The sequence below is a fragment of the Mesorhizobium sp. WSM4807 genome (genome assembly GCF_055811615.1).
Map to the genome: position 1 here is coordinate 1 of NZ_JBVVQY010000037.1, position 47992 is coordinate 47992.

Here is a 47992-nt window from a genome sequence, read left to right on the forward strand (position 1 = left end):
ATAGGATGGCAAACTGTTCGCGATGTCCTCGCACACCTGTTCGCGATGTCCCCAGTCCAAACAAGGGGGAGAAGGCAAGGGATGCTGCCGTCAGGAGCGCGGTCTGGTCTTCTGCGGGTCGTAGTGGGCGAAGGCGACGACGCGCGCCGGCAGCCGCTTGCTGTGGCCGTCGAGCTTGCCGATCTCGACCTCGGTGCCGATCGCGGAATGGGTGACGTCAAGCCTGGCCAGCGCGATGGTCTTGTTCAGCACCGGCGAACGCGTGCTCGAAGTGACCTCGCCGATCTGGGCGCGACCGACATGGACGCAATCGCCATGGCCGACCGCGACATTGGCGTCGATGTCGAGGCCGACCAGTTTCTTCTGCGGGTTCTCCTTGCGCCGGATCAGCGCCTCACGGCCGATGAAATCGTCGGTCTTGCTCTTCAGCGGCACGGTGAAGCCGATGCCGGCCTCGAACGGATCGGTCTGGTCTGAAAATTCATAGCCGGCAAAGATCAGCCCGGCCTCGATGCGCACCATGTCGAGCGCCTGCAGCCCCATCGGCTTCAAGCCATGCGGCTGGCCGGCCTCCCAGATGGCGTCGAACACCTTTTCGGCGTCGCGCGGATGGCACCAGATCTCGTAGCCGAGCTCGCCGGTATAGCCGGTGCGCGAGACGACGACCGGAATGCCGTTGCCACCGCCGATGCGCGCGACGGCGAAACGGAACCATTCGAGTTCCTCGATCGACGGCTGCAACGGCGAGGTCCAGATGATCTCCTTGAGGATGTCGCGGCTCTTCGGTCCTTGCACGGCGACATTGTGCATCTGGTCGGTCGACGAGCGCACCAGCACGTTGAGGCCGAGTTTCGTCGCGGTGTCGCGCAGCCATTCGCCGGAAAGATCGTCGCCGCCGACCCAGCGGAAATTGTCCTTGCCGAGCCTGAGCAGCGTGCCGTCGTCGATCATGCCGCCATGCTCGTAACACATGGCGGAATAGACCACCTGGCCGACGCCGAGTTTTTTCACGTCGCGGGTCAGCGTGTATTGCAGCAGCGCTTCGGAATCCGGGCCGGTGACCTCGAATTTGCGCAGCGGCGACAGGTCCATGATGACGGCGGCCTGCCGGCAGGCCCAGTATTCGTCGATCGGGCCTTGCCTGGCGAAGGAATTGGCCAGCCAATAGCCCCTGTACTCGACGAAGTTGCGGGTGTGTTTGGCAAAGCTCGAATGAAAAGCGGTCTCGCGGGTCATTTTCGGTTCCGAATCGGGCGTCATGCGTCTGGCGATCGCTCGCGAGAATTTGTGCTGGCCGGAATAGGTCCGCACATGGATGTCGGTCAGGTTCCAGCCATTGGCCGGCGTCGTGTCGTCGGGGCAGGCCGACGAAACGCAAACGATGTCGGTCAAGGCGCGCAGCAGCACATAGTCGCCCGGCCGCGACCACGGCTCGTCGGACACGATGACGCCATGCGCGTCGATCGCCGTGTTGAAGAAGAAGTTGATCGCCATCCAGCCCGCGCGCGGAGTTACACCCTTGTCGGCGAGCGCGCGGTTGAAATTCTCCGAGCAGTTGGGGTGACCGGGATAGCCGATGTCGTCGTAATATTTGGCCGCACAAGCGAGCGCGAATGCATCATGCCGCCCGCATGTGTCCTGCACCACCTCGACCAGCGGCTCCATGTCCTGGTCGTAGTATTTCGAGTGCAGGCCTGGCATCGGATAGCTCGAGCCCATCAGCGTGCGGGTCGTCGTCACGTCGAGCGGAAGGTCGCGCCCCTTGTCGAGCTTGCGCGCCGAAAAGCACTGGAAGTCGGTGCATTGGCGCCCGTCGACATCGATGATCTGCAGATAGTCGCCTGCCTTGACGAAGTAGGCTTCCGCCGTCGCCGAATGGACGCGCAGGTCGAGCACCGGGTCGGCTAGGGGATCGTCCAATTGCGACTTCGCCACCGGACGGATCGTGGCGCGGCGGACGATGACGTTGAGCGGCGTCGCCGTGTCATGGCCATCGACCAGCATCGGCCCGCCCGGGGCGGCGATCAGCATCGACCCGTCGCGGGCGACAGCAAAACTCTGTTCGGTGCCGGCCGGGGTGGCGCCGCCGAAGACGCGAACCGCCTTTGCCCGATCAAGCTGCACCTGGCGTCGCTCGAGCCCTCGGCGCAAGGACGCGAGGCTGTCGTCGCCATCGGCCAGCAGCGCCTTGATGCCGGCGGCGTTGCTGTTCGATTTCTCGCCTAGAATGCTGGGGTCGGTAGCGCCGCTCTTGTCCCATGCCAGCAACTCACAGGCCTGCCCGCCCTCTACGTTGCGTACGCTGATGGTATCGCCGGCCTCGACATAGATGAGCACCGCGCCATTGCCGTGAACGAAATAGCGCTCCATGCCGGCCGGCAGCGTGATCTGGCCGGGCCGCAGGATGAGGCTCGGTCGAGGCGGTCCGGCGGCGACGGCGGGGTAGGGCGATTGGCTCATCTCAACCCTGTGTTTCGAGAAACAAGTTTGCCTGTACGTGAAATTATTTTAGCAGCAAGAATAGGAGGCAAGGCGGGATTTGGCAAGGCGGAGGTGGCGCGCCGGGCGCAATCGCTAAGGGTTGGATTTCCCGCTCGGGCTATCTTTCGTGCGTCGGCGCTGCCCCTCATGGGCATTTCTCCCCGTATAGTGACGGGGAGAAAGACGCTGCCACCAACGATTTCGCCATTATCGGCGTTGCAAGAAATGCGCCAGCGTCGCGGCCAGCCTCCTTCTCCCCGTCACTATACGGGGAGAAGATGCCGGCAGGCAGATGAGGGGCAGCGCCGACACAGACAGCTATCCCAACTCCTCAGAATAGCCGATATCGACGCCATACTCTGCGGCTGCGTCGAGCATCGTGTGCCACAGGCTTTCGGCGAAGGTGTTAAACACCAGAAGATTGAACACCGCCTGCCCATCCGGCCGGTCATTTCCACGCCAGAGATTGACACTGGTATGATCGATCGATGTCGCGGCAGCGGCGCCGATCGGGAATGACGCCGGGTGCAGGTCGAGCGACGACAGCTTGGCCAGCATGGCGCGCGCCTTCGTTCCCGAGACGCTGATCAGGGCGCGCGCATGCGACTGGTCCGAGAGCGAGGCGGATCGCGAGAACGCCTGGCTCAAAATGTCGATCGCGTGCTTGCCGCCCTTGGACAGGACGAGGAACTGATCCGGTCCCGACCAGATGAGCATCACGTCCGAAGCGCTGACGGTCTTCGGCACCTCCGGAGCCGCCATGCCGAAACGGGCCTTGGCGGCGTTTGCCAGTTCCGCCCCTTTGCCGCGCCGCGCCATGATCTGGATCAGGTCGAAATTGCGAATCTCGGTGAGCGAAATGCCCGACGCGACGTCGCGTGCGCCATAGGCGCCCACGACAAGGACATGCTCCAGCGGACTGCGAGAAATCCACGAAATTTCAGCCACGCTGGCGCCCTCCATCCGGATCGTAGAAGACGGGATTGCACAGCTCGACGTCATAGTCTTCGCCGCGCAGTGGGTCATGCGCATGGACGATCTCGCCGATGCGCTCGCGGCCGCGCTCGACAAGCGCGAGCCCGATCCACTGGTCAAGCGTCGGCGAGAAACAGACCGAGGTGACATAGCCCTGATCGTTGTCCGGACCCGGTTTCTCGGCCTTCGGAATGATATGCGCGCCGGAGCGCAGGCGGCGCGTCTTGTCGGGCGGTTTGATGCCGACCACGACCTGCCGATCCGGTGCGACCAGCGCCTCGCGCCCGGCCATGACGCGGCCAATAAAATCCTTCCTGGTCGACATCATCTTGCCAAGCCCGAGATCGGCGGCGGTCGTCGTGCCGTTCAGTTCCGGCCCGGCGACATGGCCCTTTTCGATGCGCATGACGCCGAGCGCCTCGGTGCCGTAGGGCGTCACGCCGAATTGTTTGCCGGCTAGCGTCAGATTGCGCACCAGCGCGTCGCCGTAGCGGGCCGGAACGGAAATCTCGAACGCCATCTCGCCGGAGAACGAAATGCGGAACAGCCGCGCCCCGATGCCGCCGCGAAGCGCTACTTCCCGCGCTCCCATGAATGGAAACCCCTCGTTCGAGAGGTCCTCGGATTCATCAACGACCTGTTTCAGCAACTCCCGCGTGCTCGGCCCGGCGATCGAGAATTGCGCCCACTGGTCGGAGACTGACGTGAGCTGCACGTCGAGTTCCGGAAACAGCACCTGCCGGCAGAATTCGAGATGCTGCATCACCGGCCCGGCCTTGGCAGTCGTGGTGGTCAGGAAATAATGATCCTCGGCCAGACGCGACGTGGTGCCGTCGTCATAGACCATGCCGTCCTCGCGCAGCATCAGCCCGTAGCGCGCTTTTCCCACAGCAAGATTGGAGAAGGTGTTGATGTAGACGCGATCGAGGAAGGCGCCGGCATCCGGGCCGTGCACGTCGATTTTGCCGAGCGTCGAGACGTCGCAGAAGCCGACGCCGCCGCGCACCGCCTTGACCTCGCGGGTGACCGATTCCAGCCAGTCCTTCTCGCCGGCGCGCGGATACCATTGCGCGCGCTTCCACAGGCCGGTGTCGACGAACACCGCGCCCTGTTCGGCCGCCCAGTGATGCGACGGCGTCAGCCGCGTCGCATGAAAATTCTCGTCGCGATGATGGCCGGCGAAGGCGCCGATGGCGACCGGCACATAGGGCGGGCGATAGATCGTCGTGCCGGTCTCGGGGATGGATTTGCCTGATACCGCCGCCATGATGGCGAGGCCTGCGGCGTTCGAGGTCTTGCCCTGGTCGGTGGCCATGCCGAGCGTCGTGTAGCGTTTCAGATGCTCGACGGATTCAAAACCTTCGCGCTGCGCCAGTTCGATGTCCGCGGCGGTGACGTCGTGCTGGTAGTCGACAAAGGCTTTCCCTTTGCCGGCAACATGCCAGAGCGGGGTCAGCGAAAAAGCCTCGTCGTCGGCGACTGGCGGAGCGCCGGCATTGCCGCTGTGTCCGGCACTCTGCGCTGCCGCCGCACCGGCGGCGAATCCCTGTCGCAGGCAGGCGCCGAGCCCAAAAGCGCCGTTGGCGGCACCGGCGGCCACCATGCCGGGAGGCGCGCCGTCCGGCACGAAGGCTGATATTTCGTCCTGCCATTTCGGCCGGCCGCGATGGCATGAGGTCAGCCCGACCGCCGGGTTCCAGCCGCCGGAAACGGCAAGCCCGTCGGCTTCGACTTCGGCGCGTGCGCCGCCGGTCAGCGATATCGAGATTTTCCTGACACCGTCCTTACCGCCTTCGACACCGACGACGGAGCCGTTCAAAACGGCAAAGCCGGCCTTGGCGGCGAGCGCGCGATGCGTGGCGGACACGTCCGGACGCGCATCGATGACCGTGGCGATCTGCAGTCCGGCGCCAAGCGCGGTTTTGACCGTGCGCCAGCCATCCTCATTGTTGGTGAACAGGGCGATCCGCTTCGCAGGGGTCGCCGCATAGCGCGCGACATAGGTCCGCATTGCCGAAGCCATTATCACGCCGGGCGTGTCGTTGCCGGCAAAGACGATCGGCCGTTCGATAGCGCCGGCGGCAACGACACAGCGTTTGGCGACGATCCGCCACAGCCGCTGGCGCACTTGGTGTTCGGGCGGGGAGGGCAGGTGATCGTTGATCCGTTCGATGGCGCCATAGGTGCCGCCGTCATAGACGCCGAACAGCGTCGTGCGGTTCATGATGCGGACGTCGGGCAGGGAGGCGAGCTCGGCCAGCGTGCGGGAGATCCATCCGGCCGTCGGCGTACCGTCGATCGTGCCGTCGTCGGAAAGCAGGCGGCCGCCAAGCGCAAAATCTTCCTCGCACAGGATGACGCGGGCGCCGCTGCGCCCCGAGGCGAGCGCTGCCGCCAGCCCGGCCGGGCCGGAGCCGGCGATCAGTACGTCGCAATGCGCCCAGGCCTTGTCGTAATGGTCGGGGTCGGCAACGCCCGCCGCGCGTCCGAGACCGGCGGCGCGGCGGATCGCCGGCTCGTAGATCGCCTCCCAGAATTTTGCCGGCCACATGAAGGTCTTGTAGTAGAAGCCAGCGACGAAGATTGGCGAAAACAGCTGGTTCACCGCCATCAGATCGTGGCGCAGCGACGGCCAGCGGTTCTGGCTGGCGGCTTCCAGCCCGTCATAAAGTTCTGCCGTGGTCGCCTTGGTGTTCGGCTCGCGCCGCGCACCAGTGCCCAGCTCGACCAGCGCGTTGGGTTCTTCCGAGCCTGATGTCAGGATGCCGCGCGGCCGATGGTATTTGAACGAGCGGCCGACCAGCCTGACGCCATTGGCAATCAGCGCCGAGGCGAGCGTGTCGCCCTGGAAGCCGGCAAAGGTTTTGCCGTCGAAGCGAAAATTCAGCGGCGCCGAGCGGTCGATGAGACCGCCGGATGGCAGACGATTGGGTTGGCTGGAAATCACGATGCCCGGCCCCCATGCAAGAGCGTCGCGCTGCCCCTCATCGCCCTGCCGGGCACTTCTCCCCGTATAGTGACGGGGAGAAGGACGCCTTCACTGAGGGTTTCGCCAATCTCCAGCGTAGCAGGAAGGGCGCCGAGGTTGCGGCCATCTCCCTTCTCCCCGTCACTATACGGGGAGAAGGTGCCGGCAGGCGGATGAGGGGGGGCGCTGAGTTGGCTAAGAATACTCATTTTGCCACCTGCCTTGCCCCGACTCCCACCGCCGGCTCGACCGAGGAAATCTCGTGTGTCAGCGTGTTGCGGGCGATCTTCAGCCAGGCCCGGCAGCCGCCGCCATGGTACCAATGTTCGCTGGTCTCGCCGGCAATGTTGTCGCGCAGATAGACGTAGTCGAACACCTCGTCTTCCGAGCCACCGGCTGCCGGCCGCAGCGGCTTGGCGTCGCCCAGATAGGTGAATTCACCGAGTTCGCGTTCGCCGCAGAAGGGACAGACAATACGCATGCTTTTTGGACCGTCCTCAGTGCAGGTTCGGTTGGGCGCCGACGCCCTTTTCATCGATCATCGCGCCCCGCCGGAATCGGTCGAGGCGGAATCTGGCGGCCTCCCTATGCGGTTCGTCGCGGGCCAGAAGATGGGCAAACACAAGGCCCAAGCCGGGCGTTGCCTTGAAGCCGCCATAACACCAGCCGGCATTGAGATAGAGCCCGTCCACCGGGGTCTTGTCGATGATCGGCGAGCCGTCCATCGACATGTCCATGATGCCGCCCCACTGGCGCAAGAGGCGCACGCGACCGATCATCGGCATAAGCGCCATGCCGCCCTCGCAGACGTCTTCCATCACAGGCATGTTGCCGCGCTGGGCATAGGAATTGTAGCCGTCTATGTCGCCGCCGAAGACCAGTCCGCCCTTGTCGGACTGGCTGACGTAGAAATGGCCGGCGCCGAAAGTCATGACGTTGGGGATCAGCGGCTTGATCGCCTCGGAAACGAAGGCCTGCAGCACGTGGCTCTCGATCGGCAGCCGCAGTCCCGCCATCGCCGCGACCCGCGAGGAACTGCCGGCAACGGCCATGCCGACCTTGCCAGCGCCGATTGTGCCGCGCGAAGTCTCGACGCCGGTCACCTTGCCGTTGGCGTCGCGCGAAAAACCTGTCACCTCGCAATTCTGGATGATGTCGACGCCGAGCCCGCTCGCCGCATGGGCATAGCCCCAGACCACCGCGTCGTGGCGCGCCGTGCCGCCGCGCCGCTGCAGCAGGCCGCCTTGCACGGGAAAGCGCGCATTGTCGAAGTTCAGGAACGGCATCATCTTCTTGACCGCGGCAAGGTCCAAGAGTTCGGCATCGATGCCGTTGATGCGCATGGTGTTGCCGCGCCGCGCATAGGCGTCGCGCTGCGCATCGGAATGGTAGAGATTGATGACGCCGCGCTGGCTGACCATAGTGTTGTAGTTGAGATCCTGCTCCATGCGCTCCCACAGCTTCATCGACAGCTCGTAGAAGCCGGTATTGCCGGGCAGCCCGTAATTGGAGCGGATGATGGTGGTGTTGCGGCCGGCATTGCCGGAGCCGATCCAGCCCTTTTCGAGCACGGCGACATTCCTGATGCCGTACTCACTGGCGAGGAACCATGCCGTCGCCAGGCCGTGACCGCCGCCGCCGATGATCACCACGTCGTAGTGATCCTTCGGGCTAGCGTCGCGCCAGGTGCGCTGCCAGGTCTTGTGGCCGGAAAATGCGGCGCGGGCGAGGGAGAAGATCGAGTATTTCATAAATCTATTCCGAGGTCGCTCGCGCCACGCAGGACCTTTCTTGACGCATCGGAATCATCCGAAAATCGCCTCACGCTTTTCGTTCCGATGCTCTAGATATCCAGCGTGTGGTCACGCTCCCACTGGGTGAAGTGGGAAGCATAGGAATTCCATTCCTGGTGCTTGAGCTTTAGATAAGCCGACGAGAATTCCTCACCCAGCGCCGCCTTGAGCGATTTGTCGTTGTCGAACTCGCGCAATGCATCGAGCAGGTTGAGCGGCAGCTTCGGCGCGCCCTCCACCGTATGCCCGAACTGGTACATGTCGATGTCGTAGCGCCTGCCGGGATCGGCCTTCGAGCGGATGCCGTCGAGGCCGGCGGCGATGATGACGGCCTGCAGCAGATAAGGGTTTGCCGCGCCGTCGGGCAGGCGCAGCTCGAAGCGTCCGGGGCCGGGCACGCGCACCATGTGGGTGCGGTTGTTGCCGGTCCATGTCACCGAGTTCGGCGCCCAGGTGGCGCCCGAAATAGTCCGCGGCGCATTGATACGCTTGTAGGAATTGACGGTCGGGTTGGTGATCGCGGCAAGTGCTGAGGCATGCTTCATGATGCCGCCTAGAAAATTCTTACCCTTCGCCGACAGGCCAAGCTCCATGGCGTTGTCGGCAAAGACATTGGTCTTGCCGTCCTTGTCCCACACCGAGATGTGGGCGTGGCAGCCATTGCCGGTCAGGCCGGGGAATGGTTTTGGCATGAAGGTGGCGCGCAGGCCGTGCTTTTCCGCAACGGATTTGACCATGAACTTGAAGAAGGAATGCTTGTCGGCGGTCGCCAGCGCATCGTCGAAGGCCCAGTTCATCTCGAACTGGCCGTTGGCGTCCTCATGATCGTTCTGGTAGGGGCCCCAGCCGAGCGCCAGCATGTGGTCGCAGATCTCGGCGATGACATCGTAGCGCCGCATCACCGCCTGCTGGTCGTAGCAGGGCTTTGACGCCGTGTCGTATTCGTCGGAAATCGTCTTGCCGTCCGGCGAGATCAGGAAGAACTCGGCCTCGACGCCGGTCTTGACATGCATACCGTCGCCCGCCGCCTCGTCAATCAGCCGCCTCAGCGTGTTGCGCGGCGCCTGCTCGACCGATTTTTCGTCCATCATGCAATTGGCAGCAATCCAGGCGACTTCCGGCTTCCACGGCAGCTGGATGACCGAATCCGGATCCGGCACCGCCAGCATGTCTGGATGCGCCGGCGTCAGGTCGAGCCAGGTGGCAAAGCCGGCAAAGCCGGCACCGTCCTTCTGCATCTCGGCGATGGCTTGCGCCGGTACCAGCTTGGCGCGCTGCCCACCGAACAGGTCGGTGTAGGAAATCATGAAATATTTGACGCCGTTCCCTTTGGCGAAGGCGGCGAGATCGTTCCCCATTATAGTTCCTCGCTTATTGGTATTTGGTAGTTTGATATCAGAAGCCGTTCTTCCCCGGTATCCAGTTGGTCCCGGCCAGCGGCACGCCGGCCATGGCGGCGGCTTCGATCGTGAGCGCGACGAGATCCTCGGGCTCGAGATTATGCAGGCTGTTCTTGCCGCAGGCGCGGGCAATCGTTTGAGCCTCCAGCGTCATCACCTTGAGATAATTCGCCAGCCGTCGGCCGGCCGCTATCGGATCGACCCGTTTCATTAGTTCGGGGTCCTGCGTGGTGATGCCGGCCGGATCGCGGCCCTCGTGCCAATCATCATAGGCGCCGGCGGTGGTGCCGAGCTCGTTGTATTCCGCCTCCCAGCGCGGATCGTTGTCGCCGAGCGCGACAAGTGCGGCGGTGCCGATCGACACCGCGTCGACGCCGAGCGCCAGCGCCTTGGCCACATCGGCGCCGTTGCGGATGCCGCCCGAGATGATCAGCTGCACTTTGCGATGCATGCCGAGATCCTGCAGCGCCTGCACCGCCGGCCGGATGCAGGCAAGCGTCGGCTGGCCGACATTCTCGATGAACACTTCCTGGGTTGCGGCGGTGCCGCCCTGCATCCCGTCGATCACGACGACATCTGCACCTGATTTCACCGCAAGTGCTGTATCGTAATAGGGCCGCGCGCCGCCGACCTTGACGTAGATCGGCTTTTCCCAGTCGGTGATTTCGCGCAGTTCCAGGATCTTGATCTCGAGATCGTCGGGCCCGGTCCAGTCGGGATGGCGCGAGGCCGAGCGCTGGTCGATACCCTTGGGCAGCGTGCGCATTTCGGCGACGCGGTCGGAGATCTTCTGGCCAAGCAGCATGCCGCCGCCACCGGGCTTGGCGCCCTGGCCGACGACGATCTCGATCGCATCTGCCCGGCGCAAGTCGCGCGGGTTCATGCCGTAGCGCGACGGCAGGTACTGATAGACCAGCGTCTTGGAATGGCCGCGCTCTTCCTCGGTCATGCCGCCGTCGCCGGTGGTCGTCGAGGTGCCGGACAGCGTCGCACCGCGGCCGAGCGCTTCCTTGGCTGGACCGGACAGCGAGCCAAAACTCATGCCGGCGATGGTGATCGGGATTTTCAGCTCGATCGGCTTTTTCGCATGGCGCGAACCCAGCACGACGCTGGTGTCGCAGCGCTCGCGATAGCCTTCCAGCGGATAGCGCGAGATCGAAGCGCCGAGCACCAGCAGGTCGTCGAAATGCGGCAGCTTGCGCTTGGCGCCGGCGCCGCGAATATCATAGATGCCGGTCGCCGCGGCGCGGCGGATCTCGGAGAGTGTGTAGTCGTCGAAGGTCGCGGATTTGCGCGGCGTCGTCGGCGGGTTGCGATAGGTCATTGAGCCTCAATACGCTTCGGCGTTGTCGATGTTGAAGTTGTAGAGCGTGCGCGCCGAGCCGTAACGCTTGAACTCCGCCGCTTTGACGCCGGTCACCCCGGCGCGGTCGAGCAGGCCTTGCAGCAACTCCAAATGCTCGGGCCGCATCTCCTTGGCAATGCAGTCGGCGCCGAGGCTGCCGACCTTGCCGCGCACGAACAGCCGCGCCTCGTAGATGGAATCGCCGAGCGCATCGCCGGCGTCGCCCAGCACCACCAAATTGCCGGACTGCGCCATGAAGGCCGACATGTGGCCGATATTGCCATTTACGACGATGTCGATGCCCTTCATCGAAATACCGCAGCGCGACGACGCGTTACCCTCAATGACCAGCAGCCCGCCCCTGCCGGTGGCGCCGGCATATTGGCTGGCATCGCCTTTGACCGTTATCGAACCTGACATCATGTTTTCGCCGACGCCGGGTCCGGCCGAGCCATGCACGGTGATGGCGCTGCCGTCGTTCATGCCGCCGCAATAATAGCCGACACTGCCGCGGACATCGATGGTGACCGGCTGGTCGACGCCGACGGCGACCGAATGGCTGCCTTTCGGATTGAGCACTTCCCAGGCGGTCTCGTTCGAACCGAGGGTCAAATTATGAAGCGCCTGGTTGAGCTCGCGCAGCGGCATCTCGGCCAGGTCGAAGACCCGTGACGCATGGCCCTGGTCGAGTGCCTTGGAGACGTTGATTGCCGGCATGAACTCAATGCTCCCAGAAATAGACGGTTGCGGGCTCGGGTTCCCAGACCCTCGCATTATCTATGCCGGGCAGTTTGGTGAGCGCGCGATATTCCGAGCCGAAGGCGACATACTGGTCGGTCTCGGCCATGACGGCAGGCTTGCAGGCGATCGGATCGCGCACCACGCCGAAGCCGTTCTTGGTGCCGACGACGAAGGTGAAGAAGCCGTCGAGGTCGCTCAGCGTGCCTTCCAGCGCCTCGCTGAGATTCTTGCCATGTGCCATCTGCGAGGAGAGATAGGCGGCCGCGACTTCCGTGTCATTCTCGGTTTCGAATTTCATGCCTTCGCGGATCAGCTCGCGACGGACATTGTTGTGATTGGACAGCGAGCCGTTGTGCACCAGGCACTGGTCGGCGCCGGTCGAGAACGGATGCGCGCCCATCGTCGTCACTGCCGATTCCGTCGCCATGCGGGTATGGCCGATGCCGTGCGTCCCGGTCATGCTGCGCACGTCGAACCGGTCGACGACCGCTTCCGGCAAGCCGACTTCCTTGTAGATTTCGACGACGTCGCCGGCGCCCATGATGCGGATATCGGGGCGCAGCGCCTGGATCGCCTCGCGCACTTCATCGATCTTGTCGGGCGTCGTCCTGACGACCGCATGCGTCGATTTCACCGCGATGTTCACCGGCGTTCCGATCGCCCTGGCGAGTTCGGCATCCAGGTTGCGGAAATCGTGCTCCGGCTTTGCCGACTGGATGGTGATCTTGGCCTCGTTGCCGGATGGCGCTCCATAGATGGCGATGCCGGCGCTGTCGGGACCGCGATCGCTGAGCGAGATCAGCATCTCCGAAAGCATCGAGCCAAGCCGGGGCTCGAGCGACTTGTCCTTCAAAAACAGTCCGACGATTCCGCACATGTCAGGCTCCCGAGCTGAAGTATGATTTAGGTGCTACCAGCTTCATCAAGCGAATTCAACTCGTATGAAAGTTTTTTTCATCTTGGACAAGTCGCCTGGTGCAAATGACGCGCCAGGGCGACCGGTGGCGACTGAATGGCGATCGATCGCCTTTCTGGTTTCCTCTCCGGTGCGATCCGCAGCCATGTCTGCTTCGATTTCAGCGTTCTCGTGGCGCGTCTGGAGGACGTGCCACCCGATCCAGAAGACGAGGCCGATGATGACCATCACGACTTCAGAACCCTGAAACGGGTAGATCGCGCCGATGTCCTTGAGGTCCACGGCCCAACTTTCCATTCCATTGGTAGACATTGCGGTTTCTCCTTGCCCGTTGACTATTTGATCATGGCCTTTCGGCGGTTCCCACTTCGCGGACAGAGGCGTCGAACGCATGGTTGAGGGCGAAGTCGACGCCCTCGAGTTCGACCTTCGCCGGTACGCGCAGCAGGTTCATGCTGTTGAGGATCTTGCAGACGACAAAGGTGGGGACGAAGCCGAGCACGAACATCAGCACCGCGCCAGCGAAATTGCCGAGCGGGTTGATGTGCACGAAGCCTTCATAGGGCGAGGACGGCTGTCCCCACAGCATGAAGCCCGCGACCACGACGCCGAGGAAGCCGCCATAGCCGTGCACTGCAACGGCGCCGACCGCATCATCGATCTTGAAGCGACGTTCGACGAAATAATGCAGCTTGTAGCAGATGGTCGGGACGATCGCACCGATCAGCATCGCCTGGATCGGGTGATAGAGGTCGTTGCCGGCCGAGGCCGAGATGATGCCGCAAAGCCCCATCGAGAACGTCCAGAACGGGTCGCCTTTCGAGACGATGTAGCCGGCGAGCATGCCGCCCGACAGCGACATCAGAAAGTTGAAGGTGATCGCCGAGAGCGTGGTCGGCGCGAGATAGATGTTGGTCGCCGTCCAGGTCTCGCCGGTGATCTGGCCGGCAATCGTGGCCGGGCTGATCAGTGGAATGTTGCACGCGGCATAAAAGCCCCAGAAACCGGTGAAGATCAGGAACAAGCCGATCGTGACCAGCCAGACATTGTGGGGCGGGATGTCGCGCGCCGTGCCGTCGGGCCTGAACTTGCCGATGCGCGGGCCCAGCACGATGAGAAAGGCGAGCGCCGCTCCGCCCGCGATCGCGTGCACGACGCCCGACGCATAGGCGTCATGATAGCCCCACAGCTTCACCATCCAGCCTTGCGGATGCCAGCCCCAGGATGCGTCGAGGATCCACAGGACCGAGCCGACAAGCACCGCGACGATCCAGAACGCACCCGAGCGCGCGCGCTCGATGATCGAACCCGAGACGATCGACGCCGTCGTGATGGAAAACAGCAGGAAGGCGCCCCAGAACACGCCGTTGAGGCGATGCCACAGCGCGGCATCGGTAGGCGTGACCCCCGTCTCGCCTGGATTGACACCGGAGAGGTGGGTGCCCATCAGCGGATTCCACGATTCGGCGAATGGTGCGGTGACAAGCCCGCCGGCGATGCCCGGCCCGTTGGGGAAACCGAAATAGATCCACCAGCCGAAAAAAAAGAAGGTGATCGTTACGAGCGGGATCGCCATCGCGTTCTTCATAAGCGTTTTCAGATGATTGCGCCGACGCGACACGCCGACCTCGTACATGCAGAACCCGACATGGATCAGGAACATCATGACGATGGTCACCCAGTAATAGAATTCCGTGAAAATGGTCGTTAGCGCGTTGAGATTCCCTTCCATTGCATGTCCCCTCCGTTCAGTTGCGTTCCTTGCCTCTCAGTAAAACTTTTTGCATGTTAGTATTGCGCGCTTTTGGAGTTTTGAGTCAATATGGCGCGGACCGCCGCCGGGCCTCAGTGCCCTGAAGCGGCGAAACGTCGGCAATCGTGTTGAGGAGAAACAAGTCCATGACCGCATCCTGGAGATTTTCGACCTTGGCGGATCGCCATCGTGCGCTCGGTTCGAAGCTCGAAGACTGGAGCGGGATGGGCACCGCCTGGACCTACGACAAGGACGCCGACGAGGAGTATATCGCCATCCGCACCAAGGCCGGGCTGATGGACGTGTCGGGCCTGAAGAAGGTCCACATCACCGGGCCGCATGCCTCGCACCTGATCGACCTGGCGACGACGCGCGACGTGGAAAAGATCTATCCCGGCAAGTCGGCCTATGCCTGCATGCTCAACGAGGCCGGCAAGTTCACCGACGATTGCATCCTCTACCGCACCGGCCCGAATGCCTGGATGGTCGTGCACGGTTCGGGCACCGGCCATGAGGAGTTGCAGCGCGCCGCCATGGGCCGCGATGTCTCGCTTCGTTTCGACGACAATCTGCACGACCTTTCGCTGCAGGGGCCGACATCAGTCGATTATTTGGCAAAGCATGTGCCGGGCATTCGCGACCTCAACTATTTCCACCACATGCAGACCCAACTGTTCGGTTATCCGGTGATGATCTCGCGCACCGGCTACACCGGCGAACGCGGCTACGAGATCTTCTGCCGTGGCCAGGATGCCGGCACGATCTGGGACACCATCCTCGATGAGGGCAAGAGCGCCGGCATCATCCCGTGCCGGTTCACCACGCTCGATATGCTGCGTGTCGAGAGCTACCTCTTGTTCTACCCCTACGACAATTCGCAGAAATATCCGTTCGAGAACGAAGGCCCCGGCGACACGCTGTGGGAACTCGGCCTCGACTTCACCGTCAGCCCCGGCAAGACAGGCTTTCGCGGTGCCGAGGAGCACTACCGCCTCAAGGGCAAGGAGCGGTTCAAGATCTTCGGCGTGCTGCTCGAAGGCAAGGAGCCGGCCGACGAGGGCGCGCCGGTCTATCGCGACGGCAAAAAGGTCGGCGTGGTGACCTGCGCCATGTATTCTCCGCTGGTCCAGAAATCGATGGGCATTGCCCGGCTCGATGTCGACTGTGCCGTCCAGGGCACCAGGCTCGAGATCCGCAACCAGAGCGGCGCCATCAGCGCGACGGCTGAGCCGCTTCCGTTCGATGATCCGAAGAAGACCAAGCGCACGGCGAAAGGCTGAGGCATACTGGGAGAATGGCAGCGAAAAGCATCATCAGCCGGCCGGTCTACGGAACCCTGTCCCGGCAGCCCGGCAAGCACCATCTCTTCGTGGCGGATGCAGAAGGAGCGCTGGCGATATCAGACTTGGCCACCAAGGCGCCGGCGGGCTTCTTTGCCGATGCCCACATCATCTTCATCCCCGGCAATGACGGCCATCACGTCGCCGCGCTCGAAGCGCTGAGGCCGGCGCAGTTCTATCAGGGGCCTTCCTTCGCCAGTGCCTTGCCGCGGCTGAAGCAGACCTTGGCCAACGCGCATATGGGCCTGCGCCTCTATCTCGCCGGCACCGAGGGGCTGATCGGCCAGGCCATGCAGGTGGCGCTCGAAGCCGGCATCGACCACACCTCGATCCAGACCGAGCATCGCGGCTCGCTGGCGCGCCGCATCCAGTGCGTCCATTGCAAGGGCATCACCGAGAACGTGACGACGCAGCCGGCGACCTGTTCGCATTGCGGCCTGCTTCTCCTGGTACGCGATCACTATTCTAGGCGCCTCGCGGCGTTCCAGGGCGTCTGCATCAATGCGGAAGACCGCAGCGAAATTCCTCCGACGGAGGAGATCTTTCGATGAGCACCGGCACCACCAAGCTTGACGTCGTGGTGAGCGACGTCGTTCCGGTCAACGAATTGGTCACGCGCTTCCATTTCCGCCGGCGCGACGGGCAGCTTTTGCCGACATTTTCCGGCGGCGCTCATGTTGTGGTGGAGATGCACGACGGCGAGCGGACCAGGCTCAACCCCTATTCGCTGATGGGCTCGCCGCTCGATACGCGCGAATACACGATCTCGGTGCGCCGCGACGATGTCGGCCGCGGTGGTTCGCTGTTCATGCACAGCAACGTCAGGCCGGGCATGGAGATGGTGATCAGCTATCCGGTCAATCTGTTCTCGCTCGATTTGCGCGCCAGAAAACACCTGATGCTGGCGGGAGGCATCGGCATCACGCCGTTCATGGCGCAGACCGCGCAGCTGGCGGCGCAAGGCGGCAATTTCGAGCTGCACTACACCTGCCGCACCGCATCGCTCGGCACCTATGCCGATGTGCTGAGAGAGCGCTACGACCGCCGGGTCAGGCTCTATCACGACGATCGCGACGAGCGCATCGAGCTCGACCGGCTGCTGTCGTCGCAGCCGCTCGGCACGCATCTCTATGTCTGCGGCCCGTCCGGCATGATCGGCTGGGTGTGCGATCGTGCCGCTGCGCTGGGCTGGCCGGCGGAAACTGTGCATTTCGAGCATTTCGCCGCACCGCAGCCCGGCGCGCCGTTCGACGTGACGCTGGCGGTCAGCGGCAAGACGATCCGCGTTGGCGAGCAGCAGAGCCTGCTCGAGGCCATCGAGGCCGCCGGCGTCGATCCGCCCTATCTCTGCCGCGGCGGCGTCTGCGGCCAGTGCGAAACAAATGTCATCGCGCATGACGGCAAATTCATCCACAACGACCACTGGCTGAGCGAGGAAGAGCACCGATCCTGCAAGAAGATCATGCCTTGCGTGTCGCGCTTCGAGGGCAGGTCGCTGGTGCTGGAAAGATAGGAGGCGGAGCTTGGGCATCACCTTTCGTAACGAAACGTTCCGTAACGATTTTACCTTCAGGAACAGCCCGGAGCACATCAGGCGGTTTCCGTTCCCGTTCCACGAAGACAGCTACATGTATGCGGTCAACATCGAGCCGCATGTTCTGGGGCCGAAGGGCAGCGTGCTCGAAAACCTGATCGACGTTGACGAGCACTATGTCGCCGAAATGCAGGACCGCGCTTTGGTGCTGGCGGAGGACCCGCTGCGCTGCCAGTCGCTGCCGCACATGACGCTGGCCGGCTGGGACCTGCTCGAACTTCTGATGGAACAGCAGGCGCTGGGCTATCCCGAGCATTTCACGCTGACGCGCGATGGCGACAGATGGCGCTGGATAAACCGGCCGCTCGGCATCGACGACACCTTCACCTTCGGTGACGTGTCGACGCTGCCCTATGGGCCGATGGAATACATCACGCGGCAATCACAAGGCGATTTCTGCATCCTCGACCAGCGCGACGGCAATCTGTGGATGGACGCCGGCATGGTCACCACCCAGGCCGACTGGTCGCTCGATTTCGACATCGGCATGAATTTCTTCGAGTGGCACGCGCCGGTGCCGCTGGCGCATGAGAGGGGCATATTCGTCCGGGCGCTGAAATTCCTCACCAACATCCAGCAAGGCAAGCCGGCGCGGCGGCTGAACTGGACGATGACCATCAATCCGCGCCTCGACACCAGCCCGGAAAACTATCACAAATGGGGTCCGGACCGGGCGACGGTGACGCCCGAAAACGTCGGTGACAAGGTCCATCTGCGCGTCGAATTGCAGAGCTTCTGGCGGCTGCCGCGCTCGAACGGCATCGTCTTCCCGATCCGCTGCTATCTCATCAAGATGGACGAACTGGTGACGCAGCCGAAATGGGCGCGGCGCCTGCACCGCGTCATCCGTGACCTTCCCGAAGAACTCGCCAATTACAAGGGCTTGACGCGCTATCGGCCGACGCTGGTCGAGTGGCTGTCGAAGCTCGACGACGGCAGCCCGACAAGCCCAGGATTTGGGCCGGACTAAAGCAAGGTCCCCCTCATCCGGCCGCTTCGCGGCCACCTTCTCCCCGCTGGGGAGAAGAGAGGTAGGCGCCGGCGCTGCCGGTCTCCTCTCCCCTCGGGGAGAGGTCGGATTGCCCCGAATTGCCCTTCGCAATTCGGTTGGTAATCCGGGTGAGGGGGTCTGCTTGCGTCCCGCTCACCCCGCGCTACTCTGCGGATAGCAGATGATCGAGAGATAACGCATCGGCAGAACCGTCAGCACTTCCGGTCCGTGCGGCGCATCGGCGTCGAAGAACAGGCTGTCGCCGGGCTTCATCGGATAGAGGTTGTTGCCGTGGCGGTAGGTAACCTCGCCTTCAAGCATGTAGAGGAACTCCATGCCTTCGTGCTGGAATGTCGGGAACACATCGGAATCTTCGGTCAGCGTGATCAGATAAGGCTCGACGACGACGCCGCTGGTGTTGGAGCCGATATGGCCTAGCAGATTGTACTGGTGGCCGGCACGCGTGCCGCGCCGCTCGACGTCGAGGCCTTCGCCGGCCTTGACGAAGACGGCGCTGCGCTCTTCCTCGAAGCGGCGGAAGAAGGCGGTGACCGGAACGCCGAGCGCCCGCGACAACGCCTGCAAAGTGGTCAGCGACGGCGAGGTGATGCCGTTTTCGATCTTCGACAGCATGCCAAGCGAAATGTCGGTGGCAGCCGCAAGATCGGCGACGGTGATGCCGAGTTTTTTGCGAAACGCCCGCACCTCGCGGCCGATCGCCACCTCCAGGACTTTTTCACGGGTGTCGCGAACAGCGTGCGGGTCTTGAGTCAGTGGCGTCCGGATCGTTGCCACACCCTTCGGCGACGGCTTGGCCTGGGCGGCTGCCCCATTCCTGAAATTGGAAGCTTTCTTCGCCATGTCGCCACCCCGTTCTGCAGATTTATTTCACTCACGGTGAACATATTCAGTGCGGATACAGAGCGCAACTGCGACAGCAAAGCCACATTATGTCGAATGGCATGCTCTCCGGGTTTCCGCCATCAGCGGTTTTGCTGAAAATCCGATCTGCTGAAACGTGGTTTCAGCAGAAGGCCTGTTGACAGCATCGAACGGGCAATTACTGTCCTGTCAGTGAAATTTGTTTCGTTAGAGAAATGAGACCGGGAGGCCCGCAATGAAAAGTCGTGTTGCCGTCATCGGAGCCGGACCTTCCGGCATGGCCCAGCTTCGAGCCTTCAAGTCGGCGGCCGACAAGGGTGCGGACATTCCGGAAATCGTCTGCTTCGAAAAGCAGTCCGACTGGGGCGGCTTGTGGAATTACACCTGGCGCACCGGCCTCGACGAGCATGGCGACCCGGTGCATGGCTCGATGTACCGCTACCTCTGGTCGAACGGACCGAAGGAATGCCTCGAATTCGCCGACTACACGTTTGAGGAGCACTTTGGCCGTCCGATCGGCTCCTACCCGCCGCGCGCAGTGCTGTGGGACTATATCAAGGGCCGCGTCGAAAAATCCGACGTGCGCAAATGGGTGCGCTTCAACAGCCCGGTGCGCATGGTGACCTTCTCCGACGCGACGAAAAAGTTCACCGTCACCGCGCATGACCGCACCAACGACGTCACCTATTCCGAAGAGTTCGACAACGTCGTTGTTGCCTCGGGGCATTTTTCCATACCCAACGTTCCCTATTTCGAGGGTTTTTCGAGCTTCAATGGCCGCATCCTGCACAGCCATGATTTCCGCGACGCCATGGAATTCAAGGACAAGGACATCCTGATCATCGGCCGCTCCTATTCGGCCGAGGATATCGGCTCGCAATGCTACAAATACGGCGCCAAATCGATCACCTCCAGCTACCGCTCGAAGCCAATGGGCTTCAATTGGCCTGACAACTGGAAGGAAGTGCCGCTGCTGCAGAAGGTCGTCGGCAGGACCGCGCATTTCAAGGACGGCAGCACCAGGGATGTCGACGCCATCATCCTGTGCACGGGCTACCTCCATTCATTCCCGTTCCTCACCGAGGATCTGAAGCTCAAGACCGCCAACCGCATGTGGCCGGACGGGCTCTATGAGGGCGTCGTCTGGGAGAAGAACCCTCAGCTGTCCTATATCGGCATGCAGGACCAGTTCTACACTTTCAACATGTTCGACGCGCAGGCCTGGTTCGCGCGCGACGTCATCATGGGCCGCATCGAACTGCCCTCGGCAGAAGCGATGGCGGAACATGGCAGGAGATGGCGGGCGCGCGAGGAAACGCTGGAAGACGCCGAGCAGATGATCTGGTTCCAGGGCGACTACACCAAGGAGTTGATGGAGCAGACCGATTATCCGGGATTCGACGTCGAGGCGACAAATCAGACCTTCATGGAATGGGAGCACCACAAGGCGCAAGACATCATGAGCTTCCGCGACCACGCCTACCGCTCCCTGATGACCGGCACGATGGCGCCGTTGCACCATACGCCATGGCTGCAGGCGATGGATGATTCGATGGAGAGCTATCTGGAAGTGAAAGGGGTGGCGGCGGAATAGCAGCTTCCTCAGCGCACCACAGCAGCGGCAATCCAAGCTGCTTTCGCCAGGTTCAAGTCCGGCTCCAACCAATACCAGTTCAAAAGGCCTGCTAACCAATGGTTTAGCGGGCCTGTGTGCACCATCAAGGTACCGCCATTTTGCGACACTTGCGCCAGATCTGGCGTCAGCGACAGCTGCCCCTGGTTGCTGGCTGGTGCGCCTGCGTAAAATCGGAAGGAGCGGAAAGTTCGAACGGTATTGGAACTATGCGGTTCCTTGACGGTTTGATTTCTCGCGCAAACTTTGCCGGCAGAACCCAATGAGGATCAGGGAAAAACGCCGGGCATCGGCTTTGACAACGGTCCCGTTGGGGATCGGGGCGAAAACGCCATCCTACAAGCTTCCGCCGGCACGTCTCAACCGGCCGAGCCACATGCCGATCAATTGAGGATCGCCGGGTGAGAGGTCCGCGATGTCGTCAACTGTTTCAGGCCCAACTTTCTCAGGCCCAATTTTCTCACGCAAAGCATTCAGGCTGCTTGCTATCGCTGGTCTCTTTGTCGTTGCGCTCGCAGTGGTGGCTACTGTGGGTCTGCTACGGCAGCCGCGACAATACCGCGTCGATCCCCCTGTATCGGCAGCGCTCGACGGGTTGCGCCTGATGCCGAACGGCATAGCGGGCGCTCCACCGGAAGTCTATTTTGCGCTGGGCCAACCCTATGAGGAGACAGCTTACGATCTCAACCAGGGCAAGCGCCTCTATTCCTGGTTCGGCTGCGCATCATGTCACGGCGACGGAGAGGGCGGGGCCGGGCCATCGTTTTTGGACGGATGGTGGCTATACGGGCCATCGATGGTTTCGATTGCAGCTTCCATTCGTGATGGGCGCCCGCATGGGATGCCGGCATTCCGTCACAAAATGACAATTGATGAGATTTGGCAGCTCGCGGGCTACGTCAAAGCCATCGGAGCCTATTCCGCTAAGCTGACTGCGCCAAGCAGGAACGACGACCGGCAGACCCGGCCGGCGGAGAATCGTGCGCCGGCTGCGATCCTCTTCGATCAGGGGTCGGCCCCGGTCCGTCGTCCAGAGCAGGGGCCGTCGCCTTGAAAACAGCCGCGATTTCCCTCCCGCTCCTGCTATTGCTTTCCGGATGCGGCGGCGTTCAGTCGGCTCTCGACGCACACGGGCATACCGCGATCCTTCTCAAAAGCCTGATCATTTTCGTCGTGGCGACCTGTTTCGCCGTGTGGATCATCGTCATGCTCGTGCTCATCTGGTCGCTCATGCGCCGTCGTGACGGGCAGGCGGCTGATGATCGAAGCTTGCATCGGCGGATGACGATAGCGGTATCCGGGGCGGTCGCGGCGACGGCACTCATCATCAGCGGATTGACGATCGCCAGCTTTTACACGACGCGCGGCCTCGACCCGGCTCGGGATCGCGACGTGACGATCCGTGTTCGCGCCCAGCAATGGTGGTGGCAGTTCATCTATGAGGACGCCGATCCAGCGCAGTCTTTCCATACCGCCAACGAAATCCATATTCCTGTCGGGAAAGCGGTGCGTGTGCGGCTCGAAAGCAGCGACGTCATCCACTCCTTCTGGGTGCCGAGCCTTGCGGGAAAGCAGGATCTTATTCCGGGGCGAGAGAATATCCTGACGCTTCGGGCGGAGCGGCCAGGCGTCTATCGCGGCCAATGCGCTGAGTTCTGCGGGCTTCAGCACAGCCATATGGCTCTTTTTGTCATCGCGGAAGACGAGGAGAGTTACCGGCAATGGGCCTCAGCCCAGCGGAAAGAAGGCCTGCAGCCACGCGAGCCGGAAATTGTCGCCGGCAAAGCCGTGTTTATGGCGAGACAATGTGCTGCCTGCCACACGATCCGCGGGACCGAGGCATCCGGGACCACCGGCCCGGATCTAACCCATATAGGAAGCCGCCACAGCATCGCCGCCGGGCTACTTGAGAACACCCGCGGCTCGCTTGCAGCCTGGATCGCCGACCCGCAGACGCTCAAGCCCGGCAACAACATGCCGATGGTGCCGCTCTCGGCCGACGAACTGCGGCAGATCTCCGCCTATATGGACAGCCTGAAATGACGACCGAGCGGAGATCATCGGCAGCGACCGACATCAATCTGGACGATGCCGAACTCGACCGTCAGCTCGATCGGACTTGGGCCGGACGGACGAGCTTTTGGGGTGCGATCGCCGCCGTTGATCACAAGGTGATCGCGCGGCGCTACATCGTCACCGCATTCGTGTTTCTTATCCTCGGCGGCATGCTCGCGCTTGCGATGCGCATCCAGCTGGCGCAGCCGGAGGCGCGCTTTATCGACGCGGATCGCTATAACCAGATCTTCACCATGCACGGGTCGAACATGATGTTCCTGTTCGCCGTGCCGGTGATGGAAGCCATGGCGGTTTATCTCGTGCCTCTGATGGTCGGCACGCGCAATATAGCCTTCCCGAGACTGAATGCCTTTTCCTATTGGGTATTTCTGGCCGGCGGCATCCTGCTTTGGATTTCCTTTGCGCTCGACACGGCGCCGGATGTCGGTTGGTTTGCTTACGTGCCTCTCTCGGGACCTGAATATGGCTCAGGCAAACGCGCTGACGTCTGGGCACAGATGATCACCTTCACCGAATTGTCGGCGCTCGCGGTCGCGGTGGAAATTGTCGTCACGATTTTGAAGCAACGCGCGCCGGGCATGTCGCTCGATCGGATACCCCTGCTGGTCTGGTCCATGCTCGTTATGGCGTTCGTCGTCATCATGGCGATGCCGGCCATCATGTTCGAGAGTTCGACCCTGATCATGGATCGTCTCGTCGGAACGCAATTCTACAATCCCGCCGAAGGCGGCGATGTACTGCTCTGGCAGCACCTGTTCTGGTTCTTCGGTCACCCGGAGGTCTACATCATTTTTTTGCCGGCGGTCGGCATGGTTTCAACCATACTTCCGACGTTCGTGCAGCGTCCGATATTCGGTTATCTACCCGTGGTGATGGCGCTGATCGCGACCGGAGTATTGGCGTTCGGGCTGTGGGTGCATCACATGTTCGTGGTCGGGCTGCCGCGGCTCGCGGAGAGCTTTTTCACCGCATCGAGTATGGCGATCGCGATTCCCGCGGGCGTCCAGATCTTCTGCTGGCTGGCGACGCTCTGGGCAGGGCGGCCGATATTCAAGACGCCTCTGCTCTTCGTGATCGGCTTCATCATCACATTCGTGATCGGTGGCCTGACGGGAGTGATGGTGGCGTCGGTGCCGTTTGACGCTCAGGTCCACGACACCTATTTCGTCGTCGCGCACTTCCACTACGTGCTGATCGGCGGCGCGGTCTTCCCCTTGATCGCTGGCATCTATTACTGGTTTCCCAAGATGACCGGCCGGATGATGAGCGAGCGGCTGGGGCGGTGGTCATTCTGGCTGATCTTCATCGGCTTCAACCTTACCTTTTTCCCGATGCACATTCTCGGGTTGCAGGGCATGCCGCGCCGCATCTACACCTATCAGCCGGAGATGCCCTGGGGCGGGCTTAATCTGTTCATCAGCCTCAGCGCAGTCATCCTGTTTTCAGGCTTTCTCGTCTTCTTCATTGACGTCGTTCGCAGTTGGTCGGCCGGCAGGCCGGCCGGGCAAAATCCATGGAACGCATCGACCCTTGAATGGGCAATGAATTCGCCGCCTCCTCCCTATAATTTTCGTCGCATTCCGGTCGTCGATGCGCGCGATCCTCTTTGGTGTGGATCTGATGAACTGCCGGTGGCCTCAGGCCTGCGGACCGATCGTCGCGAACTTTTGATCAGCAGCGTTGTTGAAGCCCTGCCAGAAGCGCGCGAGTCATCGCCGCGGGATTCGGTCTGGCCATTTTGGGCGGCTATCGCCACTTTGATCATGCTGATCTGGTCGATCTTTTCGCCCTGGGCCATCGTCTGGGGCTCCATCCCGATCGCGATCACCCTGATCGGATGGTTCTGGCCGAAGGGTATTGCGGAGGATGAGTCGTGAAGGAACGGCCGGTCCTCGATGTTTCGAAACTGCCGCTGCACGGCATGGGAATAGCAAGCCCGGCCTGGTGGGGCACGTGCACCTTCATCCTCATCGAAGGATCCGCCTTCGGCCTGGCGATAGCCGTCTATTTCTACCTCATGAGCCTGGCGCCGCACTGGCCGCCCGATGTGCCGCCGCCCGATCTGTTTGCGGGAACATGTTTGACAGTTCTGCTCCTGGCGAGCGTCGTGCCGAACGTCCTCGTATCCCGCTGGGCGCATCAGAGGAAGCTGGGAAGGGTTCGCATCGGCCTCGTGGTGATGTCGCTGTGCGGCATAGCGCCACTCGCGTTGCGCATTTTCGAATTTCCGGCTCAGCATGTGAACTGGGACGATAGCGCCTACGGCTCGATTGTATGGACCATACTCGGCCTTCACACCGTCCATATCATCACGGATCTCATCGATACGCTGGTGTTGGCGTGCCTGATGTTTTCTCGGCATGGCGACAATGTGCGCCGGTATGGTGATGTCGAAGACAATGCACTCTATTGGAACTTTGTCGTCGTTGCGTGGCTTCCTCTCTATGCCTGTATTTATTGGGTGCCACGTCTATGAGTATCGGAGCGGCGAGGTATAGCGGATTTTTGGCGCCGGGCGTTTGGGCGATCAACACCCAACTCGGCCAAATGCTTCCCTATGTGGACTGTGCCAGCAGCACCAGCTGGACGGCGGTAGCGGCGTTCGCCGCTACCTTTCTGGCGCTGACAGGCGTGCTCATCTCGCGTGACGATGGCAGTTCGACAGCCTCTAGAACCAAGCTCTTCGTCAGCACGCTGAATGTACTCCTCGGCCTCACCTTCGTCTTTGCCCTTGTCCTGCAGGGAGCAGCTACGCTGCTGCTGAGTGCATGCGAACGCTGACCGCCATCGTGCTGCTTCTGATGGGTGCCAGCCGGGTGGCGGCGCATGACGGGGAAGCGCATGGCTCGGCATTCGTCTGGACTTTCGATCCGTGGGTCGTCGTTCCGATCGCCGTGGCCGGCGGTCTCTACGCAGCCGGTTCGTTCAGGCTGTCGCAGCGGTCGAACGGTCGGCACTTTCTGATCAGATCCGCAGCCGCTTATTGGGTCGGATGGATCGTGTTGGCGGCTGCGTTGATTTCACCTCTACATTATCTAGGGGAGCACCTGTTCACCTTCCATATGGTGGAGCATGAGCTCGTCATGGCGGTTTCGGCGCCGCTTTTTGTGCTGGCGCGACCAATGGGCGTGCTGCTCTGGGGTCTGCCGAGGTCGAGCCGGCGTCTGGTCCGCAACGCCGTGAAAACGGCTCTTGTCGGAAAGACCTGGGAGGCCTTGAGAACAGGACCCGGAGCAACCCTGCTGCACGGTCTCGCCATATGGGTCTGGCATGCGCCAGTCCTGTTTGATGCAGCGCTGAGCGATATAACGCTTCACCGGCTGCAGCATGTGAGCTTTTTCGTCACGGCGGTCCTTTTCTGGTGGGTAATGGTCTGGCGAAGCGACCGCGGCTTTGCCTCGTGCCACCTGTTCCTCACCATGCTGCATACCAGTGTTCTCGGCGCCCTGATCGCGCTTGCACCGCGCGCCATCTATGTGACGCAGACGCGAACCGCCGATGACTGGGGCCTGACGCCGCTGGAGGATCAGCAACTGGCGGGAATCCTAATGTGGGTGCCCGGCGGCATCATCTATGCCGGAGCGGCGCTGACGATGCTTGCGCTGTGGATCGCAAATTCGGGCAAGGGAGGTCTCGATGCCCGTCGTTTCCCTTCGCCCTGATTTCCGTTTTGTTTTGGCGAGCGCCCTGTTGGGATTGCTGCTGGTCGGGGTCGGAGCCAACCTCATCAAAGACCGTGAGCAGCGTCGCGCGGTGGCGGTGGCGATGACAGGCGGTGATCCGTCACGGGCCCCCGCGATTTTTCGCAGGTATGGCTGTGGAGGATGCCACGTCATTCCGGGCATAGCCGGCGCGGACGGCAAGGTCGGCGGACCGCTCGTCGATCTGCGGCAGCAGGTCTACGTTGGCGGGGTGGTCAACAATACCCCGGACAATCTCGTCCAATGGATTGTTTTCCCGCAGCGCTTTTCATCACGGTCGGCAATGCCCGCAACCGGTATTTCGGAAGCAGAGGCGAGAGATCTTGCAGCCTATCTTTATGCCCGTTGAGTCAAGTATTCACGCTGAGTCAGGGATGCGGTGTTGGCCGTGCCGGCAGAGACTTGATGTAGCGCGCGATCGCCAGGCGGTCGCTTTGCGGCAGTTGAGTGATATTGGAGACGACATCGACCATCGACGATCCCACGCGCAGGTGTTCCGGCGTTCTCCCGCTCGTCAGAATTTCTGCGATCTCGGTCTCGGACCACTGGCCGATACTGCTCGGCGTGATGTTCGGTACAAACCCCGTACCCTCGGGATCGGGACCTCCCGCGAACCGCGTTGACGGCTTGATCGCCCCCAGGCTGTTGCGCGTCGAATGGCAGTCGTCACAATGCCCGAGTACCTCTACCAGATAGGCGCCTCGATCATGAACGGGATCGCCGTTCAGGCGTGCCTCTGATCCGCCCTCATCGAAGAACAGCAGTTTCCAGAGGCCAAGAAGGCGGCGGATACGAAACAGCAGAGGGAGGTCGTGCGGCGGCGGGCGCCCGGAAACGGCCGGCAGCGTTTGCAGATAGGCATAGAGATCCCCAACGTCCTCGATACGCATGCCTGTGTAATTGGGATAAGGGAAAGCGGGATAATAATGTTCATCAGCCGGCGACACGCCGGAGATCAACGCATTTGCCAGATCGGCGGCCGACCATGATCCGATTCCATCGATGGGATCCGGTGAGATATTGGGAACGCGGAACGTTCCGAAAGGGGATGCGAGTGCTAGGCCGCCACCAAGATTGAGCGGATCGGATTGGCCTGGCCTCGCATGGCAGGAACCGCAGCCGGCCGCAGCAAAGACGAGCCGCCCGCGAGCCGCATCGCCTCCCATCAATGTCCGATCGTCAGGCTCCGACCGAGGATTCGTCGCCGTGATGAACCAAAGCGCAGAAAACAACCCCACGATGGCAACGGCGAGCACCCATAACCAGCGTAGATTGTTCGCTCCGCCGCCGTTCACCAGTAGGCGACGTTCAGATAAAGCGTCTCGATGTGCTTCGTCATGAGCGGGACCATCGCCGTCGTCTATCATCGGTTCATCGCGCTTAGGCAGCTGGAGCTCACAGTCTTTCGAAATTTTCGCCACCTCAGCGGCATGACTACAAACCAATGCCCAGGACACATGTTCCCGATTTTGGGACGTTGCCGCTTTTGGCGGTGCCGATGAATGCTGAAGGCAGGCGCACAGCGAGCGGCTATTCCTGGCTGGGATGTGTTTACGAGCCAAACCCAGGTCAACGGAAAGGAGATGCCTGCACTCATGACGGACGACCTCACGAACGCCGGAGCGGCTGTTTCCGGCTACCCCAGCCTTGCCCGTGCCTTTGCCGTCCAGGCGTTGAACAGCCGGTCGGCGACGAGGCCGATGAAGGCGACGGCCAGTCCGGCGACGATGCCGCGGCCGGAATCGGCCTTGAACAGCGCGATGAGCACCTGCTGGGCCGACTCGCGCTTGCCGACCATGGCGCAGATGATGATCATCGCCAGCGCCATCAGGATCGTCTGGTAGACGCCAAGCCCTTCAAATTCTCTGTGCAGAGATACTAGTTGCTGCGAGCCTCGCGCACGTCTTTCGTCGCCTCAATGATCCGCTCGAGCAGGGCATGGAGATCGTCGCGGTGGCCGCTGCGTCCGGCGGGGCCGTTTTCATCTGAAGTCATGACCACGGTCAACGCGCGCCCGGGCACAACGTAGACCATCTGCCCGCCATACCCCCACCCGTAGAAGACCGCTTCGCCCGCGATCTGACGCATGAACCAACCATAGCCATAACCGTCACCGGTGAAACGGGAGGCTGTGCGTGGCTGCCAGGAGAGCTTGATCCAGTCGGCCGGCACGAGCTGCCGTCCGCTGCGGCTCATCCCGCCGCTGCGGTAGAGCTCGCCAAAGGCGAGCAGCGAGCGCGGGCTCATGGCCATCTGGTTGCCGCCGAGATAGATGCCCTGTGGGTCGCGGTCCCAGGCGGCGATGGAAAAGCCCTGCTGCGGCCCGAGCCATTCGCGCGCCAGTTCCAGCGTCGAGCGGCGGGTCCGCCGCGTCAGGATCGCCGAAAGGAGATGGGTCGAGCCGGTGGAATAGAGCATGGTGCCGCCCGGATCGTCGTCGAAGGGCATGGCGAGCGCTGCCCGCACCCAGTTGTCGTCTGCCACCCAGCGCCCGTAGTTTGGGCCGGAGGTCCGACCCAGCCCCGCCTGCATGGAAAGCAGATGACCGATCGTAACCTGCTGGAGCCGCGGATCCGCGTCGGCGGGCAGGTCGGCCTGAAGAAGCGGAGCGATCTTCTGGTCAGTGCCTTGCAGCACGCCCTTGTCGATGGCGATGCCGACGAGCGCCGAGATGATCGACTTGGAGGCCGATTTTATGTTGGCAGGACGTGCCGGAGAGTGGCCGCGATAGCCACGCTCCGCCACCACCGCGCCCTCATGCGCGATGGCAACCGTGCGCAGCGGCGTCAGGCGATCGGCCTCGTCAAGGAGCTTTCCAAGCCGCTGCTCCAGGCCATCCGCAGCGTGAGCAGCGACGGACAGGATGAGCAGAAAGGCTAGAATCACGGTGGGGCGCTTCAGCATGAAGCCAGCTTGGGGTGCATTTTGGGCAAGACGAAGGTGACGTGGCTGGCAAGACGTCTTGGCGCGAGATCAGTCGGATATCGCTGGCCGTTTGGCTTAGGTCCGGGCGCGAGGCTGACGTTTCGGGGGCCGCTCGATCCTCTATTTTCCGGCTACCCCAGCCTTGCCCGTGCCTTGGCCGTCCAGGCGTTGAACAGCCTGTCGGCGACGATGCCGATGAAGGCGATGGCCAGTCCGGCGACGATGCCGCGGCCGGAATCGGCCTTGGACAGCGCGATGAACACCTCCTGGCCAAGATCGCGGGTGCCGACCATGGCGCAGATGATGATCATCGCCAGTGCCATCAGGATCGTCTGGTTGACGCCCAGCATGATCTCAGGCAGCGCCAGCGGCAGTTGCACGCGCAGGAACGTCTGGCGCTTGGTGCAGCCCGACACCTTTGCCGCCTCGATCAGTGCCGGCGGCACCTGCCTGAGGCCGTGATTGGTGTAGCGGATGGCCGGCACCACGGCGAAGGCGACGGTGGCGATCATCGCAGTCACATCGCCGACGCGGAACAGCATCACCACCGGGATGATGAAGCAGAACGACGGCAGCACCTGCAGCGTGTCGATGATCGGCGTGACGACCTTCTCGACACGATCGCTGCGCGATGCCATCAGCCCGATCGGAATGCCGATCAGGCAAGCGATGAAGGCCGAGATGCCGCAGAGATAGACCGTCGCCATGGTCTTTTCCCAGAGGCCTGTCACCGCGCAGAAGATGGTCAGCGCCGCGACCAGGGCGGCGAGGTGCAGACCGCCGAGCTGGTAGCCGGCAAGGCCAAGCAGGAACACCGCGCCCAGCCACGGGAAGCCCTCGCAGAAGGCGCGCACCGGGTTCAGCACATTGAGGATCAGCGCCACGCGGAACGCTTCGATCGTGTCGAAGAAGTTGATCGTGATCCAGCTCACTGCTGTCTTCCACATGGGTGCGGTGGTAAAGGTGATCGCCTTCGGCACTGCGGCGAAGGCCGGCACGAGCAGGCCAAGCAGTGTCGTGACGGCAAGGATGGCGATGGCCAGCGTCAGGTTGGGGTAGCGGCGCCAGAAGCTCGGGCTCACCTCCTGATAGACATGACCTTGCGCGTGATTGCGTGCGATCGCCTGGCTCAGGCGGTCGAGCGCGATTGCCAGTGCGACGATGGCGAGGCCGGCTTCCATCGCTTCGCCGACCTTCAGCGCCCTGAGCGCCAGCAGCACGTCGTAGCCGAGGCCGCCGGCGCCGATCATCGAAGCGATGATCACCATATTGAGCGCCAGCATGATGACCTGGTTGACACCGACCATCAATGTCGGACGCGCCGAAGGCACAAGCACGCGCCACAGTTTCTGGCGCGCCGTGCAGCCGGCCATCTCGCTGAAATCGTCGATTTCGGACGGCACCCGCGACAGTCCCAGCATCGTCGCGCGCACCATCGGCGGCGTCGCGAAAATGGCCGTCGCGATCATCGCCGAAACCGGACTGTTGCCGAACAGCAGAAGCATCGGGATCAGATAGGCGAAGGTCGGGATGGTCTGCATCAGGTCGAGGGCAGGGGAGATCAACAGCCTCTCCGCCCAAGGCTTGCGCCACGCCCAGATGCCAACGAACAATCCGGTGACGATGCAGAACGGCACGGCAATCGAGATCAGCCCGAGCGTCAGCATGGCGCTGGTCCACTGGCCGAACAGCGCGATGTAGAGAAAACAGCCGCCGACCAGCGCGCCGAGCTTCCAGTCGCCGGCGGCGCGGCCGGCCAAGAATGCAGCGATACACATGCCGACCCAGGACAAGCGTGGCAAGATGATCATATCCGCGCCACGGCCGATCTTGAAATTCTTGGCAAGCAGATTGAGCGCGAAATCGAGCGGCACGCTGAGCGTCGCGGTGATCGACCGCGTCAGCCAGGAAAGGTTCGACTTTATCAGGTTCATCAGCGCGCTGACCCAGTCGGCGACCGGAACGATTGCGCCAGCCGGATAGTTGACCGCCCAGGGCAGCCTGTTCTGCAGCAGGAACACGGCAAGCACGGCGGCAAGGGCGCAGGCCCAGACCACCAGCCAAATCTGAACCGGCCGCGATCTCGCCTCGCTGGTGCTTGCCGTCACTGTCATGAGCCGGCCCCGGGACGTGCGATGCCGGCAAGAAGATCGATCACGGCTTGCGGCGTGACCTCGCCGATCGGCTTGCCGGTGCCGTTGACCACGGCGAACGGCTTGCCGACTGAGACGATGCTTGCCGAAAAACTTGATATCTTGGCATCCGGCGCGACCATGCCGCCATGTTCGGTGCCGTCGCAGGCGCGCATCAGGCTTCGCGCCGAGATCACCTTGGCGCGGTCGACGTCACGGGTGAATTCAGCGACATAGTCGGTCGCCGGATTGACCACCAGCTCTTCGGGCGTGCCGATCTGGATGACCTCGCCGTCCTTCATGATGGCGATGCGGTCGGCCAACCGGATGGCCTCGTCGAAATCATGGGTGATGAAGACGATGGTCTTGTGCAGCATGGTCTGCAGCCGCATCAGTTCGTCCTGCATCTCGCGGCGGATCAGCGGATCGAGCGCCGAAAATGGCTCGTCGAGAAACCAGATTTCCGGCTTGGTGGCGAGGCTGCGGGCGATGCCGACACGCTGCTGCTGGCCGCCGGAAAGCTCACGCGGATAGAAATGCTCGCGGCCGCGCAGGCCGACAAGCTCGATCACTTCCCGCGCGCGCTTCTCGCGCGTCGGCCGGTCCTGCCCCTGGATGCCCAAGGGAAAGGCGATGTTCTCCAGCACATTCAGATGCGGCAGCAGGGCGAAATTCTGGAACACCATGCCCATGCGGTGGCGTCGCAATTCGATCAGCGCGGCATCGGAGATCTTGAGGAGATCCTTGCCCTCGAACTCGACCTTGCCATGCGTCGGCTCGACCAGCCGCGACATGCAGCGCACCAACGTCGATTTGCCGGAGCCGGACAGGCCCATGATGATGAAGATCTCGCCTTGGCGGATTTCGAGGTCGACGGCGCGCACCGCGCCGACCAGACCGGCCGCGGCGACCTCCGCCATGCTGGCCTTGCCGTCGCGCTGGCGGATGAAATTGGCCGCGTTCGCGCCGAACAGCTTCCAGACGTTGCGGCAGGCGAGCTTTATCGGGCGGGCATCTGCCGCTTGCGGCACCTGTTCAGTCGTATCGGCCATGCAATCGTCCTTCTGGAATATGGGATAGAGACCCGGCCACAAGGGGCCGGGTCTCGCAGTTTCCCAGTTGGAACGATCACTCGGCCCAGGCTTTCCAGTCGGCTTCGTGGGCGGCGATCCAGGCGGCGGCGACGTCTTCCGGCGGCTTGCCTTCGAGATCGATCTCGCCGCTCATCTTGTTGAGCTCGTCGGTGTCGACCGTGTAGTTCTTCGCGACCTTGTAGGCGACCGGCCATTTGTCCTTCATGCCGGCCCAGGAATATTTCCAGATCTCGCCATGCGGCTTGCCGCAGTCATATTTCGCTTCAGGGTTCACACCCCATTTCGGGTCGTTGTAGCATTCCGGCGTATAGTCGGGAAATTCGACCCATTCGCCCTTGTACTTGGCTGGCGCCCAATGTGGCGAATAGACCCACAGCATGATCGGCGCCTTGCGCTGATAGGCCGAATCCAGTTCGGCGAACATCGCCGCGTCGGTGCCGGCATGGATGACGGTGAAGGGCAGTTTCAGCGCCGCGGCACGCTCGTCGTCAAAACCTTCCCACGTCACCGGGCCGCCGAGGTAGCGGCCGTTCGGCGCCGTTTCCGCCGTCGAGAAGGCTTCGGCGCATTTCGGGTCCTTCAGCGCCTCCCAGTTCGGCAGGCCCGGGCATTTCTCTTTCATGTATTCGGGATACCACCACTCTTCCTTGGCCTTGGGCCCGAGCGCACCGAGGCGTTCGGTCTGCCCGGTCGCATCCGAGGCCTTCATGGCTTCGCCGGCCGTCGTGTCCCAGAATTCCAGCGCGACAGTGAGATCGCCATTGGTGAGGCCGGTGGTCAGGCTTGAGAGATAGTCGGCGGTCGGGTACTCGACCGTGTATCCGAGCTTTTCCAGAATGCCGCCGAGGATCTTTGCGTTCAGATTGACGCTGGTCCAGTCGAACAGGGCGATCTTGATCGGGTCGTTGGATTCTGGCGCCGCAGCCTGGGCCGAAGGCGCGAGTGCGCTTGCCGCGGCAAGTGTTAAGGCTCCCATTGATAATCTCGAAATCAAACTCCGAAGTGACATGCCTGTTCTCCTGTCAAGCTCTGGTGGAAGTTATCGTTCGTTCCCTTCTTGCGTCTTTTTTGATTGTGTTGGAAGAGCTGGTCGTTGCGCAAGTCCATTGGCACCGAATTGCTGTCGGCGCTGAAGTAGGCGCACACGCAATGATGCCCCAATTCGATGAAGATGTCGTGCGGCCCGCGTCATGGCTGCCGTGCTGCCGAAGCAGTGATCTGCGGATTGATCGCCGGTCTTGCGGCGCCCTCAAGCTTGCGAGCCATCAAGGTCCCATGATGTCGGCTGCCGGCAGTCGCCGAAGCCATTTTCATGGGATGAAATTATATATACCAACGTTCATGTCGCGCAACGATTAACGCGGCGCGGATCGCGCAATTCGGCCGCAGTTTCGCCGCCTGCCGATTATATCAGCAGATTGACGCGTGAACCTGCCCCGTTGCTCACGACATGATCAGGCCGCCATCGACATTGATGGTCTGGCCGGTGATATAGGCGGCGTCGCTGCTGGCCAGGAAGCTGACCAGGCCGGAAACATCCTCGCCGCTGCCGGCGCGGCCCATCGGGATGTTCTTCACCCATTCGGCCATCAACTCGCCGGGCTTGTAGTCGCCCATCAGCTTGCCCCATGCCGCGTCGTTGTAGGCCCACATGTCGGTGTCGATGATGCCGGGACAGATCGCGTTGACGGTGATCTTCTCCTTGGCCACTTCCTTGGCTAGGCTCTGAGTGATGCCGACGACGCCGAATTTCGAGGCGGCATAGTGCGGCGTATAGATGAAGCCCTGTCGCGCCTGGCCGGATGCGGTGTTGATCAGCCTGCCGCCGTCGCCATGTTTGCGGATGCGCGCGATTGCCTCCTGGCAGCACAGGAACACGCCCTTGGTGTTGACCGCCATTATCTTGTCCCATTCGGCCTCGGTCATCGCCTCGATCCTGGCGATGGTGATGACGCCGGCATTCTGTACGGAGATGTCGACGCGGCCGAACTGCTGTTCGGCCAGATCGTAGAGGGCGGCGACCTCGTCCTTCTTGGTCACGTCCATGCGCAGCGATGCGACCTTGGCGCCTTCCGCCTTCAGTCCGGCGGCGATCTCGTCGACGCGCGTGTCGATGGCGCTGACGACGACAGCCGCGCCCTCAGCCGCGAAGCGCCTGGCCAAGGCCGCGCCAATGCCGCCGCTGGCGCCGGTGATGACCGCCGTCTTTCCCTCGAACCGCTTCTGCACTTTCCTGTTCTCCTACCAGCAGACGAAGCCGCCATCGACGATCAGGTCGATGCCGGTGACGAAACTCGAAGCGCGACTGGCCAGGAACACGGTCGGGCCGACCATCTCTTCCGGCGCCGCCATGCGCCCCATCGGCGTATCGCGCTCGAAGATCCTGACCTGGTCGGCGACCTCCGGCCGCTTGTTCATCGGCGTCAGCGTGTAGCCGGGGCTGACGACGTTGACGCGCAGGCCGCGATCGGCCCATTCCATGGCAAGGCTCTTCGACATGTGGATGACGGCGGCCTTGGATGAATTGTAATGCGCCTGGGTCAGGCCGCGATTGACGATCGAGCCCGACATCGAGGCGATGTTGATGATCGAGCCCTTGCGCCGCGTCAGCATTGCGCGCGCTTCGGCCTGGCAGGACAGGAACACGCCGTTGACATTGACGTCGTAAAGCTTCTGCCATTTCTCCAGCGACAATGTCTCGGCCGGCTCTGCCGCGGCAACGCCGGCATTGTTGACGGCGACGGTCAGCGCGCCCAGTTCCTTCTCCGTGCGTTCGATCGCCGCCGCGAGATCGGCCTCTGAAGTCACCGTGCCGGACAGCACCAGCGCCTTGCGGCCGAGCGCCGAAATTCTGTGCGCGGTCTCGTCCAGCCCGCCCTTCGAGGCATGGCCGAAACAGGCGATGTCGGCGCCGGCCTCGGCCAGGCCGATGGCGATTGCTTGCCCGATGCCGCTGCCGGCGCCGGTGACGAGGGCAACGTCCCCATGAAGATCGAATAGTTTCATCGAAATGTTTCCTGTTGAGCCGCCGGTGCTGCCCTGGGAAGGAAGGGCGCCAGTCTCGACTGGCGCCCCGCGCGGTCCGGTGCTTGGGAGGGTATCACCTGCTGCGCTCTATTCCGATCCTTTATGCCGCCGTCAGCTTGTGGCGAGCTCCATGACGGCGACGTTGTTCGCTTCGCTGCGGTCGAGAATGCCGCGCTGGCGGCCACGGCTCAGCACCAGCACGCGATGCGACAGGCCGAGCACTTCCTCGAGGTCGGAACTCACCACCACCACCGCCATGCCGGAGCGGGCGAGGTCGGCGATGACGTCGTAGATCGCGGCGCGGGCGCCGACATCGATGCCGCGTGTCGGCTCGTCCAGGATGAACACCTTGGGCGGCCGTGAAATCCATTTGGCGATGATCACCTTCTGCTGATTGCCGCCGGAAAGCTTGCTGATCGCCTGGTCAGGCCGGCCCTTGACGCCAAGCCGGCCAATGCCGGCCTCGGCGAATTTCTGTACCGCCTTCGGAAACACCCAGCCATTCGGCGCGACATGGTCGAAATTGCCGATCGCCAGATTCTCGCCGATGGTCTGGTCGAGCACCACGCCTTGCGCCTTGCGGTCTTCCGGCACCAGCACGACCCCGGCCTTGATCGCCGCCGCTGGGTCATTGAGGTGAACCGGTTTGCCGCCGACACGCACTGAGCCGGACGAAATCGGATCGGCGCCGGCAATCGCCCGCACCAGCTCCGTGCGGCCGGCGCCGATCAGTCCGGCGATGCCGAGGATTTCACCGGCCCGCACCGAAAAGCTGACATTCTGGAAGCTGCGTTCCGGCGAGGACAGGTTCTCGACTTCGAGCAGCGCCTCATCGCCTGGCACCGACAGCGGCGGGAACATCCGCTCGACGCTGCGGCCGACCATCTGCTCGACCACGGTGCGCACCGGAATGTCGGCGCGCTCGTGCCGGGCGACGATGCGCCCGTCGCGCATCACCACCACGCGGTCGGCGATCTCAGCGATCTCGTCCAGCCGGTGGCTGATATAGATGAAGGACATGCCTTCCGCCTTGAGCTTGCGGATCTGCTGGAACAACAGTTCCGTTTCCTCGCTGCCAAGTGCTGCTGTCGGTTCGTCGAAGATCAGAAGCTCGGCATTGAGCGTCAACGCCTTGGCGATCTCGACCTGCTGCTGGGCGGCGATGCGCAGCGTGCGCACCTTGCGCTCCGGCGAAACGTCGAGGCCGAGCCGCCTCAGTTGGGCCGATGCCCGCGCATTCATAGCCGCGCGGTCGATGCGGCCGCCGCGCATCGGCAGGCGTCCGACATAGACGTTCTCGGCGACCGACAGATCCGGCAGCAGCTTCAATTCCTGATGGATCATTCCGACGCCGGCGTCGATAGCGGCGGCGGGAGAGGCGGGGGAATAGGGCTTCCCCCGCCATGTGATGGTGCCGGCATCGGATTTGGTCGACCCGGCGATGATGTTCGAAACGGTGGACTTGCCTGCGCCATTTTCGCCAAGCAGCGCCACGACCTCGCCCGGCCGCACCTCGAAGCTCGCATCGGCCAGGACCTGGACCGGTCCGTAGCTCTTGCAGAGGCCGCTGACGAACAGCCCCAGATGCGGGGTCTGCGTGTGGCTGGGATCCAAGGACATCGTTCCGCTCATCAACTGCCGGACTCTTTGGGATCAGGGATGCTTGGCGATGAACTGATCGACATTTTCCTTGGTGGTCAGCGTCGCGTCCTGAAGCTGTTCTGCGGGAACGGTTTCGCCGGCCACCAGCTTGATCGCCGCATCGACGGAAAGCCGGCCCATGCCTTGTGTCTGCTGCGTCGCGGTTACGTCGAAAACGCCGCCCTTCAGAGCCTTGAGCGCCGCCACGTCGCCGTCGAAGCCGGCAACCCAGACCTTGTGGCCGGGATTGGCGACCTTGACCGCCTGCGCGGCACCGAGCGCCAACGCGTCGGCCTGGCCGATGACGATCGATACGTCGGGATGGGACTGCAGCAGGTCCTGCGTCAGCTTGAAACCTTCGTCCTGATGCCAGCCTTCGCTCCATAGCTCGCCGACCACCTTGATGTCGGGATAGGCGCTCAGCGCTTCGCCACAGCCCTTCGACCGGTCGACCTCGGGCGTCGTGCCTTTCTGGCCATGGATGATGATCAGTTCGCCCTTGCCGCCGGCCTGCTTGGCGATGTAGTCGCACACCGCCTTGGCCGATGCCACGCTGTTGGTGGCGATGAAGGTGTCGCCGGGTGCGCCTTCGGCGTTGCGGTCGACATTGATGACCGGGATGCCGGCGGCCTTGGCCGTCTTGGTCGGCACGGTGGCGGCGGTGGCGCCGGCCGGGATGTAGATCAGCGCATCGATGTTCTGCGTGATCAGATCCTGCACCTGGCTGACCTGGGTCGCCGAATCGCCCTTGGCATCGACGGTGACGATTTCGATGCCCTTTTCCTTGCCATAGGCTTCGACGGACTGCTTGATCTGGTTGAAGAAGTCAGCCTGCAGATTGGCGACGGCAAGGCCAAGCTTCTTGGCCTCCTTGGCCGACGCCATGTCGGACAATCCGAGCAGCGGAATGACGGCCGCGGCAGCAAGCAGCAATGAACGTTTGGTCAGCATGTGTTTTCCTCCGTTGATGTTCAATCTGTCCCGCCGGCGCATCATGGCGCCCCCTTGGCCGAACAACTCCCAGTTTCGGATCACCGATCCGTTTTCGCCCGGACCTCCCAGGCGAATCTCATTGCGCGCCGCTCTTCAATGCGCTCCGCTTCATTGTGCTCTGCGCCGCCATGTATCCGTGGCCACCGCCAGCGCGATCACGACGCCGATCACCACTTGTTGGATGAAGGGCGACACGCCGAGCAGGTTCAGCCCGTTGCGCAGCACGCCGATGATCAGCACGCCGATCGCGGTGCCGCCGATCGAGCCGATGCCGCCCGACAGGCTGGCGCCGCCGATCACCACCGCGGCGATCGTGTCCAGCTCGTAGCCGAAGCCGGAGCTCGGCTGGACGGAATCGAGCCGTGCCGCAAGCACGATGCCGGCGAGCCCGGCCAGCACACCGCAGATTGCGTAGACCCAGTTGGTCAGCGACTTGACCGGTATGCCGGACAGCCGCGCGACTTCGGCGCTGCCGCCGATCGCGTAGAGGCTGCGGCCGGTCGCGCGGTAGTTCAGGAAGATCGCGAAGATGATGGCCAGCACGATCATCAAGCCGACGGTGACCGACAGGAAGCCGAAATGGCGGATAATCGACAGGCTGGTGAACCAGTCGGGAAAGCCGATGATCTGCGAGCCGTCGGTGATCATGTTGGCGAGACCGCGCGCCACCGACATCATGGCCAGCGTGGCGATGAAGGGCGGCAGCTTGGTGACGGTCACGAGCAGGCCTGAAACCAGCCCGCAAAGTCCAGCAACGACAAGCGCTGTGACGATGCCGGCGGGCATGCCGAGATTGAGATGGTCGGGATGGGCGACGAACCCCATCACCATGGCGGCGAGCGCCAGCACGGAGCCGACGGAAAGATCGATGCCGCCGATCAGGATGACCAACGTCATGCCGATCGCCATGATGCCGAGCACGGTGACCTGGTCGAGCACGTTGAGGATGTTGCGGACGGTCAGGAACGTGTCGGTGGTCAGCGACAGCGCAAGGCACAGCAGCACCAGCCCGATCAGCGGTCCCAAGGTTCCGGCGAACAGGGCCGAAAGCTTCGCGCCCGCCGCGGCCTGCGCACTTGGGCCGGCCTTCAACTCGCTTGCACTGTTGCTCACAGCCATCTTGTCTCCTCCATCAGCGATCCGGCGATGCGTCGTCGGCTCACTCTTGCTCACCAGGCACCTCCCTGTGAACAATTTATCTTTGATATGCAATTTTGTTCAGCTAAACTGTTCGTCGGAAAATTGTCAAGGCCCGCCGCATCATTCCACGCCGGTTTGCGCCGCCAGCCGGTTTGCCTTACGAAAGGGCATGAAATGCCGCGTTTCAGGTCCGCTCTCATCCTGCGACTTCGTTTCGGCTGCTTGAGCAGGCCGAGACGGCCAAGACAAAGTAAATGTTGACCATTTTGGCTTTCATCTCGCGTTGTAGACGATATCCTGTCGATGTCTTAAACCTTGAATCCTCGGCACGCAGATCGATTTCGTGGCGCTTGGCCGGATACGCCATTTGAATGGCATTTAAGGATTCGGACGACCGCGGGAGGGCAAAAAGATGGCGATGATAGAGAATGACAAGGCCTCGCGCCTCCCGGATGCCGAGCTGAAGGCCCGTGCCGCATGGCACTATTATGTCGAGGGGCTGACGCAGGAGAGGATTTCGGAGATCCTCGGCATTGGCCGCATCAAGGTGCATCGCATCCTCTCCGCCGCGCGTGAGGAGGGCGTCGTCCAGTTCCGCATCCGCGACAGCGTCGTCGAATGCTTGGTGCTGGAAGAGGCCTTGAAGCAGCGTTTCGGGCTCAGCCAGGCCATTGTGGTGCCGTCGGCCGCTGACCGAAGCAATGCGCCGCTGATGATCGGCCATGCCGCGGGCGCCTATCTGGCCGACAATGTGAATGCCGGCGATGTCATCGCACTGGGCTGGGGGCGGACGCTGAAATTCGCCATCAATGAACTGCCGCGGCGGCCGATCGCCAGGACCACGGTAGTCTCCATGCTGGGCGGCCTCACCCATGCCCAACCGCTCAATCCGACCGAGAGCGCCTGGGAGTTCGCCGAAAAGATCGGCGCCGAGTGCTTCCTGTTGCCGGTGCCGGTCTATGCCGACAGGCCGGAGCAGCGCGAAGCTTTCATGAGCCAGCGCAGCGTTCAAGATGTCGTCTTCCGCGCGCGCCGGGCAAACATCGCCGTGCTCAGCGTCGGATCGTTTTCCAACGACAGCCCGATCGCCAATTACGGCTTCATCAAGCCCAGCGAACTCGAGGAGTTGCAGACGGCCGGCGCTGTTGGCGATATTTTGTGCCATTTCGTTGACGCCGAGGGCAGGCTCGTCGACCATGAGGTCAATCGTCGGGTCTGCGCCTATCCGCTGCAGGACCTGTCGGACATCCCGGCCATCATCCTGGTTTCGGGAGGGCAGGAAAAAATCGCGATCATGCGGGCGGCGCTCGCCAACACCAAGGTATCGGTTCTGATCACCGACGAGGATGCCGCCAAGGGCCTGCTCAACCGCTGAGTTTTGCGCGCCTAGGACAGAGGCACCTCAAAATTCACAGGGCTTGGGGCGGCTGTCATATGACCAGTCGGCGAGAGCCACTGGCTTGAATTCTCCTTCGATAGGTCTGCCGTCATCCAGTCCTTGCGAGGCGATGCCTTTGCCGGTGAGATAGTTGATGTCGCAACTGCCCAGCGTTGTTTCCACGTCGCCATCGGACGTCTGGACGTTCCAGTCCCAGTACCGGCTATAGCCGGCGACCAGCAATTTGCCGCCGCGATGGACGACCATGAGGGTCTCCGCCCATGATTTGTTGGCTCCGCAGCCGAAACAGGAGGTGACGCTCAGCGATCCTTTGCCCTTGCTTTGGAGCTCAAGAACTCGGCCCTCCGTAAGCGCCCTCTTGATGAAAGCCGGCTTGCGCGAAGGATCGAGCTTTTCATCGCCGGCAGCCAGATAGATGTAAAGGTCCGCTTGCCCACTGTCGGGATCCTGCACCATTACGGCCCGATCCATCTGCCCATCATCATCGATGTCGAGCGCAACCTCGAGCGGCGCCTCGGCCGCGGGCCCGTTCTCCGCGAGCGAGGACATTGGAATTGCCGCAACGGCGACAATCCAAGACAAGGCCGCATGATGAAACGCCGTCTTCATGAGCAATCCAATGCCCCGGAATCGAGCATTGGAATCTAACATTGGCTGGACAAGACGCAAAATCAAAGACGCCAGACGTCTAGGTCGTGAATTCACGCCGTCGTGTTGCCGAGCCGCACGTGGATAGCGCGCGTCGCCTGATAGAGGTCGCGGTAGATCGCCTTGCGCGTGCGGTAACCGGAGACCAGATCGCCGACGGGGTCGACGTGCCTGGTCGGCGGCACGGCCATAGCCTCGGCCGCCGTTTCGGGCGAGGCAAACCATCCGACGGCCGAAGCCGCCAGCATGGCGGCGCCGAGTGCTGCGGCTTCGTTGACCGGCGAGACGGAGAGCGGCCGCTCGAGTACGCTTGCCATGATCCGCATCAGCAGGTCGCAGTTGGTGCCGCCGCCGGCAGCTATTATCGCCGCCGGTTTGCCGCCGGCTTGAGTTTCCATTGCCTCGCTGGCGATCGCCTGCTCGAAGGCGATGCCTTCCAGGACCGCTCGAAAAAGGTGCTTCGGCTCATGGTCCAACGACAGGCCGACAATGGCGCCGCGCGCCGCGCCGTCCCAATAGGGGCTCATGACGCCGGCCCAATACGGCATGACAAGCAGTCCCTCGCTGCCGGCGGCAACGTCCACCGCCGCCTTCTCCAGCGCTGCGGCCGACGGCGCGCCGGTGGTGCGAACGATCCAGTCGACCAGTTGCATGCCGGAGCGCAGCACGGTCTCCAGCATGAACCCCGAGCCGGTGGGCGAGACCAGCGTTCGAAACGCGTCCGACGTCGCCATCCCATGGGAATAACAGCCGCTGACGACGCCTGAACCGAGCGAAAGATAGCTTTTGCCTTCGCCATAGACGCCCATGCCGAGTCCCATCGCCTGGCCGTCGCCGGCGCCGACGACAACAGGCGTGCCGGGCTTCAGGCCGGTCAGCCTGGCCACGCTTTGACTAAGCCTACCGCACATCGCGCCGGGCGCGACCAGTTGCGGCAACTGGTCCGGCCGCAGTCCTGCGGCCTCGACGAGCTCAGGGTGCCAAGTGCCATTCTTGATGTCGAGCAGCCCGAGCGGATCCGCACTTGCCGTGCTGGTGACCAGACTTCCGGTCAGCCGGTGGACGAAGAAGCCGTGCACGTCGACAAGTGCGGCTGCGTCGTCGAGCGCTTGCGGCTGGTGTTCGGCAAGCCAGGCGATCGCATAGAGCGCGGGCGTCGGGTCCGGCGGCTTGCCGCTCCAGTCGCGGATCGCCTCGCGGCCAAGTTCGGCCGACAGCCTGGTAACTTGCGGACGGGCGCGCTCGTCCAGCCACAGGATCGCCGGAATGAGCGGCTTGCCGGCATGATCGATCAGCGTAAAGGTCTCGCGCTGGTGGGCGATGGAGATCGCTGCCACCCGCGCAGCGCCAACCGCCTCAGTGACCTGCTTCAAGGCGCCGAGCAGTGCGGTCCACCAATGTTCGGCGTCCTGCTCGAAATGGCCGGGCTGGGGATTTGAAAGCGGATAGGCTTCGCGCGCCTGGAACAGCTCCTTGCCGTCGCGCGTGAAGGCAATCGCTTTCACGGCCGTGGTCGAGGCGTCGATCCCGATTACGACATCGTCCATCAGGCGGAAATCCAGCGATTTAGGCGGCGTTCGTAACGAACCGTCCGTCCGACTGGTCGAGACGACGGCGGATCTGGGTTATCACCATCGAATCGTCGGGTACACAATTTTCATAGGTGAGGAAGTCGCCTGTCTTGACCGGTTTGACCACCTTGGCGCGTTCGGCGAGGCCGAGCGGCAGGGCGCCACGGGCGCGTGCGTCTTCCCAGGTCATGGCGAAGCCGCGATAGTCGTTCTCGCCGATCATGCCGAGTGACTGGCCAGGGCCAAGCTCGCTCTTGGCAACCGCCACCGCCTCGGCGACTGGATGGTCGAGCGGCTCCATGTCGGCGCGCTTGTAGACCACGGCGCGCGCCGCCGACAGCGGCACTTCCAGGCTGGTCAGGTGGTAGGGGCGGAAGATCGTGAAATAGGGGCCCTTGCCGACTTTGAGGTCGATCATACGCTCCAGCACGCGCGGATGCCGGGTCTCGATGATGCAGAACACGCCGGGCGCCACGCCCTTGCCGATCGAATAATCGACCACGCCCTTGCGATGCAGCACGCCGCCATCCTCGCGCGGGCAGAGCACGCTGGCGAGCTCCTCTAGCGTCGCGGTCGGGCCGTGCATGCCCGGCACGTCGGGCACCAGGCCGGTAGCATTGGCGATCGCCACCATCTCGATCGCCGTCTTCGAACCGTCGACGAATTCGACCAGCATGCGCGCATTCATGTTGCGCTCGGCCGCCTCCTTCTCGTAGTCGGCCGGCATGGCGTCGATCTTCAGCGGATTGTTCTTGCCCTTGCCGGCGGCGATGATGTTGAAGCCGAGGCTCCTGGCAAAGCCGATGATCTCCAGCGTGCAGGCCGGTTCGTCGCCGGCCGCACCCGTATAGACCACGCCGGCCTTGCGCGCCTCTTCCTTGAGGAAGCGGCCAATGGTGATGTCGGCCTCGACGTTGAGCATGACGATGTGCTTGCCGTTCTTCATCACTTCGAGTGCAAACAGCGTGCCGATGTTGGGATTGCCTGTCGCGTCGATGATGACGTCGATGCGGCCTGCCGCCGCCAGCGCGTGCAAATCTTCGGTCACCGCGATCTTGCCGGCCTCGATGGCGCGGTCGATCGCCGCTGCATTGCCGGCTTGCACGATGTCCGAGCGGTCGTGGCCGGCGAGCAGCGCCGCATCGATCGCCGCCTGCGGCCTGACCTCGGAGATGGCGCCGATCCGCATGCCCGGCATCAGCGCCACCTGGACGACGATGTCGGTGCCCATCTGCCCGGCGCCGGCAAGCCCGATGGTGATCGGTCCCTGCTGTTCAGCGCGCTGCAAAAGTTCCGCTGCAAATTGCGGATGGGCCATTTCGCTTCCTCCAGTTCCTGACGCGCCGCAGCGTCGAAGTCATCATTTTGAACATTCCTATTTCCAAATGAAAAATATTTCAACCTGCAATTCGGCAGCCGTCCCCCAACATTCTGTGATTTCAATTTGTGCGCCCTTGGCATGCGGCTTGGCTGCACAGCAAGCTAAGGAGCGGAGAAGAAGGCGTGATCTTTAGTCTAGAATGCATACGGCGATGACCGAGACATCGCTTCTCGCAAGCGAGCAAGTGCGGCGATAGGTTGTTCCATGGCCGTTCAGCTGCCGGAGCGCCCAACGCTAACGAGGAGGCCGCGCAACAGACCAGCGCCAGGCGGCATGGTCGATCGGCGCACGCCAGTTATCTCAGCTGCCGACCTCGAAGAAGGGCGCGCCAAGCAGGTCGGGAACAACGTCGATGCCGAGGCCCGGCCCGTCCGGAATGCCCATTCGGCTTCCCGAAACCGGCGGCTTGTTCGATGCGGTGCGCACCGTCACCCATTCGTGGAAGGCAATGGCGTGCAGCCGGCGCTCCTCCGGCGTCGACAGCGACAGATGCGCCATGGCTGATGTGTCGATCTCGGCGCCGCCGGTGTCCTCGACAGTGATCATGAAGCCCAAATCGACGGCGAGGTCGCGGATCTGCCGCGTCTTGGTCACGCCGCCGAGCCGCGAGATTTTCAGCGTCAGCCCGTCGGCCGCGCCCTTGCGGTGGATATCGAGCATGTCGTCCAGCGAGGCTACGGATTCGTCGAGCACCATCGGCTTGTCGAGCGAGCGGCGCACCGACATGCATTCGTCGATCGTGGTGCAGGGCTGCTCGAACGTGTAGTCGATGGCGCGCGTCGCGTCAGTGAACTGGCGCGCCTGATAGGGCGTCCAGCCGGCATTGGCGTCGCAGAAGATCACCGTGCCCTTCGGCACCGAAACGGCGACTGCGGTGACGCGCTCGATGTCGTCATGGACGTTGCCGCCGACCTTGACCTGCAGCCGGTGGAACCCGTCCTTGACGATCCGCTTGGCCAGTGCAGCCATCGCGTCGACTGTGCCATGGGTGACGACCTTGTAGAGCTCCGCCGTCTCGCTCTCGCGCCCGCCGAGCAGCGTGACCAGCGGCACGTCGGCGGCGCGTGCCGCGAGATCCGAGCATGCCATGTCCAGCGCCGACTTGATGTAGGGATGGCCCTTGAACACCGTGTCCATCAGCCTGCCGATACTGGCCAACGCGCGAGGATCGTGCCCGAGCAGATGCGGTGCAATTTCGATGACGCCGGCGCGAACGCCGGCCGCGAATGCCGGCGAGTAGAAATTGCCAAGCGGCGCCATCTCGCCCCAGCCGGTCAGCCCGCTGTTGGAGGTGATGGCGACGATCACCGCGTCGAACGCGTCGGCGACACGCCCTTTCGACATACGGTAGGGCCCGTCCACGAAGGGCTGCACGACATGATAGGCCTTGATGGTTTTGATCTGCACGTTCTCTGTCCGTTGTCTGTGATGTCGCGGCGAAACTGCCAATTGGCGGCTTCTGTCGGCTCAGCTGCCGTCTGGTCGGTTGCGCGTCGGGCCAGCGCGATCGGCCTTGGCGCCCTTGGAGTCGCGCTGTTCGAGGCTGCGCGCATAGGCGAGCAGTTCTTCGAAATCGAGGTCGATATGCTCGCGGGCGTGGCGCTGGGCTGCGCCCATGTCGGCGCCCTTCAGCAGTTGCACATAGGTCTCGTGCATGTCTTCGGCAGGCACCGGCTCTTTGCGCGCCCGCTGGTGGAGGGCAAAATACATCTGCAGCCGGCTGGTCAGCCGCTGCCAGGTCTCGAGCAGAACCGAATTGTCGGCCCACTCATGGATCAGCCCATGCAGTTGCAGAGCCGTTTCGATCTGCCTTGTGGTGTCGCGGTCGCGCGTCGCCTGCTTTACCGCCTCGTGGCGCCGGTCGAGCTCGTCGAAGAAGCGCTGGTCGCGCAACGGCCAGGTCAGTTCGATGGCGAACTCATCCAGCACCTTGTTAAGCGAATAGGCGTCATCGATGTCCTTGGCGGTTACGTCGATGACAAAAGTTCCGGCGTAGGGAATGCTGGTCAGGATGCCTTCCTGCACCAGTTCGCGCATCGCCTCGCGCAGCGGCGCGCGGCTCACCCGCATCTGCTCGGCAATCCTGAGTTCGTTGAGCTTCTGCCCGGGTTCCAGCTGGCCGGTCAGGATCGCGCGCCTGAGCAGCGCCACGATCTCGGCGCGTCTTGTCGTATCTGCGATCGGAGCGAAATCCAGCTTCCCCATTCGGTCACTCCAGAAGGAACCGAAATCAAGACAAGCAGATTGTCGACAATCTAACAAGGCCCTATTTGTGAACTCGCGATTGCAGGCAGAATGTCGGCGCCTTCGGCCTCAGGCGGCCCGGCCGTAGAAGCCGATGCGCTCCTCGTCGCTGAACATCACGCCTAACTTCTCGTAGTAGGAGAACACCGCGATCATGCGCTCGTATTCGCCTTCGACAGTGGTCACGCGATGCGCGGTGTTCTTGCCGCGGAAGACGTTCAGCGTACCCGGCATCATGCGCAGTATCCTTGCCTCGGGGTCGCGTCCTTCGAGCAGCCTGGCGACGCCGTCGTAGTTGGGATTGTCGTCCGAGCGGAGATCGGTGCGGTATTCGAGATCGCCGCCGCGTTGCGCTGCCTGCAACAACAGGGTCGTGGTGAATTCCGAGCGATCGAAATGCCAGTTCAGCGCCTCGCCGGCGCGATAGGCCATCACATTGGTGCGCGCCAGCGGGTCCTGCATGACATGCAGTCGCGTCTTGCCCATCGCCGCCGCCAGGAAGCGCAGCAGCGGTTCGTATTCGTAAATGGCGAGCACGAGGCTGTCAGGAATTTGGTCGGCGCAGACCGTATGGCTGATGGTCTCGACCTTGCGCAGCGCGGGATGGTCCGGAGCGAGCTCCGGGATATCAGGCTTGAAGTAGATGTTGTGCATCCGCTTGTGCACGTGCGAGCGCGTCGCCATGACGGGCTGGATTTCCTGCACCGCCCGTTCGGCTACACCGGGCCGCAAAAAACCTTCGAGATTGAACATGCCGTCGGCCTCCAGCGCCGCAATCGAGGTCTTCACGAGGCGCTTCCACCCGGCGCTGCCTTCACGGTCGAGCGGGTACCGGTCCAGATCGAGAATATCTTTCATCGTCTCATGCTCCAAGGTTTGGACACAGAAGACGGCAAAAAAATCTTTCTCTCAACGGCGAAAATTATTAGTCTTCCGCAGGAAAAACTTATGGAACGCTCGATGGAACGGCTCCCCCCGCTGAACGCGATCAAGGCCTTCGAGGTCGCGGCGCGCACCGGCAGCTTCACCTTGGCCGCCACCGAACTCGGCGTCTCCTCGGCGGCGGTCAGCCAGCAGATCCGCAATCTCGAGACCTGGTTCGGCAAGCAGTTGTTCGTGCGCAGCGGCAACCGCATCGCGCTGACCGACGCCGGTCATGCGATCTATCCGCAGGCGGCGCGCGCCCTGGGCGACATCGCGGCGATCGG

Annotated in this window: 43 protein-coding genes; 14 read left to right on the top strand and 29 right to left on the bottom strand. The window is 62.7% G+C overall.

Annotated elements, in window-relative coordinates:
* Nucleotides 1–90: 90 nt before the first annotated feature.
* From AC0L3N_RS29840 to AC0L3N_RS29890, 11 genes are all read right to left on the bottom strand, one after another.
* Nucleotides 91–2460 carry a DUF1989 domain-containing protein gene (locus AC0L3N_RS29840; protein ID WP_473551111.1) on the bottom strand — a complete coding sequence of 790 codons (2370 nt, stop codon included), beginning with the start codon at nt 2458–2460 and terminating at the stop codon, nt 91–93.
* 339 nt (nt 2461–2799) lie between these two features.
* A complete protein-coding gene (locus AC0L3N_RS29845) occupies nt 2800–3429 on the bottom strand; it encodes a sarcosine oxidase subunit gamma (RefSeq protein ID WP_473551112.1) in 630 nt (209 codons plus the stop codon).
* The gene (locus tag AC0L3N_RS29850) at nt 3422–6400 is read right to left on the bottom strand and encodes a sarcosine oxidase subunit alpha (RefSeq protein WP_473551165.1); all 2979 of its coding nucleotides are present in this window, start codon (nt 6398–6400) and stop codon (nt 3422–3424) included. The genes AC0L3N_RS29845 and AC0L3N_RS29850 overlap by 8 nt, the downstream gene beginning before the upstream one ends.
* Nucleotides 6401–6629: 229 nt before the next feature.
* On the bottom strand, nt 6630–6905 hold the full coding sequence (locus AC0L3N_RS29855; protein ID WP_473551114.1) for a sarcosine oxidase subunit delta: 276 nt from the start codon (nt 6903–6905) through the stop codon (nt 6630–6632).
* A gap of 16 nt (nt 6906–6921) precedes the next feature.
* The gene (locus AC0L3N_RS29860) at nt 6922–8175 is read right to left on the bottom strand and encodes a sarcosine oxidase subunit beta family protein (protein ID WP_473551115.1); all 1254 of its coding nucleotides are present in this window, start codon (nt 8173–8175) and stop codon (nt 6922–6924) included.
* 92 nt (nt 8176–8267) lie between these two features.
* Nucleotides 8268–9575 carry a type III glutamate--ammonia ligase gene (gene glnT / locus AC0L3N_RS29865; RefSeq protein WP_123146943.1) on the bottom strand — a complete coding sequence of 436 codons (1308 nt, stop codon included), beginning with the start codon at nt 9573–9575 and terminating at the stop codon, nt 8268–8270.
* 37 nt (nt 9576–9612) lie between these two features.
* Nucleotides 9613–10941 carry an FMN-binding glutamate synthase family protein gene (locus AC0L3N_RS29870; protein WP_123146944.1) on the bottom strand — a complete coding sequence of 443 codons (1329 nt, stop codon included), beginning with the start codon at nt 10939–10941 and terminating at the stop codon, nt 9613–9615.
* A 6-nt stretch (nt 10942–10947) separates the two neighbouring features.
* Nucleotides 10948–11679 (bottom strand): GltB/FmdC/FwdC-like GXGXG domain-containing protein, encoded by a 732-nt coding sequence (locus AC0L3N_RS29875; RefSeq protein WP_123146945.1) that lies wholly within the window; start codon nt 11677–11679, stop codon nt 10948–10950.
* A 4-nt stretch (nt 11680–11683) separates the two neighbouring features.
* Entirely contained in the window at nt 11684–12580 is an 897-nt protein-coding gene (locus tag AC0L3N_RS29880; protein WP_473551117.1) for a class II glutamine amidotransferase, read from the bottom strand.
* 45 nt (nt 12581–12625) lie between these two features.
* Nucleotides 12626–12931 (bottom strand): hypothetical protein, encoded by a 306-nt coding sequence (locus AC0L3N_RS29885; protein ID WP_473551118.1) that lies wholly within the window; start codon nt 12929–12931, stop codon nt 12626–12628.
* Nucleotides 12932–12962: 31 nt separating this feature from the next.
* A complete protein-coding gene (locus tag AC0L3N_RS29890; RefSeq protein WP_473551120.1) occupies nt 12963–14351 on the bottom strand; it encodes an ammonium transporter in 1389 nt (462 codons plus the stop codon).
* Between the two features lie 167 nt (nt 14352–14518).
* Here AC0L3N_RS29890 and AC0L3N_RS29895 point away from each other — a divergent pair, with 167 nt between their 5' ends.
* The 4 genes from AC0L3N_RS29895 to AC0L3N_RS29910 are packed head-to-tail and all read left to right on the top strand — an operon-like array spanning nt 14519 to nt 18276.
* The gene (locus tag AC0L3N_RS29895) at nt 14519–15652 is read left to right on the top strand and encodes an aminomethyl transferase family protein (protein ID WP_123146948.1); all 1134 of its coding nucleotides are present in this window, start codon (nt 14519–14521) and stop codon (nt 15650–15652) included.
* Between the two features lie 14 nt (nt 15653–15666).
* Nucleotides 15667–16263 carry a dimethylamine monooxygenase subunit DmmA family protein gene (locus tag AC0L3N_RS29900; RefSeq protein ID WP_473551122.1) on the top strand — a complete coding sequence of 199 codons (597 nt, stop codon included), beginning with the start codon at nt 15667–15669 and terminating at the stop codon, nt 16261–16263.
* Nucleotides 16260–17225, top strand: coding sequence for a PDR/VanB family oxidoreductase (locus tag AC0L3N_RS29905; protein ID WP_473551124.1), 966 nt, complete (start codon nt 16260–16262; stop codon nt 17223–17225). Before AC0L3N_RS29900 ends, AC0L3N_RS29905 begins: the two co-directional genes overlap by 4 nt.
* A 10-nt stretch (nt 17226–17235) precedes the next feature.
* Nucleotides 17236–18276, top strand: coding sequence for a heme-dependent oxidative N-demethylase family protein (locus AC0L3N_RS29910; RefSeq protein WP_123146951.1), 1041 nt, complete (start codon nt 17236–17238; stop codon nt 18274–18276).
* A gap of 174 nt (nt 18277–18450) precedes the next feature.
* Here AC0L3N_RS29910 and AC0L3N_RS29915 read toward each other — a convergent pair whose 3' ends face one another.
* Nucleotides 18451–19158 carry a helix-turn-helix domain-containing protein gene (locus AC0L3N_RS29915; protein WP_473551125.1) on the bottom strand — a complete coding sequence of 236 codons (708 nt, stop codon included), beginning with the start codon at nt 19156–19158 and terminating at the stop codon, nt 18451–18453.
* 256 nt (nt 19159–19414) lie between these two features.
* Between AC0L3N_RS29915 and AC0L3N_RS29920 the strand changes: the two genes are divergently transcribed.
* The 8 genes from AC0L3N_RS29920 to AC0L3N_RS29955 all read left to right on the top strand — a co-directional run bounded on the left by AC0L3N_RS29920 (nt 19415) and on the right by AC0L3N_RS29955 (nt 26938).
* Nucleotides 19415–20773: an NAD(P)-binding domain-containing protein gene (locus tag AC0L3N_RS29920; RefSeq protein ID WP_473551127.1), complete on the top strand. Its 1359-nt coding sequence runs from the start codon at nt 19415–19417 to the stop codon at nt 20771–20773.
* Nucleotides 20774–21227: 454 nt separating this feature from the next.
* Nucleotides 21228–21866: a c-type cytochrome gene (locus AC0L3N_RS29925; RefSeq protein ID WP_473551128.1), complete on the top strand. Its 639-nt coding sequence runs from the start codon at nt 21228–21230 to the stop codon at nt 21864–21866.
* Complete coding sequence (gene coxB / locus AC0L3N_RS29930; RefSeq protein WP_473551130.1) at nt 21863–22855, top strand: cytochrome c oxidase subunit II; 993 nt, start codon at nt 21863–21865, stop codon at nt 22853–22855. Before AC0L3N_RS29925 ends, coxB begins: the two co-directional genes overlap by 4 nt.
* Nucleotides 22852–24765, top strand: coding sequence for a cytochrome c oxidase subunit I (gene ctaD, locus AC0L3N_RS29935; protein ID WP_473551131.1), 1914 nt, complete (start codon nt 22852–22854; stop codon nt 24763–24765). The genes coxB and ctaD overlap by 4 nt, the downstream gene beginning before the upstream one ends.
* Complete coding sequence (locus AC0L3N_RS29940; RefSeq protein WP_473551133.1) at nt 24762–25364, top strand: cytochrome c oxidase subunit 3; 603 nt, start codon at nt 24762–24764, stop codon at nt 25362–25364. The genes ctaD and AC0L3N_RS29940 overlap by 4 nt, the downstream gene beginning before the upstream one ends.
* The gene (locus AC0L3N_RS29945) at nt 25361–25669 is read left to right on the top strand and encodes a hypothetical protein (RefSeq protein ID WP_473551134.1); all 309 of its coding nucleotides are present in this window, start codon (nt 25361–25363) and stop codon (nt 25667–25669) included. Before AC0L3N_RS29940 ends, AC0L3N_RS29945 begins: the two co-directional genes overlap by 4 nt.
* Nucleotides 25657–26550 (top strand): cytochrome c oxidase assembly protein, encoded by an 894-nt coding sequence (locus tag AC0L3N_RS29950; protein WP_473551135.1) that lies wholly within the window; start codon nt 25657–25659, stop codon nt 26548–26550. Before AC0L3N_RS29945 ends, AC0L3N_RS29950 begins: the two co-directional genes overlap by 13 nt.
* Nucleotides 26525–26938: a c-type cytochrome gene (locus tag AC0L3N_RS29955; RefSeq protein WP_292191259.1), complete on the top strand. Its 414-nt coding sequence runs from the start codon at nt 26525–26527 to the stop codon at nt 26936–26938. Before AC0L3N_RS29950 ends, AC0L3N_RS29955 begins: the two co-directional genes overlap by 26 nt.
* A 19-nt stretch (nt 26939–26957) precedes the next feature.
* On the opposite strand, the gene AC0L3N_RS29960 is transcribed toward AC0L3N_RS29955, so the two are convergent.
* The 11 genes from AC0L3N_RS29960 to AC0L3N_RS30010 form a co-directional block, all read right to left on the bottom strand.
* A complete protein-coding gene (locus AC0L3N_RS29960) occupies nt 26958–27956 on the bottom strand; it encodes a cytochrome c (protein ID WP_473551137.1) in 999 nt (332 codons plus the stop codon).
* A 269-nt stretch (nt 27957–28225) separates the two neighbouring features.
* On the bottom strand, nt 28226–28417 hold the full coding sequence (locus tag AC0L3N_RS29965; protein WP_473551138.1) for a hypothetical protein: 192 nt from the start codon (nt 28415–28417) through the stop codon (nt 28226–28228).
* 50 nt (nt 28418–28467) lie between these two features.
* On the bottom strand, nt 28468–29493 hold the full coding sequence (locus AC0L3N_RS29970) for a serine hydrolase domain-containing protein (protein ID WP_473551141.1): 1026 nt from the start codon (nt 29491–29493) through the stop codon (nt 28468–28470).
* A 152-nt stretch (nt 29494–29645) separates the two neighbouring features.
* Complete coding sequence (locus tag AC0L3N_RS29975; protein WP_473551142.1) at nt 29646–31628, bottom strand: ABC transporter permease; 1983 nt, start codon at nt 31626–31628, stop codon at nt 29646–29648.
* Nucleotides 31625–32698, bottom strand: a complete 1074-nt coding sequence (locus AC0L3N_RS29980) for a quaternary amine ABC transporter ATP-binding protein (protein WP_473551144.1) — start codon at nt 32696–32698, stop codon at nt 31625–31627. The genes AC0L3N_RS29975 and AC0L3N_RS29980 overlap by 4 nt, the downstream gene beginning before the upstream one ends.
* 76 nt (nt 32699–32774) lie before the next feature.
* On the bottom strand, nt 32775–33749 hold the full coding sequence (locus AC0L3N_RS29985) for an ABC transporter substrate-binding protein (protein ID WP_473551145.1): 975 nt from the start codon (nt 33747–33749) through the stop codon (nt 32775–32777).
* 434 nt (nt 33750–34183) lie between these two features.
* Nucleotides 34184–34969 (bottom strand): SDR family oxidoreductase, encoded by a 786-nt coding sequence (locus AC0L3N_RS29990; RefSeq protein WP_473551148.1) that lies wholly within the window; start codon nt 34967–34969, stop codon nt 34184–34186.
* 12 nt (nt 34970–34981) lie between these two features.
* On the bottom strand, nt 34982–35746 hold the full coding sequence (locus AC0L3N_RS29995) for an SDR family oxidoreductase (protein WP_473551150.1): 765 nt from the start codon (nt 35744–35746) through the stop codon (nt 34982–34984).
* A 132-nt stretch (nt 35747–35878) separates the two neighbouring features.
* Complete coding sequence (locus AC0L3N_RS30000) at nt 35879–37387, bottom strand: sugar ABC transporter ATP-binding protein (protein ID WP_473551151.1); 1509 nt, start codon at nt 37385–37387, stop codon at nt 35879–35881.
* A gap of 33 nt (nt 37388–37420) precedes the next feature.
* Complete coding sequence (locus AC0L3N_RS30005; protein ID WP_473551152.1) at nt 37421–38359, bottom strand: substrate-binding domain-containing protein; 939 nt, start codon at nt 38357–38359, stop codon at nt 37421–37423.
* Between the two features lie 150 nt (nt 38360–38509).
* On the bottom strand, nt 38510–39520 hold the full coding sequence (locus AC0L3N_RS30010) for an ABC transporter permease (RefSeq protein ID WP_473551154.1): 1011 nt from the start codon (nt 39518–39520) through the stop codon (nt 38510–38512).
* 433 nt (nt 39521–39953) lie between these two features.
* On the opposite strand from AC0L3N_RS30010, the gene AC0L3N_RS30015 reads away from it, so the two are divergent.
* Nucleotides 39954–40916 carry a sugar-binding transcriptional regulator gene (locus tag AC0L3N_RS30015; protein ID WP_473551155.1) on the top strand — a complete coding sequence of 321 codons (963 nt, stop codon included), beginning with the start codon at nt 39954–39956 and terminating at the stop codon, nt 40914–40916.
* Between the two features lie 27 nt (nt 40917–40943).
* Here AC0L3N_RS30015 and AC0L3N_RS30020 read toward each other — a convergent pair whose 3' ends face one another.
* The 6 genes from AC0L3N_RS30020 to AC0L3N_RS30045 all read right to left on the bottom strand — a co-directional run bounded on the left by AC0L3N_RS30020 (nt 40944) and on the right by AC0L3N_RS30045 (nt 47642).
* Complete coding sequence (locus AC0L3N_RS30020; RefSeq protein WP_473551157.1) at nt 40944–41615, bottom strand: hypothetical protein; 672 nt, start codon at nt 41613–41615, stop codon at nt 40944–40946.
* Between the two features lie 26 nt (nt 41616–41641).
* Entirely contained in the window at nt 41642–43135 is a 1494-nt protein-coding gene (locus AC0L3N_RS30025; protein WP_473551158.1) for a xylulokinase, read from the bottom strand.
* 19 nt (nt 43136–43154) lie between these two features.
* A complete protein-coding gene (locus AC0L3N_RS30030) occupies nt 43155–44477 on the bottom strand; it encodes an NAD(P)H-dependent oxidoreductase (RefSeq protein WP_473551159.1) in 1323 nt (440 codons plus the stop codon).
* A 363-nt stretch (nt 44478–44840) separates the two neighbouring features.
* Nucleotides 44841–45947 (bottom strand): mandelate racemase/muconate lactonizing enzyme family protein, encoded by a 1107-nt coding sequence (locus tag AC0L3N_RS30035; protein WP_473551161.1) that lies wholly within the window; start codon nt 45945–45947, stop codon nt 44841–44843.
* 60 nt (nt 45948–46007) lie between these two features.
* A complete protein-coding gene (locus tag AC0L3N_RS30040) occupies nt 46008–46745 on the bottom strand; it encodes a GntR family transcriptional regulator (protein WP_473551162.1) in 738 nt (245 codons plus the stop codon).
* Nucleotides 46746–46853: 108 nt separating this feature from the next.
* Entirely contained in the window at nt 46854–47642 is a 789-nt protein-coding gene (locus AC0L3N_RS30045) for a HalD/BesD family halogenase (protein WP_473551164.1), read from the bottom strand.
* Nucleotides 47643–47744: 102 nt separating this feature from the next.
* Between AC0L3N_RS30045 and AC0L3N_RS30050 the strand changes: the two genes are divergently transcribed.
* The coding region (locus tag AC0L3N_RS30050) for a LysR family transcriptional regulator (protein ID WP_473551166.1) at nt 47745–47992 on the top strand (248 nt) is incomplete at its 3' end.

Coding starts and splice junctions, on each gene's coding strand:
- AC0L3N_RS29840 (WP_473551111.1), bottom strand. CDS start 2,460: ATGAGCCAATCGCCCTACCCCGCCGTCGCCGCCGGACCGCCTCGACCG.
- AC0L3N_RS29855 (WP_473551114.1), bottom strand. CDS start 6,905: ATGCGTATTGTCTGTCCCTTCTGCGGCGAACGCGAACTCGGTGAATTC.
- AC0L3N_RS29860 (WP_473551115.1), bottom strand. CDS start 8,175: ATGAAATACTCGATCTTCTCCCTCGCCCGCGCCGCATTTTCCGGCCAC.
- glnT (WP_123146943.1), bottom strand. CDS start 9,575: ATGGGGAACGATCTCGCCGCCTTCGCCAAAGGGAACGGCGTCAAATAT.
- AC0L3N_RS29870 (WP_123146944.1), bottom strand. CDS start 10,941: ATGACCTATCGCAACCCGCCGACGACGCCGCGCAAATCCGCGACCTTC.
- AC0L3N_RS29875 (WP_123146945.1), bottom strand. CDS start 11,679: ATGCCGGCAATCAACGTCTCCAAGGCACTCGACCAGGGCCATGCGTCA.
- AC0L3N_RS29880 (WP_473551117.1), bottom strand. CDS start 12,580: ATGTGCGGAATCGTCGGACTGTTTTTGAAGGACAAGTCGCTCGAGCCC.
- AC0L3N_RS29885 (WP_473551118.1), bottom strand. CDS start 12,931: ATGTCTACCAATGGAATGGAAAGTTGGGCCGTGGACCTCAAGGACATC.
- AC0L3N_RS29890 (WP_473551120.1), bottom strand. CDS start 14,351: ATGGAAGGGAATCTCAACGCGCTAACGACCATTTTCACGGAATTCTAT.
- AC0L3N_RS29895 (WP_123146948.1), top strand. CDS start 14,519: ATGACCGCATCCTGGAGATTTTCGACCTTGGCGGATCGCCATCGTGCG.
- AC0L3N_RS29900 (WP_473551122.1), top strand. CDS start 15,667: ATGGCAGCGAAAAGCATCATCAGCCGGCCGGTCTACGGAACCCTGTCC.
- AC0L3N_RS29905 (WP_473551124.1), top strand. CDS start 16,260: ATGAGCACCGGCACCACCAAGCTTGACGTCGTGGTGAGCGACGTCGTT.
- AC0L3N_RS29915 (WP_473551125.1), bottom strand. CDS start 19,158: ATGGCGAAGAAAGCTTCCAATTTCAGGAATGGGGCAGCCGCCCAGGCC.
- AC0L3N_RS29920 (WP_473551127.1), top strand. CDS start 19,415: ATGAAAAGTCGTGTTGCCGTCATCGGAGCCGGACCTTCCGGCATGGCC.
- AC0L3N_RS29925 (WP_473551128.1), top strand. CDS start 21,228: ATGTCGTCAACTGTTTCAGGCCCAACTTTCTCAGGCCCAATTTTCTCA.
- ctaD (WP_473551131.1), top strand. CDS start 22,852: ATGACGACCGAGCGGAGATCATCGGCAGCGACCGACATCAATCTGGAC.
- AC0L3N_RS29945 (WP_473551134.1), top strand. CDS start 25,361: ATGAGTATCGGAGCGGCGAGGTATAGCGGATTTTTGGCGCCGGGCGTT.
- AC0L3N_RS29950 (WP_473551135.1), top strand. CDS start 25,657: ATGCGAACGCTGACCGCCATCGTGCTGCTTCTGATGGGTGCCAGCCGG.
- AC0L3N_RS29955 (WP_292191259.1), top strand. CDS start 26,525: ATGCCCGTCGTTTCCCTTCGCCCTGATTTCCGTTTTGTTTTGGCGAGC.
- AC0L3N_RS29960 (WP_473551137.1), bottom strand. CDS start 27,956: ATGATAGACGACGGCGATGGTCCCGCTCATGACGAAGCACATCGAGAC.
- AC0L3N_RS29965 (WP_473551138.1), bottom strand. CDS start 28,417: ATGGCGCTGGCGATGATCATCATCTGCGCCATGGTCGGCAAGCGCGAG.
- AC0L3N_RS29970 (WP_473551141.1), bottom strand. CDS start 29,493: ATGCTGAAGCGCCCCACCGTGATTCTAGCCTTTCTGCTCATCCTGTCC.
- AC0L3N_RS29975 (WP_473551142.1), bottom strand. CDS start 31,628: ATGACAGTGACGGCAAGCACCAGCGAGGCGAGATCGCGGCCGGTTCAG.
- AC0L3N_RS29980 (WP_473551144.1), bottom strand. CDS start 32,698: ATGGCCGATACGACTGAACAGGTGCCGCAAGCGGCAGATGCCCGCCCG.
- AC0L3N_RS29985 (WP_473551145.1), bottom strand. CDS start 33,749: ATGTCACTTCGGAGTTTGATTTCGAGATTATCAATGGGAGCCTTAACA.
- AC0L3N_RS29995 (WP_473551150.1), bottom strand. CDS start 35,746: ATGAAACTATTCGATCTTCATGGGGACGTTGCCCTCGTCACCGGCGCC.
- AC0L3N_RS30000 (WP_473551151.1), bottom strand. CDS start 37,387: ATGTCCTTGGATCCCAGCCACACGCAGACCCCGCATCTGGGGCTGTTC.
- AC0L3N_RS30005 (WP_473551152.1), bottom strand. CDS start 38,359: ATGCTGACCAAACGTTCATTGCTGCTTGCTGCCGCGGCCGTCATTCCG.
- AC0L3N_RS30010 (WP_473551154.1), bottom strand. CDS start 39,520: ATGGCTGTGAGCAACAGTGCAAGCGAGTTGAAGGCCGGCCCAAGTGCG.
- AC0L3N_RS30015 (WP_473551155.1), top strand. CDS start 39,954: ATGGCGATGATAGAGAATGACAAGGCCTCGCGCCTCCCGGATGCCGAG.
- AC0L3N_RS30025 (WP_473551158.1), bottom strand. CDS start 43,135: ATGGACGATGTCGTAATCGGGATCGACGCCTCGACCACGGCCGTGAAA.
- AC0L3N_RS30030 (WP_473551159.1), bottom strand. CDS start 44,477: ATGGCCCATCCGCAATTTGCAGCGGAACTTTTGCAGCGCGCTGAACAG.
- AC0L3N_RS30040 (WP_473551162.1), bottom strand. CDS start 46,745: ATGGGGAAGCTGGATTTCGCTCCGATCGCAGATACGACAAGACGCGCC.
- AC0L3N_RS30045 (WP_473551164.1), bottom strand. CDS start 47,642: ATGAAAGATATTCTCGATCTGGACCGGTACCCGCTCGACCGTGAAGGC.